The sequence below is a fragment of the Streptomyces sp. NBC_01508 genome (genome assembly GCF_045040315.1).
GTDB lineage: Bacteria > Actinomycetota > Actinomycetes > Streptomycetales > Streptomycetaceae > Streptomyces.
In genome coordinates this window covers 3,839,837-3,896,215 of the sequence record NZ_CP109419.1, presented here as the reverse complement: position 1 = coordinate 3,896,215, position 56,379 = coordinate 3,839,837, and the positions used below count along the sequence as shown (strand labels likewise).

The following is a 56,379-nucleotide window of genomic DNA, read 5'->3' as shown; positions in this document are numbered from 1 at the left end:
TCCCAGCCCCATCCGTCATAGGTGCTGTCAACGGCCACTGAGATACCCAGGTGGGTGGCCAGTGGTGTTCCCGGGGTTGGGGGTCAGTTCAAGGGGACCCTCCCTTCCCGGCGAGGGCCTCGGCGAGGCGGTGTGAGTCGCCGGTGGTGGTCACGAGGTGAGCGTGGTGCATGAGGCGGTCGGTGCTCGTGCCCACGAGGGTCCTCGGCATGATCGTGTCGAAGCCCGAAGGGTGAATGTTGCTGGTCACCGCAGTGGACCGGCGCTCGTAAGCGGAATCGATGATCCGGTAGAACGCCTCGGCGGCGTCTTCCCCGACGGGAAGCGGGCCGATGTCGTCGATCTATGCGGATATCCGCATAGATCGATCTATGCCGAGTCCGCGACTATGCCGATGTTGTGCGGGGCGAAGGTCTCTTTCGCGTGAACGCAGGCTTGTTGGTCTCTGCATAGTTCCCGCGCTGGGCAGTCCTTGATCGTGGGGGCAGGGGGCTCCCGGGGAGGGGGTGGCGATGGCGGGATCGCGCAGGAAAGCTGGAGTTTTGGCATCGCAGGTCGAGGGCTATCGGGCCTGGCTGGCGGAGCACGGCTATACGAAGCTGACGATCCGGAACATACTCAAGGACCTGGGACAGGTCGGAACGTGGCTATCGCGGCGGGGACTTCAGGCCGCTGACCTCAGTGAAGAGCGACTACAGCAGTATTTGTCCGACCAGCGGGAGGCCGGCCGTCGTCGGCTGCCCGGCCCGCGCGGCATGAGGCCGCTGCTGACGTATCTGCGCCAGGCCGCGGTCGTCCCGCCCCCGTTGGTGGCGCCGTCACCGCTGGAAGATGTGCTGGTGCAGTACCGGTGTTGGATGGCGGGCGAGCGCGGCCTGTCCGCGGCCACCATGCTGCGCTATGAGAACACCGCCCGCCGATTCCTGTCCGAGCAGGCGATGCCCGGCGGGGTGTTCACCCCGGGTGGCTTGACCGGCGCGGACCTCAACGCCTTCCTGCTACGGGAGTGTGTACGGGTCTCGGCCGGTTCGGCGAAGGGACGGGTGGCCGAACTCCGGTCACTGATGCGGTTTCTCCACCTGCGCGGCCTGACTCCGCTGAGGCTCGGTACGGCCGTGCCCCGGTGGGTGGCTGGCGCCTGGCAACGGTGCCACCCACGATGGCCGCGACCGATGTTCAGCAGCTGCTGGACCACTGCCCGCGCGAAGGAGCCGTCGGCATCCGCGACTACGCCATCCTGATGCTGCTGGCCCGCCTGGGCCTGCGCTCGATCGAGGTGGCCCGGCTACAACTGGACGATGTCGACTGGCGGTTGGGCGAGATCGCCATCCGCGGCAAGGGACGCCGGGAGGACCGACTCCCGCTACCGGTCGAGGTCGGCGAGGCCCTGGTCGCCTACCTCTCCGGGGCCGTCCCCAGGGGAGCACGCGTCGGATCTTCGTTACCTGCCGAGCTCCGCACGGACCGATCCGGGCGGACCTGGTGGGCGATGTGGTGGAACGGGCCTGCCTGCGCGCCGGATTGCCCAGAGTGGGCCCGCACCGGCTGCGGCACGCCCTGGCTGGGGAGATGCTGCGGCAGGGCTCCGGGCTGATGGCGATCAGCCAAGTACTCCGTCACCAGGACCTGGCCACGACCGCGCTCTACGCGAAGGTCGACTTCACCGCACTGCGCGAGGTCGCTCAGCCCTGGCCCGGACAGGGGGCAGCGTGACCGCACTGCGGCAGGCGCTAGAGGATTACCTGCGGCTTCGCCGGTCCCTCGGGCACAAGATGGCCGAGGCAGCCTGGCTGCTGCCTGACTTCGTCACCTTCCTGGAAGAGCGCGGGCAGACCCGTGTGACGGTCGCCGCCGCGCTGGCCTGGGTGAAGGAGCGGGAGGGTAAAGTGGTGACGACCGTGAGCCTGCGGCGCATCACTGCGGTCCGCGGCTTCGCCCGCTATCTCAGCGGGACTGACCCGGCCACCGAGGTGCCCCCGCTGGGCCTGCTGCCCCACCGGCAACGCTGGCGGCAGCCGTTCCTCTACTCCGATACCGACATCACCGCGGTCATGTCCGCCACCACGCTGCTCAGCCCGCCGTTGCGCGCGGCGACCTACCGCACGCTCATCGGACTGCTGGCCGCCTCCGGACTACGCGTCGGAGAGGCGATCAACCTCGACCACGACGACATCGACTGGACCGAAGGCATGCTCCGGATCCGCGAAACCAAGTTCGGCAAGTCCCGGCTGGTCCCGCTGCAGCCCACCGCCGTGAACGCGTTGCGCGAGTACGACACCCTGCGCAATCAAGTGACGCCACGTCCCACGGACCCCGCGTTCTTCGTCTCCCGCACCCGCCGGCGTCTGATCTACGCGGTGGTCTCCCCGACGTTCCGACAGCTGATCACCACAGCGCGTGTCGGCACCGAAGCGCCCCACCCACCACGACTGCACGATCTCAGACACACTTTTGCCATCCGCACCTTGCTGCACTGGTATCGCGCCGGAGTCAACGTCCAGGCCAAGATCCCGTCGCTGTCCACCTAGCTGGGCCACCGTGAACCGTCCTCCACCTACTGGTACCTCTCCGCCGCTCCGGAATTGCTCGCCCTGGCCGCGGCCCGCCAGGAGGATCTCGGGAAGGCGGCCCGGTCATGACCCTGATCGCACCCACCCTGCAGGCGTTCTTCACCGACCGACTTGCACGTCAGCGCCAGGCCAGCCCGCGCACCATCGCCGCCTACCGTGACGCGCTCCGCCTCCTGCTCGGCTTCGTCCAACAGCGCACCGGGACCCGCCCGGAGAAGTTGGACTGGAACGACCTGAACGTGGATGTGATCTCCGCGTTCCTCAACCACTTGGAAACCGAGCGCGGCAACAGCACACGAACCCGCAACGTCCGCCTGACCGCGATCCGCTCGCTGTTCTCCTATGCGGCGCTCCAGCACCCCGAACACGCCCTCCTCACCAGCGCGTCCTGGACATCCCGCCGAAGCGGTACGACAAGAGGACCGTGACGTTCCTGACCAGCGAAGAGGTCGACGCCCTCCTGGCAGCGCCGGACCCGCAACGCTGGGAAGGACGACGCGACAAGGCCATGCTCGCTCTGACCGTCCAAACCGGCCTGCGCGTCACCGAACTCACCAGCCTGAACTGCAACGACATCACCCTCGGCGACGGAGCCGCCGTCCGATGCGAGGGCAAGGGACGCAAACAACGCACCGTCCCACTCGACCGCCACGTCCAGGACCTGCTGCGTTCCTGGCTCAACGAACGCGCCGGACGGGGCGGTGACCCGCTGTTCTGCACCCGCACCGGACGCCGCCTCAGCCGCGACGCCGTCGCACAGCGGTTGAGCACCCACGCCCAGGCCGCCGCGGAAACCTGCCCCTCCCTGCTGGAGAAGCGCGTTCATCCGCACGTCCTGCGCCACAGTTGCGCGATGTCACTGCTGCAGGCCGGAGTGGACACCACGGTCATCGCGCTCTGGCTCGGCCACGCCGGCGTCCGCTCCACCGATGCCTACGTCCACGCCGACATGACCATCAAGGAGAAGGCCCTGGCCCTGACCACACCGGTCACCGCCCGGCCGGGCCGGTACCGTCCCACCGACAAGCTCCTCGCGTTCCTCGACCGCCTGTGAGGCCGTGACCGGCACGAGCTATGAGCGGCGCGTGTCTGCGGCCTGGGAGTCGAAGGCCAGCTCAATCGGCGCTGGCGCGGGCTCCGATAGCCTGCGGCGGTGACTGATACTCCGTTGAAGTTCCTGATCGATGCCGATCACGGGCAGTTCTACGTCCAAGACCTCGAACCCTATGACGCCTGGATAGCCGAACACGCGACGGACCCCGACCTGCCGCCAGCCGGCTGGACCGAGGAAGCGGTCCACGTTCATCGCATCGGGGTGGAACCACACTCGATCTCCGTCGGCACCGCCCGGGACGACATGGTCGAGTCACAGATCGCCGTCCACGCGTCCGCACCGATGACGGAGCCGACGGCCGAGCACATCGTCGAGGCGGACCTGGATGCCTCAACCGGTCAACTCGCCGTGTCCAGCCCGGGAATCCTTCCGGAGGACGGGCCGAGCATGACCGTTCCCTCTGGGCTGCTACGCGTTCGGGTCTCCTACATTCCCTCCGAGCCACCGGCCGTCGACACCAACGGCGGCCCCGGTGACCACTTCCTCTACCAGATCGATCTATGGCCCACCGACCAGGCGCGCAAGCTCGCCATCCTCAAGCAGGGGCCGAATCCCTGGGCCGGATAGGTCCTCCCCTCCGTCGACTATGCCGAGCACAACGGCCTCAGCCCAGCCTGCATCACTCTCACGGACACCCTTCTCGGCATAGTCGCGGACTCGGCATAGGTCGATCTATGCGGATATCCGCATAGATCGATGAGCTCGGCTACATGGAACTCGACCGCCACGGCGCCGAACTCCTCTTCCAGGTCCTGACCGAACGCGAGGAGAAGAACAGCGTCGCCATCGCTTCCAACGAGTCCTTCGGCGGCTGGACCAAGACCTTCACCGACCCGCGCCTCTGCGCGGCCATCGTCGACCGCCTCACCTTCAACGGCACCATCATCGAAACCGGAACCGACTCCTACCGCCTCGCCGCCACCCGCGCACGAGCTGAACGAGTCGAAGCCACCTGATGTTGTGGCCGGGAAGCTCTGGACCTGGTGGGCCGCAGGGCCGCCAAGCACCGGCCGCATAGCCTCGGTTGGCGCTACTCGGCTTGTCACACCGCCCAGTTAGCCTGTTCCGCATGACTGACAATCGGTTGATCAAGAGCAGCAAGATTCCGTCCGAAGGGACTATTGACGACTTTGCCGTGGCCGATGTGAAGGGGCGGCCACTGGTGGTGTGCGCCGACGGCAACGACGTGTGGACATGGGACTTGCTTGGGGACGAGTGGGCGAAGCGGCCTCTGGCGGAGTTCGATAACGGGTCGTACGGGATTCCCGTGTACCCGGACTTCGAGCATGTGGCCGCAGATGTCGTCGATGGGCGGGTGTTGTTCGCTGCGGGCGGGCAGCACCAGGGTCCGGGCCTGTGGGATTTGATAAGCGGTGATCTGCTCAATGCCCCGTCGGAGTTTCACACTTGTTCTCACGCGGTTGCCATGACTCGGGTGGATGGGCGCACGGTTGTCGTGGCGGGTGCGGGCGCGCCCGAGGTGTGGGTGTGGGATCCGTCGGATCCCGAGTTGGAGCTGTGGGGCCCCTCGGATGATGAGTTCGCGGAGGAGCAGGAGCCTCTGGAGCTTCCCGGTCACGAGGACGACATGTGTGGTCTCGTGGCGGGGCGGCTCGGTGGGCGGACGGTCGTGGTGTCGGGCGGCGACAGCACAGTTGTGGTATCGGATCTTGAGTCTGAAGTTCTGATTCACGAGTGGTCTGCTGACGGGATGGTCCACGCTGTGGCGCTGTCCGAGGTCGGTGGCCGTCCAGTCGTGTTGGCGACGACCGATGCCGGCGAGATACGGACCTGGGACGCGGTTGACGGCGGGCTGGTCGGGAATCTGCCCACCGGTCATGAGGACCGTATTTCTGCCTTGGACGCCGCTGTGGTCGCCGGCCGGACACTCGCGGTGACCGGCAGCGACGATGGGACGGCGCGGATCTGGGATCTTGCCGGTGGCCAGCAGGTCGGAGCACCAATGGCCGGACACCGTGGCGAGATCCGGACCGTGGCGATTACACCGGTGGATGGCCGTCACGTCGTACTGACGGCGGGCCGGGACGGCATCGTACGTGTCTGGGAACCTGCGAACTGACAGCATCGTCTGTGTGCCCGACATTCCCGAGAGTCGATTCGGGGCAAATTCCCGCAAGTACGGCATTCTCGCGAGGTTGTCAAGGAGTGTCAGGCGAACCTTGCGTGCCACGCAGCCAGCGCGGACTTCGCTGTACGTCTGGCACACCGTTACTGACCTTGAAGTCGTCTTGTCGTAGGGGCTGACGGTTGGTGATCGTCGCGGTATGCCGGAGGTATGAGGTATCCGCAGGGTGGGGGTCTGACCGCGGAGAGGCAAGCATTTCGCGAGCGGGTCCGGATGGAAGCGGTCGCCATGTTCGCCGACGGACGTGGCGGTACGGAGATCGCGAAGGAGTTACGGGTCAGCGTCCGGTCGGTTCAGCGGTGGCGGCGGTCCTGGCGGGAGGCCGGCCAGGACGCGGTCCGTTCCCGCGGCCCGGTGTCCCGTCCGAAGCTGAATGACCGACTGTTCGCGGTGCTCGAGGAGGAGTTGGCCAAGGGGCCGGTCGCTCACGGCTGGCCGGACCAGCGGTGGACGCTCGCCCGGATCAGGACGTTGATCGGCCGACGGTTCCATAAGTCCATGACGCTGTCGGGGATCTCCCAGATGCTGCGGCGCCGTGGCTGGAGCCATCAGGTTCCGGCCCGTCGTGCCGTCGAGCGCGACGAGGCAGCCGTCGCCGGCTGGGTGAAGGAGGTGTGGCGGCACCTGGAACCACCGCGGCGGCGCTCGGGGCCTGGATCGTCTTCGAAGACGAGGCCGGATTCTCGATGACGCCGCCGACCTCACGCACGTGGGGCAGACGCGGATCCACCCCGGTCATCCGCGTCCGGGGTCGTTCCCAGCGTCGCTTCTCCGTGGCGGCCCTGTGCTGCTACCAGCCCGGCGAACGCTCCCGCCTGATCTACCGGCCCAAACGGCATACCGACCACAAGAGCGGTGGCCGCAAGAGCTTCGCCTGGACCGAGTACCGCGACCTCCTCATCGCCGCCCACCAGCAGCTCGACGGACCCATCGTCCTCATATGGGACAACCTGAACGTCCACAAAGACCGCCGCATGCGGGCCTTCATCGACGCACAGGACTGGATCACCGCCTACCACCTGCCGCCTTACGCACCCGACCTCAACCCCGTCGAAGGCATCTGGTCAGTACTCCGTCGGACCACCCAGGCCAACACCGCCTTCACCGACCCCGACCACCTCATCCGCCGGCTACGGCACGGCCTCCGCCAGATCCAATACCGCAGCGACATCATCGACGGATGTCTCACCGGGACCGGTCTCACACTGACGACACCACGCCTACAACCTCAGTAGAGCAATAGATAGTCAGTGAAAGAACAAGAACGGGCGAGGCCGGGATGGGGTGCGGCCATCGCCCCAGTGCCGTCCAGGTCCCCCAGAGAACCCAAAGCTCTTCGGGCCAGCTGGCGAGTGGGCAGGCACCGAAGCGCCGTCAAATCTCCTGAGCATCCAAGCACGCGTTGATCACTAAGTGCTGCTCGAACTCATCGATAAACGCTGTCACGGGAGATGAACGAAGCCAAACCGGGTGTGTCCCCGACCTGGCACACGTGCAGCGCAGAGTCCGTGAACAGCGACGCCACCAGCTCGACGGCAGAGTCGGCCCCTGCGAGATAGAGCCGTGTGGCACGCCCCTCGCCTGGCGGCTGACCGAAAACGGCACCGTCGACAACTGCGGTGCCGGGGCGGATCTCGTCAGCGATGTGCCGTACGCGTTGAGGGCTGATGGCGTTGACATCGGCGTACACCCCCGCGAAGCCGTGCGCGGCCACCGCCGCCGCAATGTCCTCCGCCGCCTGTGGTGGGCAGACCGAGAGAACGACCGCGCTTCTGGACAGCGCTTCCGCGAGCGAGTCGTACGCCGTGGCACCGGCTTCCCTCCCGCGGAGCCAGGTGTTCTCACTGCGGCCCTTGGTCACCGACAGCGCCTCATGGCCGCCGGCGACGAGCTCGGCGGTGATCGCCGCGCCCATGGTTCCAGGGTGGAGGACAGTCACGGTGATCACTGGCTGCCTCCGGCGGTGCGCGACGTGGAATGTTCCTCATCCCCATGATCCGCTGTCTCTCGGCGCCGGCGGCTTCGGGCTCAATGCCTGATGGCAGTCCGGGCGCTGATGGCGGACAGAAGTGCCTCCGGTCTCGCACTCCCCGTTCAGGACGGGACCGCGGTACACGGGTCGTGGCCCCGACTGCCCGTGCAGCTCGTCTCACGCTGAAGCCGCGTCATGGGTACCGTGCAGGAGACGAACTCTGTACGGACAGACCGGCGGTCGCGCCGGATCGTCCGGCGGCTGGGAGGTGTCCTGATGCTGGAAGAAGCCGAGGAGATCGGCAAGCGCGCTCGCAGGGCGAGGCTGCGACTGGGCATGCCGCAGGCCGACCTGGCGACGGCCCTCGGGAAGTCCCAGGGCTGGGTGTCGAAGATGGAGCGTGGCCTGATCGAGCTGGACCGGGTCGGTCTGCTCAACCAGGTGGCCGCGGAACTGCACGTCCATCCCAACGACCTGATCGGACGCCCGTACAGCAGTTCCCCCGACGACAGCCAGTGGCAGATCGCCGCCTCGTCGATCCTGCGCGAGCTGCGCCGCTACGACCTCGTTCCCGTCTTCGACGGGGTCCCCCGACCGGCCTCACAGCTATGGCGTGAGGTGACCCGGCTGCACCGCCTGCGGGACACCGCCTCCAACGTCGCGATTCTCCGAGTTCTCCCGGACCTGTTCCGGGAAGCGCGCGCCCTGGCGGAGGACTCGGACGGGCACGAGCGGGAAGAGGCGTATGCCATTTACGCCGTGTGCTGCAAGTTCGCGCACACCGCCGCGCACGCCCTTGGACACCCGGAGTTGGTGGCCATGGCGTGCGAACGGGCCGCGTGGTCTGCCAGGTTGTCGGGAGATCCGGTGCTGCCTGCCGTCGCCGACTGGATGCGCGTCTGGGACATGTGGGCGACGGCTGACTGGGCCGACGCTCTGACCCTCTCGGACAAGGCGATCGCCTCGGTGCAACAGCCGTACGAGCACGGTGATCCGCTGGCCGTACGGGCTTGGGGCACGCTTCAGCTTCGAGCAGCCATCTCCGCCGCTCGGGCCAACCGCCCATCGGAAGCGGAGGACCGGATCGGTCACGCGAAGGACGCGGCGGAACGCATGGACGCGTACGTAGGGGCACCGGTGTACGACCGGCATTCGCTGACGTTCTCCGCCGGAAACGTGCAGATCCACGCGATCAGCGTGGCCCTGGAAATGGGCAAGCAGGGCAAGGCGCTGGAGATAGACCGCCGAACCAGCCCGAGCTTGATCGGTTCACTGCCCAACTCCCGTCAGGGACACCACCACATGGACGTGGCGCGGGCCTGGCTGTGGGACGGGAACCGGGCAAAGGCCCTGGCCGAGCTGGAGGCGGCTGAACGGATCGCGCCGCAGCTCGTACGTAATCACCCCATCGCCCGTTCAACGCTCCGCAGCATCGTCTACGCCGAACGAGCAGCCACAAGGGAGAAGCTGCGGCACATGTCCGACCGCTTTCACCTGGACGGATAGGGGTCGTATTCCTCCGGCTCATATTCGAGGCTCGTCCTGTCCCTAACTTCGGGGCATGACGCGACGACGCTCTTCTCATCTCCCCTCACAGGGAGCCGAGTTAGGTACAGCAGCACCGTTCGTTCCACGACTCGGCGACCTCACCACGGACAGCGCTCGCGATGGCCGCGTAGGGGTCGTGGTCGCTCTCCCCGGTGAGGGCTCCGCTACCACGTACCACCTGCTTCCGCCCGGGGGCGGCGCCCCCTGGTCCGCGCCCGCCGACGGAACAACGCTCAGTCCCGTGCCGGTGAGAACCACCCACGCCACGCTCTCGGCCGGACGGGACGCGGTCTACGACCCGCGGGCCCGGCAGGGATCGGTTCCCATCGAGTTCCACTTGGATGACGGCTCGACCCTCGATGGCGCGCTCATCCTCACCTCTGTCGAGCTGGAGTGGCTGCACCAGCAGACCAGCCGCCTCGTCGACGCACACGGACGGGCCCTCGGCGGCACCCCGTGAATGGGGCTCGGCGACGCCACGCCCGAAAAGCCGCGCCGCGCTCCGTACGCCCCGAAGGCGGAGGCATCGCGCTCACGCTTCTGGCCGTCGCCGGCCTGGTGGGCCCGGCCTGGGCACTGCGTGAGCAGGCCGCCCCGCTCCTCAACGGCCTCGGTCACCAGCCCGCCGCCGTCTCGGCGGACGCGAGCTCGCCCTCCGACCGCTGACTCCGCTCCGCTGTCCGGGTCGTTCACCCCACCTTCCCGGCCAACGGAGCCTGCCATGCACCCGGAACATCCAGGCGTGTTTCTCCAGGGAGAGATCATGGACATCCCGTACATCGTCATCGACCAGCTCACCCCCGACCAACAGCAGGTCTGGAAGACCTACTTCGGCGACGCCGACCGACCCCGCTACATCGAGGAAGGCATCTGGCGCCGAACGCAGGAGAAGGCCACGGCCGAACAGAGCGGCTGGACGGCCGCCGACGACGCCCGGCGGCGGATCATCCGCTACCGCTACCGGTACGGCCTGGTCCCCACCACCGCCGCGCCGGCCATCGGCCTGACCGACCTGTACCTCTACCACTCCGCTACCGCTCCAGCGGATGAGATCGACGCGCACCACGACGCCCTGTGGGACTCGCTCGCCACCGGCGGCTGGAAGGAGGCTCCTGGCGGATTCTTATGGACACGCCGGGATCTGAAGTGCCGCATCACCGAACACGACGTCCACCCCCAGGACGCCGCTGCGGGCCGTACCCTGCCCGTCGGCTACCGGAGCCTGGACGTCCAGATCGCCTCGGTGTCCTACGCACCGCCGCCCTCGGTCCGGCAGCTGCCGTGGAACGTCCTCTCCACCGGGATCAGGTGCAAGGACCGCCCCGGTACGCCGACCCGCGTCACGGACCTGTCCGTCCTCGCGGACCTGCTGCCGTTCCAGGTCGAGATCGGCTGCGGCACGTCGGTCGAGGCGGGTATCCCGCCCCTGCACCGGCTCCACGAGATCTACCGGGTAACCGACCGCCATGGCCACGAGCCTCGGGAACCCCGCTTCACACTCTCCCCGACAGCGGACACGCTCCTCCACGAGGTTCTGACGGAGCCGGAGGAGAAGACTGCGGAGTTCGTGGAGATGTTCCGCGCCTGCTTCCTGGCCGAACCGACTCCAGCGATGTGGGCGCTGAAGGAACTGAAGGACGCCGGTCACCTCGTCGGCCCGGTCATCACCAACAACTTCGACGTGCTCGCGGCGCGCGCCGGGCTCGACGAGTGCTTCATGCGCCGCTACGACCAGGCCGTACCCGACGTCGAGTGGGTGGACGGCGCCAAGGCCCTCCTCGTCGTCGGCCTGCACGCCGACCGACGCAAGGTCCAGGCCCGCGCCCGCGCTCGCGGCATGCAGGTCGTCTACCTGGACCCGGAAGGCTTCTGGCGTGACGGTCAGTTCATGCCGTATCCGCTGGAAGGCCCCCAGAACGGCGACCTGGTGTGCCGAGCGACCGCCGCCGAGGCGCTGCCCGCCCTCGTCAACCTGCTCAAGCAGCACGCTGGTTGATCCACCTGCACGAAGAGGGCCGCGCCGGGTGTTGGCGCTAGCGTGACGCACCCGGCCGGCCCGGACTCCCCTGGGCGGGCGAGAGGCAAGGAAAGGAGCGTCGACCCCATGCGCGTATCCGTCATCGGCTGTGGTCATCTGGGCATCCCCCACTCCGCTGCCATGGCCGAGATCGGCCACGAGGTCATCGGCGTGGACCTGGACCAGGCGAAGATCGACCGCCTCAACGCCGGCGAGTGCCCCATCTACGAGGAGGGCCTGCCCGAACTCCTCAGCGCCCACACCGCCACCGGACGCCTGCGGTTCACCACCAGCCTCGCCGAGGCAGCCGAGTTCGCCGACATCCACTTCCTGGCCGTGGGCACGCCGATCGACGCCGACGGGCGGAGCTACGACACCGGACAGGTCTTCGGCGCCGCCCGCGCCCTCGCCCCGCACCTGACCCGCCCCACGGTCGTCATCGGCAAGTCCACGGTCACCGTCGGCACCTCCCGCGACCTGGGCTCCCTGCTCGCACGGCTCTCCCCTGCAGGTGAGGGCGTGGAGGTCGTCTGGAACCCGGAGTTCCTGCGCGAGGGCCACGCCATCGACGACACCTTGAGCCCCGACCGCATCGTCGTCGGCGTCCCGTCTGCCCGCGCCGAGGATGCGGTACGTGAGGTCTACGCGCCCCTCCTGGCGAACGGCATTCCGCTGTTCGTGACCGACCCCGCCACGGCCGAACTCATCAAGGGTGCCGCCAACGCCTACGTCGGCATGAAGATCTCCTTCATCAACGGCGTTGCCGACATGTGCACCGCCGCCGGAGCCGATGTCCAGCAGCTCACCGAGGCCATCGGCCTGGACCCCCGCATCGGCCGCGGCGGCCTGAACGCCGGCCCCGGCTACGGGGGCGGCTGCCTCCCGAAGGACGTCCGTGCCTTCACCGCCTCCGCCCGCACCCTGGGCGCCGCCGAGGCAGCGACCATGCTGCGCGCGGCGGAGGAAGTCAACGAATCCCGACCTACCGCCGCGCTGAGGCTCATCGAGCAGACGCTCGGCCGACCCTTCGACGGCGTACGCATCACCGTCTGGGGCGCCTCCTTCAAGGCCGGAACCGACGACGTCCGTGAATCCCCTGCTCTGGCAATCGCCGCACTCATGCACCAGCGCGGCGCGACCGTCACCGTCCACGACCCGCACGCCGTGCCCACAGCACTGCGCCGCCACCCCGAACTCGACTACTGCGAAGACCTCGAAGACTCCCTCGCGGCAGCCGAGCTGATCGTCCTGGCCACCGAATGGCCCCACTTCCGCGAGGCCGACCCCAAGGCCCTCGCCCCACTGGTCGCGGACCAGGTCCTCGTCGACCTCCGCAACCTCATCGACGCCGACGCCTGGCGCATGGCCGGATGGACCGTACGCCAGCTCGGACGACCCGCACAGGAATAGCCGAACCCATCGACCGGAGGTCCGACGTGGACACCCTGTGGGACAACATCGAGAAGCTCTCCGCCGTCTGCCGAGCGGCCGGCTCCCATCTCCCCGACGAGGAGCTGAAAGCCCTCCAGGTCGGCAAGGTCGCCGAGGAAGCCGGCGAGGCCATGCACGCCCTCCACGGCCTGAAGGGCCTCACCACCTGCGGCGACGACCACACCTGGGCCGAGGTCCAGAACGACCTGGTCGGAGCCGTCATCGCAGCCCTCCTCGCGATGGACTACATCGACCCCACGGGCGCCCTACTTCATCAAGGCGGCTCGCTCCGCTCGCCGCGCGCTCCCCAGCTACGCCGGTCGCGCTGCTGGAGCGAGCACCATGGTGGGCGAAACCCGCTGTAGCTGGGGCGGTCGGCTTCACGGCTTTAGCCCGCTCCCCGGTTCGGGTCCCGCGTCGAGCAAGACCAGGGGACCACTCGTTCAAATTCCGGGCAGGATCACCGCCTGCCCGAGTTGCCGGCCAGCGTACGGCCCCCTGATCATGCTCGACCCCAAACCAGGCAGGACACCGGCCAAACCCGCTCCGCCGACCTTGCGCGAGACGGTTACAGGCCACCTGGCGAAAAAGCATCTGTATAGCAATGAGGTCATCAGCCCGCGTATGATCTGCCTGCCAGAAAATGTGGTGCACCGCAAGGGGGCGGCGAGGACTATGAGTGGCATGAAACAAGCAAGCATGCATGTGGCGTCTCTGACCTTTGGACGAGCTGAACCCTCGGCACGCACAGCCAACTAGCAGTCTCGAAGAATCGATCGCCGCCATCCTCGATAAGGATACGGACAAGATCCTGCGGCTGGCCAGAAGCATCGCCGAAAGAGGCCTAAACCCGACCGAGCTCATCGTAGTCATGCCCGATGGTGATCTAAATATCGTTCTTGAGGGCAACCGCCAGGATCGCAACACTCAAGCTACTCCACAAACCGAGCCTGGCTCCGAACGTGCAACTCCAGCGGAAATTTGCCGCCATCGCCTCAAAGGCGGAAGTCCCTCGGCGGGTTCAGTGCATTATCGCAGAGAACCGGGCAGCAAGCCGCGCCGTGGATCAAGCTCAGGCACACCGGCGAGAACAAGGGCGTCGGTGTCGTAAAGTGGGATCCCGCAGAGGTAAGCAGGTTTAGCGGCCGCTCTAATCCCACTGAGAAAGCCAGGCTCCTCACGGAAGCCATGAACGTATGGTTCGTAGATGACGTCGACCTCCTCGCCGATGTTGCAACCGTCCGGGAAAACAGGATCACCAACCTGGGCCGAATGATCGGGGACCCGGAAATCCGGGAAGAGGTTGGGTATCTCGTTTGATGGAGATTCAGTCATTTCCGAATTCTCCAAAGAGCGGGTGCACCGAATCCTCTCCCGCCTGTTCCATGATCTGGCCGGCTCCTATTCGGTGGATAAGATCAAGACGAAGGGCCAGCGGACCAAGTATCTGCAGGATGTCGAAGAGGACTTGCCGCGGCTGGCAGATCGACTAGAGGAACCGAAGAGGTTTTCAACCGCCAATCCGGCTGGCAGCGCAGAGCCAGTTGATGCTAACAAGATGCCGGAGCCGAAGACCCCGAATCCCCCTAGGCGTAGGCGGCCAGACTTCGAGAAGCGGCTGTTTCAAGGCGTTTCACTGCACAACGTAAGCATTCGCACCTCGGAGGTCTTCCAAGAGGCGAAGCGGCTCAGCCTCGACGAGATGCCAAACATCGCGGCTATCATGGTGCGGGTCGTGGTGGACATCGTAGTTCTCGACGCTGCGCATCAACTCGGCTGGGGCCGGGGCCAGGGCGACCTTAAGAGCCGGATCGGTGCCGCGCTCCATCAGGTTGATCCGGCAAAAGACAACCCGGCGCTCAGCGATGCTTGGCGCTTCTCGCAGAAGGACGAAGGAGCACTTGTGCTGAAAACCCTCCACCAGTTCGTGCACAACTGGCAGTCCAGCCCGCTCACGGCCGAAGTTCGGAAACTCAGCTTGGCTTACGGTCCCCTGCTGACGCAGATTGATGAGCTCATCGAGAAGAAGAAGCGATGAGGTATATCAGCCCTCTGCGATATCCTGGAGGAAAGGCGCGTCTAGCGCCCTATATCGCGCACCTCCTTTCGCGACAACGCCCGCGTCCCCGATCGTACGCTGAAGCCTTTGCCGGGGGCGCGGGCGCCGCATTGCGTCTGCTTGTTGACAACGAAGTGGACCACATTCACATCAATGACCTCGACCCAGGCGTAGCAGCCCTGTGGCGTTGCATTTTCTTCGATTCCGACAGCCTTACCGAAGCGGTCGCCTCAGCAAAAGTAACCATCGACGAATGGCATCGCCACGCAGATGTCTATAATAATCCTTCCGGTCGATCCGACATCGAACTCGGCTTCTCAACGTTCTTTCTGAATAGGTGCAATCGTTCCGGAATTCTGCGAGCGCGCCCTATCGGCGGGCTCGACCAGACCGGAAATTGGAAAATCGATGCCAGATTTAATCGAGACTCATTGATTGAGGGAATCGACAATCTGGCAAAATTGCATGATCGCGTTAGTATTTCACAAATGGATGCACGCTCCTTTATTCGACATCTTGAGCCGCAGAGCGACGAAACGTTGATGTATGTAGATCCGCCCTACATCGTTCAGGGAGACAAGCTCTATCTCGACTCGCTAACCGGAGAAGACCACCAAGAACTGGCGGAACTACTGCGTCAAACTCCCCTGAGGTGGCTTCTCACGACGCCAATAAGCGCATCACCGAAGAATTGTATAAGGGTTTCCGCTGTGTGGAGTTTGACATTCTACACACGGCACAGATACAGCGGACAGGCGTAGAGTATGCGATCTTTGGAAATAGATTGATTCTACCAGAGGTCACTGGAATTATCGGCGAAGGAAATTTCAGATGGATGACATCTAAGAGGAAACGCGAAACCTCACAGGGTGTCGCCAAAAATCGCGGCGCGCAACTTACTATCTAGTATTCGGACGCGACGTCGGCCGTACCAGACGCGTCGGCAAGTAGCGGTCAACCACGGAGCCTTCCCGGGGAGGCACAAGCCTCACCTCCCCATTAAAAGCTGATCGGAGCAGTACCAAGCGGGGTTGCGGTGATTCCAAGGCTGCGAGCTGCACGAGCTTCGGCTGTGGGGCGTAACCGGCGGACGGCCGGTGGGTGAAGGTTCTAGCCTTTCCTGTCATGGAGTGGATACCGCTGGTCAGTACGGCACTTGGTGCGGCAATCGGGGTTGGCTCCACCTTGTTGGCCGATCGGGCCAGGTGGCGCAGGGACCGTGCCGGCCAGGACCTCGACGTGCGAAGGCAGTTGTATGCCGACTACACCGCTGCGCTCTCACGGATCCGCACAGCGCTCAATGAGTGCGCGCAGGAGGACATCCCGGCCGCGGAACGACAGGGAAGAGTCCGTGAGGTGTTCCTGACGCCTGGCGCGTACGAGATCCGTCACCAGTTGGCCATCGTCGCACCACTGGAGATCGTGGAAGCCTCACGATCAGCGTTCGTGGTCCTGAGGGACACCCGTGACCTGCTCGTGGCAGGTGCCTCGGCCGACGACGCGGCCTACGTGGAACTGGAGGAGAGGTTCGATGCCGCCGTGGCCGAGCTCCGCGCCGTGATGCGTCTTGACCTTGGGGCAGCCGGGGCGATTGCGGCACGATTACACGCAGCCCGGCGGGACGGCATCCGCTGAAGCCCGCACCAGATGCGCACCAGTTGGTACGGCGAACCACGGTCAACGACGGCTGCCGAAGCAGTGCCCCTTGCGCCCCAGTGGGTGCATAGCTACTGGTCAGGTGCCTTGATGACATAGCATTCCCTGCGATTCCCAAGCTCAGAGCGCGAGTTCGATTCTCGTCATCCGCTCCATGATGAAGGCCCTGGTCAATGACTGGGGCCTTTCGCTTGCCCTCCAGCGGCGTCGGTCCAAATCCTTGCCCCGCAGTGGACTGCCGGAGAGCGGCCGCTCTGTCATCACCCGACGCATGCGGTCGCAACCATCAAGGCAGGGCCTGTAACTCACCCACTCCCGCACCAACATGCCTCGCCTGAACTGGGCCCTCTCCCGCGTCAAGGTGGAGCCCGTCACCGAGCAGGCTGCGAAAGCAGCAGCGGAACTCCTCAAAGGTGCCGGACTGCACGGGCACAAGTACGCCATCGACGCCACAGTCGCCGAAGTCGCCCTGCGCCAGCCGAAACCCGTCGCCCTCCTGACCTCCGACAGCGACGACATGACCAGACTCTGCGGAGACCAGGTCCGCATCATCCCTCTCTGACCCGCCGGCCCACCCCCTAACGGGGTCCGCGGCACCGCTACTCTCGTGCCCCATCTGTGCCCAGCAGAGCGGACAACAGCGGTCGGGAGCGGCTTCTACAGACCGCGACCATCCACCCCGGCCGTCGCAAAAGCGCAGTTCAGAGCCCCTCTCACGGCTCAAGGACCGCTGATTCCCAAGCTCAGAGCGCGAGTTCGATTCTCGTCACCCGCTCTTCCATGAGGCCTCAGGTCAGCGACCTGGGGCCTCATCGTTGTCTAGATGATCAATTCCAAGGGGCTTAGTGGTCGTAGGCAGTGAGCGTGCGCATGGTCGGCTGGCCGGTGCGGTCGTTGTGCCAGATCGCGGCGGTGAGCGCGAGGATGCGTTGCAGGACTCGGACGGTCACACCATTGGGGGTGCGGCCTCGGTGTCGTTCGAGGTCGAGCTGGCCCTTGAAGGTCTCGTTGACCGACTCGATGACCTGGCGCAGTGGCTTGAACAGCTGTGATCCGGCTCGCTGTGGCTCGCCCTTGCGGGCCGGCCGCAGGAGGCGGATGTCCAGGTCGGCGAGCCGCTGTTCGAACTCTCGGCCGAAGTAGTTCTTGTCTCCGATCAGTGTCTGTCCCGGGTGTTCGGCGGTGAGACGGGGTTCGACGGCGAGCAGGTCGAGCAGGGTCTCGCGCTCGTCTGCCTTGGCCCCGGTGAGTGCGAACGCGATCGGCAGGCCGTGAAGGGTGCAGACCAGATGCAGCCGCAGTCCCCAGAAGTAGCGCGAGTGGCTGGCGCAGTAGCCGTACTGGGCCCATCCGGCCAGGTCGGAGCGTTTGACGGTCTCTCGGGAGCGCCCGCACTCGACGGGCGTGGAGTCCGCCACCCACACGTCGTCGCTCCACAGTGTGGTGTCGCGGGCCAGTGCCCGGGTGACCCGGCGGATCAGTTCGGCGGCCTTGCGCAGCCGCTTGTTGTAGCCGGGCTGCTGGGGCAGGTACGGAAAGAGGTGGCGCAGGTGGGCGCCGGCGTGGCGCAGCCAGCGGGCCTCGGAGGTGAAACCGAGCATCGCCTGCATCATCGCCAGCGTTACCAGCTCGGCGTCGCTGAGCTGCGGCACGATGCCCACGGCCGGACGCTGCGGGGCGAATTGCGGCGAGTCCTTCAGCAGGTCGTCGGTCTTCACATAGAGTGCGGTCGCGAGGGTGTCCAGGTCGTTCGTCACAGACTGACCTTGGGCGCCCTCGCATCGTCCGCGCAGGCAGTGCGAGAACTTCGCTCAGCTGGGCGCGACAGGCTGTTCGAGGAGCTCGTCCGGTCCGTCGAATCCGCAGCGCCGGTACAGCGGCGCACTGCGCTCAGACGGCCACACGATCAACGTATCCAGGCCGCGAACGCGCGCATAGCCGGTGGCCTCGTCGAGCAGGGCCTTGCCCAGACCGCGATTGCGCTGTTCAGGGGCGACGTAGAAGTTCGTCACGTAGCCCAGGGCGTCGGAACCCGGGTAGGGACTGGGGACCTTCTCCACAAGACACACGAACACGTGACCACAGGGCCGACCGCCCACTTCCGCAACCCAGGCACGCCACGGCCCGACCATCCGGGAACGCAGCCACTGCTCGCACTCGGCGGTGAACTCCTCCTCGTTCCGCGGGACTTCATCTCCGCCGTCCTCCACCTTGAACCGCCAGCGCATGGCTGCCAGCGCGGTCGCGTCATCGGACTCGGCCCGACGGATAACAACGTCACTCATGGCCAAACTCTCGCAGACCGATCCGACGAAGCGAAACTGCCTACGACCGTCCAACGACCCCTTGGAATTGATCATCTAGACCTGATCAGGAACCGCGCACCACCTTTGCGCCACCTGGTCCCTCGCGCAGCGTCCAACGGCACCGGCTACTGAGGTTGTAGGCGTGGTGTCGTCAGTGTGAGACCGGTTCCGGTGAAGGCGGTGTTGGCCTGGGTGGTCCGACGGAGTACTGACCAGATGCCTTCGACGGGGTTGAGGTCGGGTGCGTAAGGCGGCAGGTGGTAGGCGGTGATCCAGTCCTGTGCGTCGATGAAGGCCCGCATGCGGCGGTCTTTGTGGACGTTCAGGTTGTCCCATATGAGGACGATGGGTCCGTCGAGCTGCTGGTGGGCGGCGATGAGGAGGTCGCGGTACTCGGTCCAGGCGAAGCTCTTGCGGCCACCGCTCTTGTGGTCGGTATGCCGTTTGGGCCGGTAGATCAGGCGGGAGCGTTCGCCGGGCTGGTAGCAGCACAGGGCTGCCACGGAGAAGCGACGCTGGGAACGACCCCGGACGCGGATGACCGGGGTGGATCCGCGTCTGCCCCACGTGCGTGAGGTCGGCGGCGTCATCGAGAATCCGGCCTCGTCTTCGAAGACGATCCAGGCCCCGAGCGCCGCCGCGGTGGTTCCAGGTGCCGCCACACCTCCTTCACCCAGCCGGCGACGGCTGCCTCGTCGCGCTCGACGGCACGACGGGCCGGAACCTGATGGCTCCAGCCACGGCGCCGCAGCATCTGGGAGATCCCCGACAGCGTCATGGACTTATGGAACCGTCGGCCGATCAACGTCCTGATCCGGGCGAGCGTCCACCGCTGGTCCGGCCAGCCGTGAGCGACCGGCCCCTTGGCCAACTCCTCCTCGAGCACCGCGAACAGTCGGTCATTCAGCTTCGGACGGGACACCGGGCCGCGGGAACGGACCGCGTCCTGGCCGGCCTCCCGCCAGGACCGCCGCCACCGCTGAACCGACCGGACGCTGACCCGTAACTCCTTCGCGATCTCCGTACCGCCACGTCCGTCGGCGAACATGGCGACCGCTTCCATCCGGACCCGCTCGCGAAATGCTTGCCTCTCCGCGGTCAGACCCCCACCCTGCGGATACCTCATACCTCCGGCATACCGCGACGATCACCAACCGTCAGCCCCTACGACAAGACGACTTCAAGGTCAGTAACCATGGATTCGTCGACGCCACTGGTGCGTAGGCGTCGCCAAGTCCATCAACCGGGTAACGAGGTATCCCACCCCGACCGACGCCGGCAGTGCAGCCATTACGATCGCGCGCATGCCTCCGCACCCTCACCTTCCCGCTGTCACCGACGCCGCCAACGCCTTATCCGCCGGGCTGCAAAACCCTTCGCTGCTGGTGGGCCTTCACCGCGACATCGACGGCTTGACCGGGAAGGACGGCAAGTCGCTCGGGCGCTCGACGAAGCAGTACGCCCTGCGGTGGGGAATCTTCACGATGTCCTACGCGGCCGTCGAAGCCTTCTTCAACGACGTCCTTGCCCTCGATCCGTCCCAGACGCGGCATCTCCCGCTCAACCCGGACAAGCTCCGCCACGTAGGGCAGCAGCACGCGGTCCGGCTCTTCACCAACGACTGGGGAGTTCGTACGAGAATTCTGGGCAATGCCCCCGGCAACCGATCGCGTTGGACGGCTTACGTGGGCACCCAAGAGGTGCAGCTGTACCTCGCCGACATGAAGAACCTCCGCGACATCCTGAGCCACGGAGGGGACCCATACGCGGTGTCGAACCGCTCTGGAGCCTTGTGGCCCCTGAAGAGCGGCAGGCACTCGATGCGCCTCATGGGCGCTGAAGGCTTCATCCAAGCGTGCTGTGACCTCGCCTCGCAAACCGTGCTCGCCTTCGGTGGGGACTCTGCCGACCTTCCCAAGTGGCCAGAGCCTGAGCGGTCGGGACTTTCTGCGGAACGGCGTCCGTCGCTGCCGCTGTTGGACTGATCACATCCGCCCGGCTACCTGCTCCATCGCTCATCGTTGTCCAGTTCACTGACGGACGCCGCTGTCCGCTGCTGTACACGGCTCAGAGCGCGAGTTCGATTCTCGTCACCCGCTCTTTAATGAAGGCCCAGGTCAGTGACCTGGGCCTTGTTTCTGTTCCGGCTGCTACGGCTCTGCGTCGAGGACTCGGGCGGCTTCGCGAGGGTCCATCAGGTTGGACCAGGCTTGTTCGGCGGGGAGCAGGTCCCGCTCCGGCAGGGCGTATTCGGGGTACCAGCCGTCGGCCTCACAGCCGGGGACGTTGCGCAGGATCAAAGTGGCGAGGTTCGGCGGGACCGAACCCGTGATCCGCACCGCGAGGTAGGTTTCGTGACCGTCGTCGGCGCGGACCTGAAGGCCGATGGTGAAGGTGTCGAAATCCACCGTGTGCTCCTCGCCGTCCCGGAGGGTAGAACGGCTCAGGGTCAGAACCGTGGTCCGGAGCCGCCTGACGAAACGGACTCCCGCTTCGGCGCGATAGCGGACGTGGTCGTCGCGAGTGGGGAGCAAGTGGGCAGTGTACGTGGCGGACTTGAGTGCGTCGGCGTTGCCAGCGTTGTAGCGGGTTCGGGCGGTCTTGCCGTCAGCTTCGAGAGCGGCGTAGAAGTCGTCGGTGGAGCCGTCCTCGCGGCGGCCGGCCGCCACCAGCCACGGAAGATCGGCGTCCACCCAGACCGCCCCGCGCCAGCGCTGGACCTTCACCTTGAACAACACCTGGTCATCGACAGCGCGAATGCGCTCATGCTTGGCATCGTCCGCCGCGAACTGCTCGGCGGTCTTCGCCAGGATCGGGTGCTCGATCCCGTCGAGGGGGTCGGTCACCGCCGGCAGGGGGAGTCCGAGGTCATCGCATAGGCATCGCAGGGTGGGTCTGGCGGGACGCATCGCAGCGGGACCAGTCATTCGTCGATCCCGCCGACCGCGTCGATCTCCTCCGATGTCAGCCCGGTCAGGAGCATGACGTCCGACTTCAGGGAGCCGTCCAGGACGCTGAGCGCCTCCACCATGCCCTCACGCAAATCCTCACGCCTCTGGTCCAGATAGACCCGTACCGCCTCCGCGACCAGGTCCTTCTTCGTCAGGCCCAGGAAATGCGCGCCCTGGCTGATCAACTTGTCCGTCGCCGGGTCCACCTTGAGCGGCGACTGCCGGGGCGGCTTCGAAGCCGTGGTCATAAATCCCACCTCCACATCTACGGTACCTTAGTACCTCACATTGTCTCGCTGTTGACCGCACTGAGACGCGGTCCGCCGACCGCCCGTATCAGGGATGAAATCGCACGACGGCAAGCGCCTGATCCAGCACGGTGACGCTTCCCCGCTCACGGCACGGCGGCATCGATCACCCTCGTGCCCCATCCGTGCCCTTCGGAGCGGATAGCAGCGGTCAAGTACGGTGGCCAGAGACCACACCAGCCTCGACCGATCCAGCCAAACATGCAGGTCAGAGCGACTACTGCCGTTCAAGAGCCGTTGATTCCCAAGCTCAGAGCGCGAGTTCGATTCTCGTCACCCGCTCCACGACGAAGGCCCAAGTCAGCGACTTGGGCCTTGTTTGTTGTCTATACCATAGGTTACCTGAATCACAGGTCACGGATGGGGCTGAACTGTGCACACGCGAACCGTTCCCGGAATTCCGCCGGATGTGTGCAGCGCTCAGGACGAATTGCGTTGCACCCTCGGGTAGCCAATCCCTCCGATTTCCTCAGCCACGTCCGACAGGCTGGTCGCCGGGTTCAGGCCCGACACGAGCGCGGGGGTCAGCGGTCGCAGCGCGTACACGTGGCGGACCGCTGCGAGGTTCACGGGGGCCTCGTAGTAGTCCTCGGCGAAGCGCTGGTACGCCTCGGGGGAAGGGTCCGTAAGGAGGTGGAACAGCCGGTTCGCGCCGTCGGGGTCGTCGTAGCCCGCTGGGAAGTCAATCGTTCCGCGTCTCCACCGGGTGTCAGCCGTCTCGCGCCATATGCAGGCCGTCACGGCAGGCACGTGGTCCCCATTGCTGAAGGCGGGCTCCTCCACACACGAGAGGAAGGCCGAGGGAACACCGTCGATCACGCCCGGCCAGACTTCGCCGTCGTTTGCGCCCAGGCTCATCGGCGAATCGTGATCGAACCCGCGCACGTAGGCACCTGCCGACGAGAAGACGATGGAGTACTCGTCCCCCGATCCGTTGCGCATCGAAGCCATCTCCTCACCCTCGGCCCAGGCGGAGTTGAAGGAGTAGTACCGGTACTCCCAGTCAGGGCTGAGGATCGTGTCGAGCACCGCCAAGGAACGGGACAGGTTCCGCAGGTCACCAATGGCAGGCAGTCGGCGCGCGACGTCGTATGCGGTCATGCGCTCATCCAGCCCGCTGCCTCTGACAGTCGGTGTCTCAACTAGGGCGTTCACCAGAGCCGCCCTCGCACCGCGATGAATTCGCGCTGACCGGGCAACCTGACGCCGCCACCACAGCCGCCGCTCACCGCCTCCTGCGGCGACAGCGAGCATGGAACCGCCGAACGGTCCGCAGCCAACGAGCAAGCCGTCGACACGGCGGACGGGGTGTTCACCGTGTCCCATCAGGGACGAGAACACGAACATCCTCGCCGAGGACCCGCACTGGATCGGCTCCATTGAGTAGCGCCCACAGCGCTGTCGGCTGCCCAGCAGAACGCTGCAAGGTTCTCGCAAGGGTCCATCGAGCCTTCCGTCCCCCCTGCCGGGCATCCCGTCGGTAGAAGCAGTTCGTGGCACTCGGAAGAGAATTCAACAGGGGGACCCCATGGCGGCGTTGAGCAGGACCGGATCGAGTACGACCGAAGCGAGCAGGTGCGCAACGGGCACCATCGAGGCGAACGCGGCTGAGTCACGGGAGTGGCTGACCCTGGTGGGGCGCAAGAAGATACTCGCAGTGGTCCACACTGTGACGTACGGGAAACGACTGCTCGATGTGCTTTCCTTGCTGGAAGCCGACTTTCGGCTCCAAGTCGTCTTCACGGCACCACCGCACGCCTTCGGCGGCGACGTGCCCGCCTTCCTCGCAAGGCTGGGAAGCGTGGTACTGCCATGGGACCAGGTGACACGCATGACGTTCGATCTCGCCCTCGCGGCCGGGCCGCGCGGCGTGCAGTACATAGACGCGCCGCTGATCACTCTGCCGCACGGCGCCAACTACTTGAAGCGGGTGATCGGGGGAGCGAACGCGGGCGTGGCAGGGTTGCGCAGGCAGGACCTCCTGCCCGGCGGGCGGCTGCCGGCTGCGGTGGTTGTGCCGCACCACGCCGAGCTGCGCGAGCTGGCGCGCTACTGCCCGGAGGCGGTCCCGCTGGCACACGTGACCGGCGATCCCGTACACGACCGGATCACCGCCAGCCTGCCGCTGCGCGCCGCGTACCGCCGCGCGCTCGGGCTCGGCGAAGGACAGAAACTAGTCGTCGCGGTCTCGACTTGGGGAGCGCACTCGTCCTTCGGCCGGTTCGACGCGCTGCTGCCGCGGCTGATCGGCGAACTGCCAGCGGCACGCTACCGTACGGCCCTGCTCGTACACCCCAATGTGTGGGCCGGGCACGGGGCTTATCAAGTCAGGTTGTGGCTGGCGCGGTGCGGTCAGCTGGGAATCAGGGTCGTGCCGCCTGAGGCGGACTGGCGCAGCATCCTGATCGCGGCGGACTGGATGATCGGTGATCACGGCTCGGTCACTCTCTACGGGACGCTCACCGGTGCGCCGATGCTGCTGGCCACTTCGCCGGAGCGGGAGATCAATCCGTCGTCGCCAGCAGCGGCCCTCGCCGCCCAGGCTCCGACACTGTCCCCCACCTACCCGCTGGTTGAACAACTCGATTACGCGGCAAAGGAGTACCGGTCGGAGGAGTACGCCGCGATCAGGTCGCGCATCACGTCGGAGCCCGGCCGGTTCAACAGGAACATGCGCAGGCTGATGTATGGGCTCCTGGGGATCGGCCAGCCCGCCCACGAGCCGGTGACCGTCCCATTGCCGGAGCCGCCACCGCTGCCGCTGGCCCCGTGGGCGCCGGGACGCGGGGAGGCGTCGGCGTGAAGAGGTTCGTCGTGGTCGAGGCGAGCCCATTGTTGGATGTGCTGCACGCGCGTTGCAGCGACACGTCGTTCGACGTGCGGCTGAGCCTCGCGGACCGTGTCCACGGCACATCGGTCATAGACGAGCACCTCGTCGTGGATGTGGATGCCTGCCAGAACGCCTACCTGCTGGCCTGCGCGGATGTACTCCAGGGAAGCCAGGCGCACTCAGTTGCCGACGCACTGCACCGGTTGATGGAGCTCGTTTCGGTCCACCCGTCCTGCGGTATCGCCGCGGTATCCCTGGCCGGTGACGGTGCCGGAGGCGCGAACGGCTGGGCCGTGGCCAGCGGCTCGGACCGGTCTGTGGTCCTCGTACCGTACGACCCGCAAGGGCCACATCAGGTCTCCGCAGAGCGGTCGTTGCTGCCGTCGTGCCTGCACGCCTGGCTGGTGGCGGGGCGCTCGTTGCGGGAATGGCCGTACGCCCACGACGCGCCGTCCATCTGAGCGGCACAAGCTGAACCACACACCGGGACCGGGCCGTCCACAACGGCTCGGTCCCACCTTGCCGGATCACCCGCTCCCGCTGAGGCGACGCGCGTCGCCGGGGCTCGTGGTCTCGAACAGAGCGAGAGCCCGCGCGAGGAAATCCTCTGCGGCTGCCGTGTCACCATGCTCCGCAGCACTCTCACCCAGCATCTCCAGGGTGCGCGCCCGCCAAAAGGCCGCCCCGGACCCGGTGAACACCGCCAGCGCCTCGTTCATCCGCGCCACGCCCTCCTCGTACGCGCCCGTCCGGACACCGGCGCGCCCCAGGAATGCGAGGGCCCGTGCGGCGTCATGCGGGTCGTCCACCGCCACCATCGCGGCATAAGCCCGGGTAAAGCAGTCAACCGCCTCTTCCGGGGCGTCCGCCGCGAGTGCGATCTCGCCGAGCGTGGTACGGGCGAGAGCCGCGCCTCGCGGGTAACCGCAGCCCTCCCACACGGAGATCGCCCGGTTCAGGTACGTCACGGCATCGGCGGGCCGCCCGGCCTCGCGATGGCACGCGCCGAGGCCCAGCAGCGCCTGGCCCTCGTCCCGTACGTCACCGACTTCGCGCGCGGCCTGGAGGGAGTCCCGATACCAGGCGGCGGCCTCCTCGGTACGGCCGGCGCCCCCCAGGCCAATGGCTCCCGAGTTGAGCATCTGGCGCTCGGCCGTCCTGTTCCCGGCCTGTCGGGCAGCGTCCAGGCCGATCTCGTGCGCCTCAATCCAATCGGCATAGTGGCGTAATCGCAAGAAAAGGGGCCACAGGGCATCCACGAGCATCCAACTCGTGTCGTACCAGCCGCTGTTCGCCGCGAGCTGAACGGCGCCCAGCAGTTGCGTCCGGTGGGAGTCGAGCCAGCCGAGCGCGGCGATGTCGTCGGAGAACGGCAACGGAAGATCCGGCCGGTGAACGTAGGTTCTGGGGAGCGTGAACTGCACCGGCGTCAGCCGCTCCTGAGCCGCCGTCGCCGTGTGCAGGCACCAGTCACAGAATCGCCGCAGCGCCATCTCGCGGGCGGCCCTCGTATCGTCCTCTTGGGCACGGTCATGCGCGTGGATCCGTACGAGATCATGGAAGCGGCAGCTCTCCGGGCCGACGTCCTCCACGAGATTCGCCTCGACCAGCTCGTCCAGTCCGCGCTCCGCCCATTCCGGGGACTCACCACAGGAGGCCGCGGCGATCATCGCGTCGAAGGTACGCACAGGGAGCAGGCCGAGGGTCCTGTAGAGACGCGCGGTCCCGTCGCTCAGCACCGCGTACGACGCGTCCAGAGCCTTGTACACCGAGGCCTCCCCTTCCACTTCGAGCGCGGCCAGTCGGCCACCGCCCGCGTTCCGGGCAAGCGCGTCGGCAAGCGCCCCCACCGACTGTCTCGGCCGTGTCGCGAGCCGGGCAGACGCGAGGCAAACCGCGAGTGGAAGGCCCGCGCAGAGGGCCACCAGGCGGCGGACCGCCGGGAGTTCGTCGGCAACGCGGTCCACGCCGATCCCACGGGTGAGCAGTTCGACACCGGCGGCCGGACCGAGCGCGTCGAGCTGATGGAAGCCCGCTCCCTCCATACGCAGGCCGGTTAGCCTGCGGCGGCTGGTGACGACCACGAGACCGCTCGGCCCGCCGAGCAGCAGGGGCCGGACCTGCGCGGCCGTGAACGAGTTGTCCAGCATGACCGCGATCCGCCGGTCGGCGGTGCAGGACCGCCACAGGGAGGCCAGTTGGACCGCGTCCGTGGACTCGGGCCCGTCGGCCTCCAGCGCCCGGAGGAACTGTCCAAGGATTTCCGCCGGCCCGACCGGCCCACCCGCCGAGTGCCCGCGCAGGTCCGCGTACAACTGCCCGTCGGGGAATTCGGCGCTCAGCGTACGCAGCCATTTGGACACCAGGGTCGTCTTGCCGATTCCGGCCGGACCGCTGACGACGATCAGCGGCAGTCCCGTGTCGCGAAGACCGTTCAGCGACGCGAGATCCTCTTCCCGGTTGGTGAAGTGGGCTGGGACGGGCAGCAGTTGGCGCGGTGGCGCCAGCCGCGTGGGCGCGGCCGGCGCGGGGTGGAGATGAATGCCGCCGTGCACCTCACGGGCCTGGACGGTAGGGCCGTACACTCTCGCCGCGCCACTGATTTCATTGCGCTGAGGCCCTTGCGAGGCCGTACTCGAATCACTCATCCATCCGCCCCCGCAGATCGATCGCCAATTACACGGAGTCTCTACTGTCCTACCCCGGCGCGGCTTGGAATGACCATCAAGAATAAGAACGAATCACGCCAAGTACGGCAACGGTGTTGGCGATATTCGCCACGTGATGTCATGCTCGTGAGCCATCCGACGGACCAGCGGGGGCGCTGGTGGAATTCCAGATTCTCGGACCGGTTGGGCTTCGGCTGAACGGGCAGTGGCTGACGCTCGGATCGGACAAGGAACGAATGTTACTGGCCGCGCTCGCACTTGATGTGGGCCGTCCTGTCGCGATCAGCGAGCTGATGGAACGACTCTGGGACGGCGACCCTCCCGCACGCGCTCGCGAAAACGCGCACACCTATGTCTCGCGCATCCGCCGACGACTGCGGGCCGCCGGTACGGGGCCGGGAGCACCCACCATCGTCGGTAGGGCGCACACCTATACCCTACGGACCGCGCGTGACTCCGTGGACCGGCAGCGCTTCCAACACTTCGTCGACACGGCGTTCACCAGTGACGGTGACGCGCGGGCGGTGGAACTGCTGTCCCGCGCGGAGGAGTTGTGGCAGGGCGAGGCCTTGGCCGGTCTGCCCGGCTTCTGGGCGGCGACCGTACGGCGGACGCTCACGGAGACGCGCCTGAGCGCCAGCTCGTCACGCATCGCAGCCGGACTGCGGCTGGGACGCTTCGCCGAGCAGGTCGGTGAGCTGTCCGCGTTGGTCGAGCACCACCCCGGGGACGAGACACTGCTTGGGCAGTTGATGCTCGCGTACTACGGCAGCGGACGGTACGCTGACGCGCTTCGGATCCACCAGCGGGCCCGGCAGTCGCTGATGGCGGAGTACGGGGCGCTCCCCGGCGTCGAGTTGAACACGCTTCACCAGGGTGTGCTGGCCCGCATACCGGCACGTGAACTGGCACACGGGGGTGGTTCGGAGCGAACGGCAGGTCCACTCCAGCCGGTTGCCGGCGCTCCTCCGTCGCCCGAGCCTGAGACGCCCTTACCTGCCGGGCTCCCTCCCGATGTCCCACCGCCCCGGAATCTGCCCCAGCAACCGTCGCTCGTGGGACGCCGGGCGGAGTTACAGGCCCTGAGCTCGATGATCGCCGACAAGGGTGCGCATGGCGGATCGGTCGTGACCGTGGAAGCGGTCAGCGGCATGGCGGGTGTCGGCAAGACGGCCCTGGTAGTCGCCACTGCCCACCTGCTGACCGAGCGGTACCCAGATGGTCAGCTCTACATTGATCTGCGCGGGCATTCCCCCGCCCAGGAACCGCTCACCGCGAGGGCGGCGCTGGCGACTCTGCTGAGGCTGCTCGGCGCGCCGGCCTTCTCCATTCCGGCGGAACTGGAGGGACGTACGGCCCTGTGGCGGACCATGCTCGCCGAGCGCCGAGTGATCATCATTCTGGACGACGCGGCCGGACCCGAACAACTCGGCCCGCTGCTGCCCAGCGGGTCACCGTCCCTGACGATCATCGCCAGCCGTCGACATCTGACCGGTGTCCCTCAGGCGTTGTCGGTCCCGCTCGACGTCCTGTCGAAGGAAGACGCCATCACACTCTTCCGCAGTTTCGCGGGAGAGGAACGCACCCGCGACATCGCGGAGACCGCGCGCATCGTGAGCCTGTGCGGGTGCCTTCCCCTCGCGATCGAACTGGTCGCCCATCGATTCCGGGCCCGTACGTCCTGGACGCTGGGCGTTCTCGCCGAGCGTCTCGCGCGAAGCCCCGGTCGGCTGGCAGAAATTCGCACCGCGGATCAGGAACAGGAGATGACGCGGGCGTTCGCTCTCTCCTATCGGACTCTCACCGCGCAGCAACGGACGACGTTTCGCCGTCTCGGGCTGTATCCCGGACCCGATTTCACCGCCGACGCGGCAGCCGCCCTGCTGGGGCTTCCGCAGGACACGACGGAGCGATTACTCGAAGGTCTGCTGGCCTGCCACCTGCTCAGGGAGCCGGTACCGGACCGCTATCGCTACCATGATCTGTTGCGTGAATATGCCTTCGGCCTATCCAATTCAGAGGACAGCGAGCAGGAACGTCGGCAAGCTGTCGCCCGCCTCACGGATTTCTACGTCACGACGGCCGACCTCGCGGACCGAGTTGCATATCCCCGGCGTGTACGGCTGGACGCACCGTCGCCGCTTCTGTCGACGCCTCCGCCACCCTTGCCGGAGCCCACCGCCGCGCGGGCCTGGCTGGCCGCGGAACGCGGCAACCTCCTGGCCGTCGAAGACCACGTCCGGCGTAACGGCGCCCCTGAGCAGGCGGCCCAACTCTCTTGCACCCTGGCGGGGTTCCTGCAGGCGGAGTGCTACTGGCAGGACGCCAAGAAGCTCCTGCGGCATGCCGTCGTTCACTGGGACCGAACGAACGACAACGAGCCGGCGCTCTGCCGTGCCCTGATCGACCTTTGCGCGGCGGACGCGAGCATAGGGGACTACGCGGAGGCCACGGAGGCGGGGGAACGGGCGCTGGAGATCGCACGTGCGCTGGGCGACGGACCTGCCGAGGCCGAGGCTCTACGTGTCCTCGGCACGCTGAACTGGCATCTCGGCGAGAATCGCAATGCCCTCGTCCTGCTCCAGAAATCCCTGGCCATCAAGTCGCTCTCGGGTGATATCTGGGACAAGGCGCGAAGCCGAAACAATATAGCGGTGACTTTGCTGTTACTCGGGGAACACGGCCGGGCGCTCGCGCATTTCCGTAATGCTCTCAAGGACTTTCGACTAACGGGTGACGAGACCGCGTCAGCCAAGACACTCAACAATATAGGGGAATTACAGATGCAGGCCGGCGAATTGGTGCCGGCCCGTCGTTCGTTCGAGGAATCACTATCTTTTCTGGAAGCCGACGGGAGCCGATACGACCGTGCGACCGCACGCAGAAATCTGGCCCAAGCCATCACGGAGTCGGGTGAGTCCGCAGCGGCTCTTTCCCTGTTCGCTGAAACACTTTCAGAGTTCCGGTCGCTCGGTGATCGGAAGAGCCAGGCCGAGACTCTGATCGGGATCGGCGAGGCATACTGGCGGTTGGGGAGCGTCGAGGAATCAGTCCGACATCTCCTCGAAGCTCTGAAGATCGCGCAAGACATAGGAACGGCCCACCACGAGGTCCAGGCCCTGCGCCGCCTTGGGCGCGCGGACTTGGCCGACGGTCACTTGGCCGCCGCGACGGCCCGGCTGCGAGCAGCGGTGGCTGTCGCCGGCCGCACCCATGATGTCGACGAGGAAATCGCCGCGCGGACGTTGCTGGCGGAGGTGCGACTCGCGGCGGGAGATGTCGATGAAGCGCGCATGACATTACGTCAAGCGTTCGAATTAGTTCGACACCGAGACAATGTCGATGCGCGTAGAATTAGCCGCCGCCTAAATGATATCGAACACATAGGCGACGGCGGATCGGATGCCCGTTCCGTGGTGTACGACGACTAGGGCGAAGTATCGAACTCGGATCCGTCAGTGTGCTGTGTGTTCGATATTTTGATAACCTTCCGAATCTCCATGATCAACACGGAAGGAACCTCGCGCGTGCGCAAAATCCTGACGGTCACCACTCTCGTTTGCTTGACCGTCTTGGGGGCAGGGGCGACGACAGGCGTCGCAGCGGCACTCCCAGGGAACTCTCAGAAGAGCGGCTGCATCATGATATAGGACAGCACACCCGTTCCAGACGTGATGTCGTGGCCACCGTCACCGGAGCGTACGGATGGATCAGCAGCCGACCCGCTCCGTGATATGCGGGCCCCTACACCCGTCTCGTACTCGGTGCAGGGGCCTGCGCTCCAGCAGTCCTCGTTTGCCGCGCTGTGGTGGACGTCGGGCTCCCCGGCCCTCGTTGTGGTTGCTTGATGCCGCTGCTATCGCCCCGACGAACCTGCCTGGCCCAGTCACCGTGTGGTTCGCCTTACGGACGTGCTGACGTTCCAGCAACGGAGCAGTCTTCGGTCCCCCAATGGCAGTCCAACCCCAACCCAGCCCTTCAACGCGGTACACCAAAGTCAAAAACGGTCAATCCAGGAGGGCCCCAGCGGCTCGTCCACCCAAGTAGTCCCTGATCAGACCCCTGCGGTCTGCCTGGGCGCCGTGGATTCCCAAGCTCAGAGCGCGAGTTCGATTCTCCTCACCCGCTCCACGACGAACCCCCAGGCCGGCGGCCCGGGGGTTGTTTGTTGTCTAGACCGTTTTCCGGCCTTGTGACTTTCGCGTGCCGTAGGAGACCGCGTTCTGAGCCAAACTGAGGCGCCGGACCAGCGGGACGCTGGTCCGGCGCTCAGAGATGGTTCATGCCTCTCATGAGACCAGCCCATCAACGTCGCGCAGACGCGGAACAAGGGGTGGCCAGAAACCCCTCGCCACCTCCCTCCGCCGAACTCAGAGGCTGACGTCAGCGTCCGCCGAGAAGACTGAGGACTCCCTCAGCGCCATGGCCAGGCCCCTCAGTTCGTCAAGCACGGCCACACTCTGGAAAATGGTCTGAAGGGATGTGTTGATCTGCTGGGAGGGGCGGCGCAGCTGACGGCTGGAAGATCCGAACATGCTGATCATTGCCATGACTTCCTGGAAGGCGCCCGCCGCGTCCTGTACTTCCTCGGGGGACGTGAGGACCTGCTCCAGCACATCCTCCGCGCCCTCAGGCCATTCACAGCGCGGCGTGCTCGCCGCCCATTCCAGGAACGCCCGGAACGCGTCGACACTGACCCCCATGCGCGCTGCGAAGCGCTCGGCCGCTGCGGACAGGTCGTCGGCCGGCCCTTCGATGGCTTTGGCCAGGCGGTTAATCACAGCCATCCGCGTGTTCATCGAAGCCCCTGGATGGTTGACACGGGCCATATCCTCGCCGATCAGTCCCATCATCTCCCCGAGGTCCGCCAGGGCGGACTCCACGTCGGCCATGTCGCCGGAGATGGCCTCCAGCTCCGCTTCCGCCTCGACGACCAGATCAAACAGGCCGGGGGCATCCTCGTCGCCCCCGGCGGTCGAGTCCGCGCCCGGCTCGGGGGTCGATCCCCCGGGGAGCGACAGGACACTACCCCGGCCCAGCACCTCCGCCAGCACGCTCGTCAGTTGCCGCTGGGCGGTCACGGTGTCGGCGGGGTGTGACGGGAACGGGATCCGAGGCGTGGCTCCGAGGCCCGGGAGTTGTTCGGTTCCCTCCGTGACATGGACGGTGCACCGACCGAGGGCGTGTCGCGCTCCCAGCGCGAAGGACAGCTCCGCCTCGGATCCGCCGAGGTCGGCGACGACGATGTCCACTTCGGTGAGCATGCGCAGCAGTTGGTCCATGGGCAGGCCAGCCTCCATGAGCTTGTCCGCTCGTAGGAAGGTGACACCGAGCTGCGCACACGCGGGACGCACGACGTCCTCATAGAGGACGGTGGACCGGTGCCGCTCCCCCGGAGGGGAATGACCAGGAGGGTCGGCGGCGGTGGTGGTTCCGCAGATGGCGAGACAAGTGGGCATGGCAGCTTCCTTAACGGTGGGTCCGGGGAGGCCCTGTCGGTGGCCGGGCAGCCGACAGGATGTGGTGGGTGGAGGGTGGAGGTCAGTCGAAAAGAGTGAGAGCCACTCCGTCGGCGACCTCGTCGGCGAAGACCGGGCGTTCCTCGATGCCCAGTGCGCTCAGGAGGTCCACGGTGAGCACCCGGTGGCGTCGGCCGACGCGCACCGTGGGGCAGGGGAAGGCGTCCTGGGCCACCAGGCGGTAGGCCGTACCCAGGCACATTCCGTAGGCTCTGGCCGCCGTTCGGAGATTGACGCTGACCGGGAGGTTGAAGATCTCGCGGAAGGTCAGGGGTGTTTCGACACGGTCGGTCATCTGCTCCTCCGTACACGGCGCAGAGAGACCGTGGCGACCTGGCGACCCTGGCCCGAGAATCCGACGCTCGTGGCGGCGTCGGCCACTCCCCAGGTCTGGGCCAGGACGCCAAGGCGTACGCCCTCGACACGGTGAGCGGGAACGGTGATCCGCACCGTGGCCGAGAGCCCGGGGTGGCGCGGAACTGGGTCATAGTCCGCCTGCCAGTGGTCCGCCGCCTCCCCTTCGACGGGAGCGCCGCCGGCCCGCTCCACGTCGTCCACGGCCATTTCGAGGCGAGCGTGGCGCCATACGTCGTACACGCGTGAACAGGCTGAACGCAGCACAGTCCCGCCGGGGTCGGGGTCATCCGTCGCAAGACCGGCCAGCGCTTCGAGGTAGCAGGTGATCAGTTCGGCCTCGACGTCGCCGCGTTCGGCACGGAAACGCCAGGCGATCTTGTAGGCAGTGCGGCGGAGCCCCGGGAGTCCCAGCCACACGACGGCCTCCGGCCAGTCGGACCCGAGGACATCGGAGTGGACACGCTCCGCGATCTGGTGCCACAGGCTCGCACGTGCCTCGGAGCAGGCAGAGCGGTCATAGAGCAGTTGGCGGGCCCGTACGAGGGCCAGTGGTACACCGGTTTGGTCCGACCCGTCGTAGAGACGTAACAGGGGCCTGGGCTCGCTGTCGGCACAGTGACGCTCGACGGCGGCGAAGATGCCGGGGTGAGGGGGAAGTGACATCGGTCCTCCTGATCATTCGGAGTTGGAGACAGGTGATTCGCCGCGCCACGCGACCAGCGCCTGGGCTGCCAGCTCCTTGCCAGGCATCGCGTGCGGACCCCTCTCGACGGCCAGAAGCCAGCGAAGAAAGCCAGGTTGGCGGGCGGACACCAAGCCATCGAGGAGTTCGCTCAGTGCCCGGGCCTGGTGCTCCTCGCAGGCCGCCTCGGCACACCAGTCGAGGAGGGCATCGCGCATGGCCGGGAAAGCGGCCGACTCGTTCAGGGCATGTGCTGCCAGCTGAACCGTGCTGGATGCCAACTCGGCGTCGGCGAGGATCTGGTCGCTCCACCACGAGAGGTCGGTGTCCACCATCATGGGAAAGCAGAGGGCCGTCAGCCGGCTGAGAACGTCATCCGGTCGTGTCCAGTCGCACATCCGGCGCAGGACGGTTGTCCTGGCGCCGGAGTCCCCGGCTTCGAAACGCCGCACCAGCGTCTCAGCGACGACGGACGGGGCGTCCGTGTCGTCGTCCAGGGTTGTCATGAGCCGATGCAGCAACCACAGAGCTTGCTCTTCCGTGACGTGGCCGCGGTCCGGGTGGCAGGCGCGGACCACCGTCTCGCGCAGCGGCGCCGCAGTCGTGACACTCCACTGTTCGAGCAGCTCAGCCGCCACCCTTCCCGCTGCCGGGTCCTGAACAGCCGCCCCCAGACACCACCCCGCCACCTGGGGAGCCGGGCGTGACGGAGCCAGTGCCAGGTCACGCAGGTGTTCCATGGACCGTCCGCCGGTCGCCACCGCCATGGCGGCGACCGCCCGCCCAGCCCGTTCGATCTGCTCCACCTCATAGCCGGGAGCGGCGAGCCAGGAGTGCAGCAGGGGCACGAGATCCGTGTGGTCACGGCACAGGACCTCCCACACGGCCTCGCTCACAGCGGGCCAGAAGAAGGACACCGTGTCAGTGGTTACGTCCGCAGCCCAACGCCCATGGCGCGCCCCGAGAAGCCGCAAGGTCTCAGGCCAGGGCCGCTGGCGGGTACCCGCCGGCGAGCGACCGTGGGAATTCGAGGCGCCGGTATCCTGCTCCCATCCCGACCTCCCGAGTCGGAGCAGATCCCCGGCACGCTCCGTCACCACGCTACGGTGCAGCCCTCCATAGACGGTGACGGCGAGCAGGTCGGCGCGGAGGACGGGATCCGTCTGGGACCGGGCGACGACTTCGGCACCCTCGGCTCGGGCCACGTAGTGCAACACCTCGGTGCCGGTCGCACCGCCCGCGACACCCAGCCGGAGCGCGGCCTCCGCCGCCCGCGCCGCGTAGCGGGGCGGAAGTCCTTCGGGCAGCAACTCGTCGAGTTGGCCAGGCTCCAGAGCCCGCAGCCACTCGGCGCACGCTTCCTCGTCGGAGGAGCCGTCGGCGAGATGGGCGCTGAAGACCTTCCATGCGTCCGGTGAGTAGTGGCGCACCACCGGCATGCCCAGGTGGTCCGCCAAAGCGGTGGCCAGCCCTGGGGCATCCGTGAGAACGATGATCAGACGTGCCCCGGCCTCGGCCAGAGGCGTCTCCAGGCGGGACAGATCCCATGCCCGGAGCGCGAACGGGTCCGGGGGCTCCATCACCAGGTATCCGCGCACCCCCTGAGCTCGCGGCCCCCAACGGGAGAAGTTGACGGCCCGGTCCACCTGGACGAGCACGGGCTCCTCGCTGCCATGGGCCAGCAGGTTGAGGGCGTGCGTCTCACGTCCTGTCCCCGGCTCTCCGAGGAGCACGGTGACGCCGGAGTCAAGCGCGGTAAGCGCGTCCTCGAAGCCGGGCGGCGGCACAAAGCGCCTTCTCGCCGTCTCAAGGTGCTTTGCCCGTACGGGGCCCTGCCGCATCGGCCCCGTTGCCTTGCCGCCTTCGGCCGGGTGAGACACGGTGTGCCGCTGGTCGCCCGTCACCAGGCCGGTGTTCACGGTGCTGTGTGGAGCAACGACCACCATCTCCCGGCCGGCCAAGGCTGCTACGAGAGCGTCGAGGTCGCCGCTTTGAGGAATCTCAGATGTCTCCATCGGCCCCACCGTCGACGTGGCCGGAATGCTCGATGGTGGTGACGTGCTGTCCGCCGTGGACGGTGCCGGTGTTGATGATCCCGCGTTCGGCGTTCAGAACCGTCGCCGGGGATGCCTCCGTTTCAGGACCGGTCTCCGGCAGCTGGCTGCGGCCGGTCACCGGCTCCGCGATCTCTCGCTGTCGGGGGAACGCGACGACGTCGTCCGTAGTGCGATTCTCTTCTGCTCGCATGTCGCCCTTCAATGCTCTGGACACCCGGAAAGTGGATCGGGCACCCGTTTCCTGGACGAATCGAGAATCTCGTGTATCGATCCACGCATCCGCTCCCGAGGCCCAGAAATCAGGTGACCGCAGTCACAGAGAAGGACTCGCGGAACCTCATGAAAATAAAGAGCGAGTGTGCTGCCCGAAGGCAGCCAACTCGCCCATTCATTCGAATGTCGAGCACGAATCCTGACGTTAAATCGCCTCGCCGGGAACGGGACGCCCGAGCGCGGAGATCCGGTCCCGCAGGATGTAGGAAATCTCTTTGCGCTCCTGATCGGTCAGCGTGCCCAGCAGTACGGCCAGTTCCTCCTGCCAGTCACTGCGCGGAGGGCTCAGCAGATTCTGGTGATCGACCGACCAGTCCAGCACCTGGCGTACCTGGTCGGGATGTCTGAGGAGCCAGAGCGCTGCCAGGGACACCGGCCCGGCGTTGAGCGCCTGGAGGCAGAACTCGTACTCCCCACGACGGCTGGTCGTCCAGGAGTAGCGAACTCCCTCGCCCTCCTCCTGACCGAGCAGCAGTTCCTCACCGCTCTCACGGAGCCGTACGTCGAACACCCGGTAGCTCAGACCCGTTTCGTCCAGGCGCTGCGGCACGCCGAGATACTGCATGATCTCCGGGGCCCCCAGCCCACTGCCGCCCGCCGCCTGCGCCTCGGCCAGGTGGTGCAGGGCGCCGGTGAGACGGGTCCGCACGACATGCCAACCGTGCGCGGTCCTCGTGTGCACGACGCGTACGGGGTCGTGGACCCACCACGAGACCCAAAGATCCACAGATTCCGTTCCGTACACGGTGGGAAGGGCGACCGCTCGCGTGTCCACGTGCTCGGTCGTGTCCACCCGGAAAACGTCGGTGTACCGTCTGCCCAGGCCCGGCGGAGCCGCCTCGTCCGGTGCAGGTCCGTAGGCTCCGGCGTCGTCGGGATCCCCACCACGGCCGAGGAGGCGGTAGTCCCCGGCCTCGTCCCTGAGCACCAGGGACCAGTCGCTGGTCGCGGACCAGCGTCGGCGGAGGATCTCCCGCCAGGGCGAGCCGGCGACCCGGAAGTAGAGACGCTCGGTCGACTCGTCGCTCATGCTGCCTCCCCTCGTTCACCGGCGCGCCACCTGCTGAGCGAAGCCCGCGCCGTGTTCAGTCCAGCCCACCCGTCCGCGCCCGTCTCATCCATTTCGACGAACAACCGGAATTCGCCGAATCGCATGACATGAGCCAACGCGCCATAAAGGTTCTCCACCGCACGGAACTGTGTTTCGTCCCAACGCGCCCAGTCGGCCCAGCGCAGTAATGCTGCACAGGTCGCATCGAAGGAACTCTCGGAGTTCAACGCGCGACGGACGAATTCCACTATCGACCCCGCTTCCGGGGTCTCAGCCGCGAGTCTCCGCATGAACCACCCCGGGGACTGAAGCAGTTGCCCGAACACCGAAAGCACTTGTTCCGTGTCGCATCGCTCCGCGTCCAACCATTCGACAAGCCGACCGAACACCTTGGCCTCATTACCGGCCTGGAAAAGACTCAGCATCGCCACCCGCACGGCTAGCAAAACCTTGCCGTCGTCGTCCTGGCCCCCTTCGCCAGAGCGGCTCCGCACGCCGAGGAGGAGATCGTGAAGAAGCCGCAGAGCCAGGTCCGGGCGTGAGAGCCCGAACTCCGCACCGCAGGTGTAGGCCACCGTCGTCCGCAGGTGGACGTCGGCCGCCACACTCCAGCGCTGAAGGCGATAGCGCACCTCCGCGACGAGTACCGGGTCCTCGGCCGCGATGCCCAGCGCGTTCGCCGCGATGAGACGACTGGTCGTGCGGTCCGCCTCGGCGAGAGCCTTGATGTGCCGCAGTGCGCGCCGCCCGCCTCCCCATATCGCCGCCCTGCCCATGAACTGGCCCACCGGCTTGGTGAGTTCGGTGGTGCGCTCCACTTCCCGCAGCCACTCGACCAGTAGGTCCGACAACTGTCCGTACTCACGCCACACATGTCTGAGCACTGCCTCGGCCTGCCGGTGCCTGACGAACACGACCCCTTGCACGCTGTGCGCGTAGGCGCCTTCCGTGCTGATCTCACGTTCCCGGCGGACGGCCCGAACGGTGTGCAGCAGTTCTGTCAGGGACCGCCGGAAGACGAAGTCCGGGTTGGGCCGACCGGCCTTCTCAGCTCCTGAAGAGTCCGTCGGCGGCAGCTCTGCCGTCAGACGGCCTTCGGACAGCTTCAGCAGGCGGGTGGCCTCCTCCCTGACGAGTCGGTGGTCCAGGCCCTCGTAGACAGCGGCTGCCAGCAAGAAGGCCAGGGCCTCCGGGTCACCACGCAGCTCCCGCATGAGTTCGGGAACCTCTTCTTCGGCCCGGTAGCTCAGGCGGCCCCCCAGGTCACCGAGCGCGTCCGGGTCGCCGTCAGCCGTCACGATGGCTGTCACCAGCTCCACCACCTCGGCCGGCACCAACTCCGCCACCAGCAGGTCGCTCAGCTCATGACGCCGGTTCAGCGCCGCCAGCAAGCGCTCCCGCTCCCGCTGATCCGGAACCACCGCCTCGAAGTAGCTGCCGAAGACCATGGCGGGCGGGGGCGGTACGCACCGGACGGGACGGACGTGCAGGTCTTGTTCAAGGCGGCGCAGCAGCGCCGCGTCATCAGGCAGCATGATCACCATGTGCGCCGTGGCCTTGTCGAGCAGTGAGCGCACATGGCCCAGGACACCGGAACCAAGGGGCCGGGACGGGAACAGGCCGTCCATCAGGTATCCGCGTGCCGACGGATCGGTGGGCTGCCAGCGGTCCAGTTCGGTGACGCTGTCCAGTGCCCGCAGCAGGGCCCCTTCCCCACAGCTCTCGCGCAGGAGGTTGAGCGCCGCGGTTCGTCGACCCGAACCCGGCCGCCCGGCCAGGAAGAGCGGCCCGTCATTCAACTCCCTGAGAGCTCCGTTGAACCAGTCGGGTCGTGCGAACCCGAAGGCGGCGGCCCGTACCTCCGCCTCAGGGACAGGCCCTTCGCGGACCCTGCCCTCCCGTGGCCCCCGCCCTTCGTTCGCGGACCCGTTGTGTACGCGCTGGCCACCGTGGACAGCACCGGAGTTGAAGTTTCCTCGCGGGGCGTACACGAACGAGAGCGAAGCCCGCTCGGCAGCGCCGATGGCGTGGAGCAGCTCGGGGACATCGTGCTCAGCCTCGACACGCGACGGCCCGTCGTCGGGTGCCGGTGCCGGTGTCGGTGCCGAACCGGGCTGCTCCGGCGACGGCGACTCCCCGTCCGGGGTCACTGGCGCCCCTCGTACTTGTTGCCGCGGACCTGGTCGCCCTGGAATCCGCGGACACGGCCGGCCTTGTTCCCCTCGACGTGATCGCCGGCGACATGGTGGTTGGCCACGCTCTGTCCACCGTGAACGGTGCCGGTGTTGAGGTTGCCGCTGGGGGCGCTGTTCCTCACTTGAGGAGCCGGTGTGTCGTCACGCGGCTGAGGCCGGGCCGCTTCCGGGGCGGACTCCTCGCTGGTGTTGGCGTCCGAGGTCTCCTCGTACAGCGGCCCGGACGGCTGCGGTACGTAGATCCAGGCCCGCTGGGAGAACGGCTTGCCGTCGACCGTCGCGGCCACCTCCACAAAATGGTCGGGATGGCGCCCGGTATACCCACCGGCGACGGCGTCCTCGTAGCAGCGGTCGGAGAGGATCGACGCAACGTGGGTGATGTTTTCCTTGTGAGAGGCGAGCACGGCCTTGACTGGACGTGAGTCGAGCAGGCGGTGCGTGTCGTTGCGGGCCGTGCCGTTGCCGCTGAACTCGTCCCCCGTGTCGGGCAGCGGGCCGACGTGCACACTGGCTCGGAGCCTGATGGGCACCGCCCCGTAGGACAGGACGTTGTAGTCGGTCAGTACGTCCTGAAGCGTGAGCAGAAGCGGGTGGATCACGAAGGGCATCCGCTCGGGGTCGAACCCGAAGACGTAGCCGTCGCCGGTTGAGGCGGGGAACCTGCGGTCCTCCCAGAGGTCCCCCAGGTCCGCCCTGGACAGCGCGGTCTTGAGAAGCTCGGGTACGGCCCGACTGACGGCTTCGTGCTCGATCGCCGGGCGTCCCGTGAAGTCCTTGGCGTCTACCGCCAGGATGCCCCGGTAGGCGGGCAGCGGACGACTGTGGGTGTACGGGCTGGCGATTCGGCGGGGCAGTTCGCTGCTGAACTCGCGCATGTCACTCCTCTGTGAAGCCCACCCGACCTCTCGGAGGTCGGGCCGGGGCGCTCGTGCGTGCGGTGGCTCGCGTTTCGAGCTTCACAGGGAGCGCGGGAACGTTCGGTGCCGCAGGACCCGACGAAGAGTGACGTGAAGCACACCGCGCTCCTGGCTCGACGCGGCCGGCGATCATCTCGCGCAGCCCTTCCAAGTCGGTCACTTCAATCCGGCGTTTCCCGGCCTCCACCCGGTCCTGCCCGAGCCGTTCAAGCGCCTTGCTGACAGCCTTGCGGCCGACACCGATGTGCTGTGCCAGGTCTTCCCTGGTGAGGTCGAAGGACCGCTCCCCGCCGGACACCTCGACCAGACGAAGTAGGGCCACGGCAAGCCGCTCGTGCACGGCCCCGTCATGGATCTCGGTCTGCTCCAGCAGACGACGGGAGGCCATCACAGCGAGTGGATAGGCGAGTCGGTGACTGTCCACGAACCGCCGGAACTCCTCTCCCCCGACGAGGGCGGCTTTGCATTTGCTTATCGCCCACACGCTGGCCATTCGCACCCCCACACCCTGGAGCGCCATCTCGCCCAGGATCTCGCCGGTTCCTCGGAAGGCGAGCAGTCGCTGCCGCCCGTCACGGTCGGTTCGGACGACTTTCACCAGCCCGCTGATCAGTGCGAGTACGTGATTTCCCTTCTCACCCTGACGCAGCAGCGCTCGTCCGGCCAGGTAGGTCTGGTTTCGATATCGGGTCAGCTCTGCCCACTCCTCCTGCGACACCAGAGCACGAAGAGGCGACAGCATGAGAGGGTTATCTTCGCTCATGCGATCACAGTAGAGAAGGAGTTGGCCGAGTAGGTGCCGAGTTCCGTATTCCGCGCCCACAGCAGGCAAAAGAGACCGGAACTCTTCCATTCGGCGAGACTTCCGACGGAAGCCGTCCGAGCACACGCCGCAGCTAAGCCCCCGTCCTCGCGACAACAGCTCGACGCGGTGTCCTTGCTCGCGCAGGCGGTGCAAAGAACGGGGCCGACCTCCGAGCCGCGGCTCTGGCCTGCCCGCGTAGCTTCGATCAGTCAAGCCGTCCGCCAGCCGCCATCGAGACCGGCCCGACGCCAACAGCGACCTCTCGCAATCCGAAGTACACCCCATAAAGACCGTCACGCGACATCGCCAACCATCACTAACCTCGCCGTTTCAGTTGGCGTGCGACCAGTTGCTGGCCGTGAACGCGAAAGTGCCTTCCGAGCTGGGACGATGAACCTTGTCGAGGGGTTCTGTCGGTCCAGGTGGAAGGCACTTTCTGCGTGCAGGGTATCGGTTCGCGTCCCAGGCTTCATGTCTCTGCTGACGGGGCGGGGGTGATCGGTCATGCCGGGGCACGGCTGCTGGCTGATCTCGCCGATGTCACCGGACTGACCAGCGCGTACTCCACCGCGCTCGGACCGCTCCGGCCACGCGGTACTGGTCATGACCCGGGCCGGATCGCGACCGACCTCGCGGTGATGGTGGCTGCCGGCGGCGAGACCATCACGGATCTGGCCGTCCTGCGCGACCAGCGCGAGGTGTTCGGCCCCATCGCCTCGACACCGACTGCCTGGCGGGTGCTGGCCGCCGTCGATGAACGCGTACTGGGCCGCCTGCGCTCAGCCCGGGCTCAGGCTCGGGAAGTGGCCTGGCTCCAGGCATCCGAGACCCGCTGCGGCATACCGGCGGCGAAAGCCGGCGGGCGGGAAGTGCCCGGACTGGTCCTGGACATCGACGCCACGCTGATCACCTGCCACTCGGAGAAGGTCCAGGCCGCACCCACCTACAAAGGCGGCTTCGGCTTCCACCCCCTGCTGTGTTTCCTGGCCAACACCGGCGAGGCCATGTCCGGGCGCCTCCGGCCCGGAAACTCCGGAGCCAACACGGCCGCGGATCACATCGCGGTTCTGGACGACGCTCTCGCGCAGATCCCCGACGCCCACCGGCACGGCACCGACATCCTGATCCGCACCGACAGCGCCGGATCCGCGAAAGCGTTCCTCAGCCACATCCGAGACCTGCGAACACGCGGAATCCGCACCTTCTTCTCAGTCGGATACGCGGTCACCGAACCAGTCCGCCGCGCGATCCGGGCCCTGCCCGAGCAGGTCTGGCACCCCGCCCTGGACCAGGACGGCACCCTCCGCGAGTCCGCCGAGGTCGCCGAACTGACCGGCATGACCGACCTTGCCGGCTACCCGGACGGCACCCGCATCATCGTCCGCCGCGAACATCCCCACCCCGGAGCCCAGCTCTCACTCTTCGACCAGGACGAAGGCATGCGGCACCAGGTCTTTCTCACCGACACCCCGTTCACCTCCGGCTCCGCCCAGTTCCTGGAGGTCCGCCACCGCCAGCACGCCACCGTCGAAGACCACATCCGGTGCGGCAAGACCACCGGCTTCGGCCGCTTCCCCTCCCGCCGCTTCGGCGTCAACGCCGCCTGGCTCGAACTCAGCCTCGCGGCGATCGACCTCCTTGCCTGGACCCGCACCCTCCTCCTGGACGGCGAACTCGCCACGGCCGAACCCAAGAAACTCCGATACCGGCTCCTGCACGTCGCCGCCAGAATCACCCGGGGCAGCCGCCGCCTCCGCCTCCGGATATCGGCGACCTGGCCCTGGCGACACGAGCTCACGGCCGCATTCCACCGACTGGCCGCACTACCCCGCCCCGCCGGCTGACCCACCACCCCCGCCCACCTCAACCCAAGGACCTCGGAGAACCCGACCCCGCGTCGGGCCCTCACCATGCCCACCGGCCGACCCAGCCTCAAACAACCTCGCTCAGCCGCCCAGCAACCCCAACTGAAACGGCGAGGCTAAAGGCCATTTGCCAGCGACCTGTTGCCCCAACCCCACACGTCCCGGTGAATAGTTCGCGTCGGCACACCACCGGCAACCCTGGTCTCATCGCCCCTAGTACTCCAGCCGTAGATCGTGATCTTGTGAGTGGGGGCGCCGCTGATATGGCGCGGCCACCATTGACCATCTCGACGAGACCGGCCGCGCCATCGGCGGCGTCCATCCCTCTGTGCCTACTTGAGTCCACCGAGACGAAGGGCATCCTCGATCTCGCTGAGCTTCGCGGACGGCAGGACGCCCGCCTGCCCGATCAGGTCTTCCCTGGCCAGGGTGACCAGCCAAGTGCAAGGGATGAAGTCGGGACGTGGAAGTGCGACTCTCAGGACGCCTTCGAGAGGCAGTCCTTCGGGGGCACCTACTGCCACCTCAACGGCCACGCCGCTGAGATCGGTGCCCGCGGGAGCGACGACCTGCATCGCCAAGAAACCGGACGTCTCTTCTCCCGACAGCAGTACGACTGCCCGCTGCTCGTTGAAATCTGCCCACCAGACTTCGCCACGTCGCATATGTCCTCCTGATACGGGACGGCGCGCCTGCGTCGCCCCTTCGACCGCCGCCTACTCCAGGCACAGATCGTAATGTTGGCTGGTCAGGGCCGACGATAAGACGGCTGCGGCCACCGTTGATCATCGTGAGTTGTGTGGACTGACGAAGAGACGGTGGCCGCAGGTCACAGCATAGAACCCGCCCGTTGGCGGGACGCGTTCGAGGGTCTGATGGGCCGGATCGCGGGGCGCTTCGCGCGGGTCGAACCCCGGCGCAGGGCGGCGCGGTTGGTGCTCGGTCTATTGGCCGACCTGCCACGCAAGAACTGCTGGACAATCGCGGAGTGGGCCAGCGAGACCACTCCGGACGGTATGCGGCACCTGTTGGGCCGGGCCAAGTGGGATGCCGATGCGGTACGCGATGACGTACGGGAGTACGTGGTGGAGCATCTGCACGACGACCGGGCGGTACTGGTGGTCGACGAGACCGGGGACGTGAAGAAGGGCACCAGCACGGTCGGGGTGCAGCGCCAGTACACCGGCACGGCGGGGGCCTGTGTCTGAATAACTGTCAGAGTTGATCTGCGCAGGTGTCGCCGTGTGACGGTAGGCGGGCTCGGAGTTGGGACAGGGTGCGGGCCGGGGTTCCGGGTAGCGGTGTGACCGCGATGCGGTGCAGGTCCAGAAGGCGGTGACCGTCTTGGAATTGGTTGGACAGGTTGGTGCGGGTGACGTTCAGGAGCTCGGCCAGAAGGGTGCTGGTGACGGCTCGGCGGCGCCGTAACAGGGCAGTCAGTAGGCGGTGGTAGTGGTCGAGGCTGCTGATCTGTGGGTGGAGGTAGCTGCGTGGGCGGTGGAAGCGTCGTTGGAATGCTGCCTCGGCCAAGGCGTCCCAGTACGGTTCCGAGACTGTGACCAGGAGGTCGAACGCGGATCGTGACATCCCGGTCAGGGCCGGGTCGCTGAGCATTGCCGTCAGGGCGGGATCGATCCGCTGTCGGCTCGGTGCCGGCTCGGGAAGCCGGGGTGCGACCGGTGCCAGAGTGTAGTTCCAGCCGCCGTGGAAGGCGTGGGGTGTGATCGGCAGCGCATGGAACTCGGCGGGTGGCACTTCGGTGCCCAGGTCATATCGGCCCGTGTCGAGTTCGGCGCCGATTCTGAGCCCGGCGCGGGTGGTCGTGGCGGCGATCGTCTCGATGACGGTCTTGTAGCTGGTCAGGGGCCTGCCACGCCAGTTCGCGGTGATGTGGCAGAACATCCGGTGTTCGATCTTGTTCCACTTCGATGTGCCGGGTGGGAAGTGGCAGACCGTGATCTCGAGCCCGCTTTCCAAGGCGAAGGCGGCGAGGTGCTTCTTCCATGTCCAGCGGCGGGGGTCGTTGGAACCACCGCAGTCGGCGGTGATCAGCAGCCGGGCGGCGTCCGGGTGGTCGTCCCGTCCACGTTGCCGCCACCAGCGGCGGATGGATTCCACCGCGAACTCGCCCGTGTCGTGGTCGGTCCCGACGTTGACCCAGCCAGTGTTGCGAGCGATGTCGTAGATTCCGTAGGGGATGACCACGGGCTGGTCACTGGTGATGAACGTGTGGCAGTCGACACGGATGGGGTTCTTGCCTGGCCGCCAGGTCCGTCCGGGTCGATCACGGCTACCGAGCCATTCCTTGGCCTTGGTGTCCACGCTGATCACTGGCTGGTCGCCCTCGAGGAACGCCGCGGCGGTGGCGTTGATGTGCGTGAACTGGGCATCACGGTCCGGATGACTGGCGCCTTCCGTGGTCTTGGCGGTGCCCTGCAGGCTGTATCCCAGAGAGTGCAGCAGGCGTCCGACGGTCGCCGCGCCGACCGGGTGGTCCTGCATGGTCAGCGCAGAGGCCAGCGAACGGAGTGAGAGCGTGGTCCAGCGCAACGGCGAGACCGGATCACCCCGGGTGTGCGGCTCGATCAGAGCTTCGAGCGCGGGCAGTAGACCGGGGTCGGTGACCGTCAGCGGTTTGCGGCCGGCTCCTGGAGCCCGGATCCGCCCGGATGGCAAAGGGTGCCCGGACAACTCGGCGATCCCGCGTGCGACGGTGGCCGCACTGGCACCAGAAGCGGCCGCCACCAACGCGATCCCGCCGTGGCCAAGCGCGGCAGCTTCGCTGGCCAGGTAGATCCGCCGGCGTCGCTCATCGAGATGAGGAAGGAACTGGTCGAACTTCGCCCTCAGAGCCACAACCGAAGCCTGAGCAGCCGCACACGCAGTCACGCCTCAGTGTCCCGCCAACACCCGTTCACCGAGCAGTAATTGAAATACAGGCCCCCGGCAGGATTGAGAACTCCCAAGTCGCTGTCTATCTGGTCTACGCAGGTCAGCGCGGCCACGCCGCCGTGGACCGGGAACTCTACGTTCCGCGCTCCTGGACCTTGGACCCCGACCGCTGCCGGGCTGCGGGCCTGGACGAGGACACCGTCTTCGCGACCAAGCCGGAGCTGGCCACTCGTATGGTCGCCCGGTTCCTGGACGCCGGCCATCAGGCTGCCTGGGTGGCGGGGGACGAGGTCTACGGCGGCAACCCGAAGCTGCGAACCGCACTGGAGGAACGCGGCACCGGCTACGTCCTCGCGGTGGCCTGCTCGCACGAAGTCACCACCGGTGCGGGGAAGTTCCGTGCGGACATCTTGTCCAAGAAGGTGCCCAAGCGGGCCTGGCAGAAGCTATCGGCAGGGGCCGGGGCCAAGGGGCACCGCTTCTACAACTGGGCAGTCATCGACCTCGCCGACCCCCGCCCCGGGAGTCGTCAGCTGCTGATCCGCCGTAACCGCAGCACCGGTGAACTCGCCTACTAACGCTGCTACTCGCCCGCGTCCGTGCCGTTGGCCGTGCTGGTCAGAGTCGCTGGATCAAGATGGCGGGTGAAGGAGTTCCTCCAATCCGGAAAGGGCCTGGCCGCACTCGACGAGCACCAGGTTCGCCGCTATACCTCCTGGTCTCGCTGGGTCACCCTCGCCATGCTCGCTCACGCCTTCCTCGCCGTCGTCCGCGCCGACGAACACGCACGCCATCCCGCCCCGGACGAGCTGATCCCGCTCACCTGCAACGAGATCCAGCGACTGTTCACGACGCTGATCGTCCGGCCCGTGCACGATGCAGCCCACCGGCTCCGCTGTTCCGCCTGGCGCCGCCGCCACCAGGCCCGAGCCCAGGCCAGCCATTACCGCCGACAAGCCGCGAATCAGACATGAAGATCACGATCTACGGCTGGAGTACTAGCCAGCGGTTTGAGCAGTAGTTGGCGATCTTTGCTGTGGATGTTCACCAGAAAAAGTCAGCCTCGTTCCAGTCCCGCGGGCGCCGCCGGCACGTCCTGCCGGAGTCGAGAACCAGCTTTTGCGGCAGGAACTCCACGGAGCGCCGATGTTGAGTACGAACACGATGTCGGACAGCACCTTTTCGGGCGTCCAGACACCTGCGCCCCGGATGATGCGTGCGGCGCGGAACGACCCGCAGTACGGCTGGATTTGAGCCACCAGCTCATCCGGCACGATCTACGAAGGTAAATCGGCCCTTCTCATGCAGAGACTAACAACCCATCAGACGTCCACATTGCAAGGGAAAGGCGGCGCTTTGGTTGGATTTCAAAGCAGATCCACTTTTCCTCTGATAGTAATTTGATCCGCCATTTATGACGGCCCGTCAATAGCTATGTATGCTGTGAGGGCCGCCCCTGCATGTGTGGAACTTGTGGGTCTGAAGGCCGAAACTCGAAATCTGCGCAGGTCATTTGCCCGTAAATTACCTCGGTGGCGAATCCGATAACTCCCGAAGGGGAATTCAGGCATGTCGAAATTGATTATCAGTAATCAGCGCACCGAAGAGATGGTAGGGGACTTGGGAAGCCTTTCCCCGAGTTATCGCGCGTATGTCGGAAACCAGGCCCAGCGCATGGCGTGGTGTCTTCAGGAGGGGGACGTACTCGTGCTCCCCGTGGCACCGGACGATCATTTTCTCGACTATGTTGCCGAGCAGCTCCGCATCGACCGCTTGAGCATTGACGTCATCGTGCCTCAGGCGGGCAGCTACGGCGACGGGATCCTTTCCCGGGACCGCCTTCTCGACCCGGGGTTCCTTGCCCGGCTGCGGAGGTCCGTGGCGGCCCGCGACGTGCGTGAGGTGTTCCCGTTCCATTTCGACAGCACCGTCACGGTCCTGAGCGGGAAGCTCGGTCTGGACACCGTCACGCCTGGGTTCGACTTCCTGGACCAGGGCGGTGGCAGGCTGCTGAACAGCAAGGCGACCTTCCGCGCACTGGCCGGGGGAACGGGTGTCGCTGTGCCGCACGGAAGGGTCTGCTCAAGCCAGGAGGAGGCCGCAGAGTTCCTGTGGGAGGAACTGCTCGACCAGGGGCACCCGGCAATTGTGAAGAAGGACTTCCATGTCGCGGGATTCGGCAACGAGGTGGTCAGCCCAGTTGCCGGTGTCGAGCCGGTCGGAGCGCTGCGGACCGTGGTGACGGCCGACCCCGAGGCACTCGCCAAGTACCTTGCCGAACGGTGGAACTGGCTCACTGACGGCGAACGCAGTCCGGTCGTCGTGGAGCGCTACCACGTCGACTCGCTGCCTCTGTGCGCCGAGTTCCATGTCAAAGAGGAGGGGGCCGAACTCGCAGGCCACGGTGCGATGCGTATGGCTCCGGTGCTGAACGGCCATGTCTGGCCCGCGCCGGCCGCGGAACTCGGAGGCTTTGAGGAGTTCCTCAGATCGGCACGGCAACTCTGCATCCCCATTCACGCGATGGGGTACCGCGGTGTCGTCAGCATCGACGCGATCGTAACGCCCGACCAGAACATTCTGGTCAATGAGTTCAACTGCCGGGTCAGCGGCTCTACCCACGCTTACCACATCGGGGAGCACGTCGTGGGCGGGGACTACCTCACCGACCGCATTCTGGTCGAACAGCGCCGGTGCACATTCCCGGCGTTCACCACCGCCGTGCGGATCCTGGCAGAAAGCGGGCTGGCTTACGACCACGCGACCCGCACGGGTGTCCTGTTGGCAGTCGAGGACGGCAGCGACGCCGGTGGATTCGGCGAGTACTGCGTCGTGGCTGAGAACGCCGAGCAGGCCGAACGGCTGGAAGCAGCACTCACCCGCGTGTTCACCGCCCACGGCAAGTAGCGCCCACGCCGGCGCGGGTCCCGCACACCGGCTCCCTGACCCCACCACCCACCAAGGACCCATGACTGTCATCGGTTTGCCTACCCACGACCGCCTCACGGACGCTGAGGTGTTCGCCGCGCACCAGGGCGGACAACTGTCCGTCGTCGGCACCCTCCCGATCCAGGACGCGCACTCCCTCTCCGTGGCCTACACACCCGGTGTCGCACGGGTCAGCCGGGCCATTGCCCGGGACCCCGCGCTCGGCCCGCACTACACATGGGCAAGCAGGCTGGTCGCGATCGTCACCAACGGCACGGCGGTGCTGGGCCTTGGAAACGTCGGGCCCGCCGCCGCACTGCCGGTCATGGAGGGCAAGGCCGCCCTCTTCCAGAGGTTCGCGGGACTCAACGCGCTACCGGTCGTCCTGGACGCGCCGCACATCGACGACATCGTCGAAGTGCTGCTCCGCCTGAGGCCGTCCTTCGGCGCCGTGTGCCTGGAGGACATCGCGGCGCCGGACTGCTTCGAACTGGAGGAACGGCTCAAGGAGGTGCTCGACTGCCCCGTGATGCACGACGACCAGCACGGTACGGCGGTGACTGTCCTGGCCGGGCTGCTCGGCGCCCGTACGGTACTCGACCGTCCCCTTGAAGGAAGCCGGGTCACGGTCCTGGGCGCCGGCGCGGCGGGCATCGCCACCGCCCACCTGCTACTGGAAGCCGGTATCAACGACGTCACCGTGCTCGACTCGCTGGGCATCCTGTTCACCGGCCGAAGCGGTCTGACACAGGCCAAGGCCGCATTGGCAGCGCGGACCAATCCGCGAGGGCTGCGGGGCGGTCCCGCCGAGGCGTTGCGCGATGCCGACGTGCTCATCGGCCTGTCCTCGTCGACCGTCCCGGAATCCCTGATCGCCAGCATGGGAACGCGGGCGACCGTATTCGCCCTGTCCAATCCCGACCCCGAGATCCAGCCCGAAGTGGCCGCCCGGCACGTCGCCGTCGTGGGAACCGGCGGCAGCGACCATCCGAACCAGATCATCAACACTCTCGCCTCGCCCGGTATCTTCCGTGGCGCCCTCGGCGCGGGCGCCCGGTTCATCACCACCGGAATGAAACTCGCGGCGGCACGGGCGATCGCCGATGTGGCCAAGGACAAGCTCACTGTCGACTACGTCGTCCCGCACTCGCTGGACCCCCGAGTGACACCAGCGGTGACCGAGGCGGTTGCCCGGGCTGTGAGCGACACCTGAGGCCGCGGAGAAAAGGCATGCGACACCAACAGCACCGCGACCGCTGCCACTCGTCTTCCCTGCCCGTCAACACCAAGGCCCGCCAACTCAATCGCTCATCCGCCAGACGCGGCGCTCGCCGACTTCTGCCGCACATGAGGGGCTCCCGACAGGTCACTCAAAGTGTGTCTCATTAAATGAGACGACGGAGTGTCAGGTGCTGCCTGAGGGGGTGCGACGGCAACGTTCGGCCTGGTCGGAGGGGTTGCTAAGGCACGCGAATGGCACGCGGCCGGAAAGTGGACTAGACAACAAAGGAGGCCCAAGTCGCTGACTTGGGCCTTCGTCGTGGAGCGGGTGACGAGAATCGAACTCGCGCTCTGAGCTTGGGAATCAGCGGTGCTTGAACCTTTGGAAGGGCTCTGAACCGCACTTTCCTGCGAGGAAGCTGGGATCGCCATGCTCTCTGGAAGCTGTACCTGACCGCTGTTGTCCGCTCTGCTGGGCACGGATGGGGCACGAGGGTAGCGGTGTAGCGGACCCTGCCAGTGGGTGTGCTCGGGGTGGGCCGACTGGTCAGAGGGGGATGATGCGGACTTGGTTGCCGAAGAGTTTGGTCGTGTCGTCGCTGTCGCACGTCAACAAGGCGACGGGCTTCGGCTGGCGCAGGGCGACTTCGGCGACCGTGGCGTCGATGGCGTACTTGTGCCCGTGCAGCCCGGCGCCTTTTAGGAGCTCAGCAGCCGCTTTCGCCGCCCGCTCGGTGACCGGCTCCACCTTGACGCGGGAAAGGGCCCAATTAGTCGCGGCATGTTGGTACGAGAGTGGGTGAATTCCACGATGGTGTTGGCCCCGATCACCAGATCGGCTCCCATGTTGTGGAAGACCTGAAGCATCGCGAGAAGCTTGCGGTCTTGCGCGATCCAGGCGAAAATCCCTTCGGAATTCAGGACGACGGTTTCGATGCGCTCGCTCACGCGGCGTCCGCGCCCTTGGAGGTGCCGGCGGAGCCGAAGATCCTCCCGCGCGCCTCGGCGAGCTCCTCATCGCTAAACGGTCCGTGCTCCTCCTCGTGACGGCGGAGGTCGTCGCCCAGGAGCTGGTGCCGGATCTGGCGGGCCACGGCTTCCGCCACATAGCCGGAAACGTTGTCCGTGAGCTTGCGGAGCTCCGCCACCTGGTCGCTGGGGAGCGTGACGGTGATGCGAGTCGTTGAGGGCATAATCTCAGCATGCTGGAGTATGCGTTCTCTGGTTCGTGTTCCCTTGATCCGGTAGGCCGGGACCCCATGCTCCGGGCGGGGAAGGATCCCCGAATTTGGCTGCCCGTGGAGGCCACGGTGTGTTGTCGCTGAGGGATAGGAGAAAAAGCCCCACCAGCTTACCGAGGCATCCATCACAGAGCGGGCGAGCAGACCCGAACCCACGTTCTGAGCGTGGGCATCACTTGGCGTTTGAGTGACCTGGTGGCCTCTGGCTTAAGGAGGGTACGTGTGCAGGACTCCCGACGGTTACGCAGAGAGACGCAGTAGCACTTCTCTCCGGCTGGCAGGGTCTGCCACGATGTGATCGACCACAGCCTGCCAAACCTCCGGTCGTTCGAGCTGCCGAATCACAACGCCGGCTGGCATGACACTGGCTTGGTTCGGGATTTATCTAAGGGCTTGCAGATCATTAACACGTTGTCTTGATCATGCTGTTGGTGTCGCCGCTCAGAGCTTGAACCCGAGTCTGGAGGGCTGTGAGGGCGGAGGGCGGGGTGGCCGCTGGCGGGATGATGATGCTGTGTGCTTTGAGTAGTGTCCGGATCTTCAGCAGGGTGCGGTGCATGGCAGTGCGACTGCTGTCGAACAGGACGGCGAGGGGTTCCGCGGCCAGGGCGATCCGCAGGTGAAGGACGGCTGCCAGGACCTGGTCGGGGAAAGCGAGCCGGGGCGGGCGTCCGCGCTTGACGTCGCCGTCGAGGGCCAAAATGTCGGTGAGATCGCTCAGTTGCTGCCGGGACATGCCGGTCAGGGCGGGGTCGGACAGGAGAGCGTGGTCCCACTGCGGGGCTGGTTTTCGCGGAGCCCAGGGGGCTGGGACGGCAGGGCACGGTTGGGGGTGCACGGCATAGTTCCAGTCCCCGTGGAAGGCGTGTCGGGCCAGTGGCAGGGCCGCCATCTCCGCGTCGCCGATGTGGACTCCGGTTGGGTAGATGTTGGTGTCCAGCTCGGCCATGACGCGCAGTCCGGTGCGGGTGGTGGTCGCGGCGATGGACTGGACGATGACTTCGTGGCTGGTCAGCGGGCGTCCGCGCCAGTTCATGGTGATGTGGGAGAAGAGCCGGTGCTCGATCTTGTTCCACTTCGATGTGCCCGGCGGCAGGTGGCAGACGGTGATCGTCAGTCCTGTTTCGGCCGCGAGCCGGGCGAGTTCGAGCTTCCAGGCCCGGGTGCGGTAGCCGTTCGAGCCGCCTGCGTCGGCGGTGATGAGCAGTCGCGTCGCCTGCGGGTAGGCGGCCCGGCCCTGGCCGGACCACCAGCGGCGGATCGATTCCACGGCGAACGCGGCGGTGTCGTGATCGGTGCCCACGTTGACCCAGCCGGTGTTCGCCGCGAGATCGTAGATCCCGTACGGGACGGCCTTGCCCAGCTGGTGGTCGGCGAAGTCATGGACGTTCACCGGCATCGGGTCAGCCGCGGGCCGCCATTGGCGTCCGTTGTTCCTGAAGTCGCCGACGAGCTCCTTCTTCTTGGTGTCCACGCTGATCACCGGCTGGCCGGCGTCCCGGTGATCGCGGGCCTGCTCGTTGAGGTAGCGGAACTGGGCATCCCGGTCCGGGGGTTGGCCTCCCTCGATGGTCTTGGCGTTGGCCTGCAGACTGAAGCCTTCCTCCCGCAGCAGGTCCGCGATGGTGTCCGCACTGACCTTGTGCCCGGTCCGCGTCAGCTCCCGCGCCAGCGTGCGGGTCGACTTCACCGTCCACCGCAGCGGCGACATCGGATCGCCTCGTTCGTCCGGCTCGACCAGCGCCAGGAGAGCCGGCCGCAGCCCCGGATCAAGATCTGCGACTCTCTTGCGGCCTCCGCCCGGCCGCCGCACCCGGCCCAGAGGCTCCTCGCCGGCCTCCAGCTCGAACACGCCCTTGCGGACCGTGGTCTCACTCACCAAGGCCGCCCGCGCGATGGCCCGAACACCACCATGTCCCAGAACACGGGCCTCTGCGGCCATCAGCAGCCGCCGTTGCCGCTCATTCAGATGCGGGAACAACACCGCGAACTTCATGGCGAGTTGGGTACGGATCTCGTCCGGGATACGCATACCACATCAACGAGGCATGGGACGGAAAGCAACACCTTGATGATCTGCAAGCTCTTAGAGCCGATTGCGGATCGGTACTGGTGCGCGGTTTCGCGCTTGCGGCCTTCGCCAGCCGCAGAGTCGACTGAACCAGCGTGCCAGTGCCACGTACTCCCGGGCGCGAGCTACTGAAAGCCCATAGCGAGTAGCGGCACGTTTGAAGGCGCCAGAGTGGTAAGCAGCCTCAGTGGGAAACTGGGCCAGCAGTGTGTCGCCCAGGGCGATCCGCCCGGCGGAGTCGAGATCGAAGCGGGACGGGCCGCGGAGTGTGTCGACTGGGCCACCGCCCGTCGGCCTGCGATCGGTGTCTTCGACGGCGACCGGCCCACCCGCGAGCGGTGGGTCCTGGCCCGCCGTGGCATCGCCCGCCCGGACACGGCATGTCACCCTCGCCATGCTTGCCCACGCGTTCCGGGCCACTGCGGCGGCCCGGACCCCGATCAGGGAAACCCGACGGGACCACCAGCACCATCCGCTTCACCGTCGCGGAAGTCCGCAGACTCCGGAACACCCTCCTTCCCCGCCGCGGACCCGTCACCCACGCCCTCAACTGGTCCCACTGGCGCAGACAACACCAAGTCACCGGCCGCCGCAGCCACTACCGAAGAAGAACCAGCTCAGGCAACGATTTCTCATTGAAGTACTAGCCGGACATCGCGATGTCCGTCACTTCTGCGGTGAACTTGGAGCTGCTCTTGGCGGTGGACATGGCAACGGGTTGGTAGGAAAGGGAGGTCTGGTTGGTCAGCTCCATCGTCTGGATGACGGCCCCGTCCTCGCCCCCGCGCACCTCGTACGTGATCGAGTAGGTCTCGTCGGGGTCGAGCGGCAGCAGACCGAGGTAGGACAGGGTCGGCTCCACCGTGACGTTGCACCCGGCTGAGCCGAAACACTGCTTGGACTTGGTCTTCAGGTCGAGCAAGAAATCTGTACGGTCGGGAGCTGTGTTGTAGGTCTCTTCCGAGGTGGGCTCTTCGGTGGGTTCGTCTGCCACCTCCTCGATGGCCGTTGCCGTGGCCTCAGGAGCCGCCGGCGTCGGGCGGCCGCCGTTGTCCATAGCCAGGAAGAGTCCTGTACCAACCAGAGAGGACGCCAGGATCCCGACTGTCAACCCCTTCAGAAACGCGTGGCGATCCAAAGGCTTTGGAACCTTTGGGGAGGTATCAGGCATCGCAGGGGCGTCGGCGCTGATCTGTTCGTCCATGTGTGTTCTTCTCTTGTTTCCGTACATGCGGTCGGATACCACGAATGAGCCTGGTCCGACTGTATTTCAAACACCTGTGTTTGCGCTGAAAGTTGGCCCTTCTCGCTACCTGTAACGGCCGACTGTGACGCGGACGAGAGGCCAGAGGCGATCGTCACCCAGCTCGCAGTTGTCGTGAGAGTGTCCACTCGCTGCGTCCGAGGCTCGGCAGCTCGACAAACTGGGCATGTTCGCCTCGAAGTGCACGAACGCGACCAGTGATGGCGTTCCACGGCAGATCTTCATCAGCGAGGCCGAGGCGCCGTCTCTCAAGGTCGCCGGGGACTCAACAGAGCTAGTTCGAGCCGCTTACAGGAAGGGCCGGGCCGGCCTTCCGGTGCGGATCTGGTGCGCGACGTCTGACGTGGTCCAGACAACAAGAAGGCCCCGGTTGCTGACCGGGGCCTTCATCAAAGAGCGGGTGACGAGAATCGAACTCGCGCTCTGAGCTTGGGAAGCTCATGTTCTACCATTAAACTACACCCGCGCGGAGCGCCCATGATCAGCGGCGCTTCCGTGGACACTCTACCCCATTGCCGACTCCGGGCGCTCGACGCCGCTGTCGGTCGCGGGAGTTGGGGCGTAGCGTCCGTGGGTGGAGTGGTGTCGGAGTGCCGCCTCGGTGGGCGTCCTGGTGATCCCCTAATGTGTGGGTTCGTCCGCGTTTTTGGGGAAGGGACCTGATGGATTTGATGGAGCGCACCGTCGTCCGCTGTGCCGAAGGGCATGTGTTCAGTACTACGTCGTTCCCGATGCAGCAGCTTGACGCCGGGCGGCTCGGGCCCGGGCGGCTCATTCGGTGTCCGCGTTGTGCTCGGTTGCGGAATGCCGTGCCGGTGGAGGTCGGGCGGCGCTGACGCGGGGGGTCGGTAGGGGCGCGCGGGGTTGCCCGAGTTGGGGTGGGCCCGCGCGTTCTGCGTATCCTCGGGGCGTGCTTCTCTCTGACAAGGACATCCGGGCCGAGATCGATTCCGGGCGCGTGCGTATCGACCCTTACGACGAATCGATGGTGCAGCCGTCGAGTATCGACGTGCGGCTCGACCGGTTCTTCCGCGTGTTCGAGAACCACCGCTATCCGCACATCGACCCCGCCGTCGAGCAGGCCGATCTGACGCGGAAGGTCGAGCCGGCCGGGGACGAGGCGTTCATCCTGCACCCCGGTGAGTTCGTGCTCGCCTCGTCGTACGAGGTCATCTCGCTGCCCGACGACATCGCCTCCCGGTTGGAGGGAAAGTCGAGTCTGGGGCGTCTGGGGCTCGTCACGCACTCGACCGCCGGGTTCATCGACCCCGGCTTCTCCGGGCACGTGACCCTGGAGCTGTCGAACCTCGCGACGCTGCCCATCAAGCTCTGGCCCGGCATGAAGATCGGGCAGTTGTGTCTGTTCCGGTTGAGTTCGCCGGCGGAGTTCCCGTACGGCTCCGAGCGTTACGGGTCGCGTTACCAGGGGCAGCGCGGGCCCACCGCGTCCCGCTCGTTCCTCAA

The 56,379-nt window shown here is 66.5% G+C and carries 52 protein-coding genes, 1 tRNA gene and 7 pseudogenes (1 of these 60 running past the window's edge); 32 read left to right on the top strand and 28 right to left on the bottom strand.

Features of this window, described 5'->3' with window-relative positions:
• Positions 1–88: 88 nt before the first annotated feature.
• A pseudogene (locus OG700_RS17870) lies at positions 89–343 on the bottom strand (ATP-binding protein); the annotation flags it as partial.
• 169 nt (positions 344–512) lie between these two features.
• Between OG700_RS17870 and OG700_RS17865 the strand changes: the two are divergent.
• The 11 genes and pseudogenes from OG700_RS17865 (at position 513) to OG700_RS17815 (ending at position 7,065) form a co-directional block, all read left to right on the top strand.
• Positions 513–1,241, top strand: coding sequence for a hypothetical protein (locus OG700_RS17865; protein ID WP_405622272.1), 729 nt, complete (start codon positions 513–515; stop codon positions 1,239–1,241).
• Positions 1,160–1,594 carry a tyrosine-type recombinase/integrase gene (locus OG700_RS17860; RefSeq protein ID WP_405621783.1) on the top strand — a complete coding sequence of 145 codons (435 nt, stop codon included), beginning with the start codon at positions 1,160–1,162 and terminating at the stop codon, positions 1,592–1,594. The genes OG700_RS17865 and OG700_RS17860 overlap by 82 nt, the downstream gene beginning before the upstream one ends.
• A complete protein-coding gene (locus tag OG700_RS17855; RefSeq protein ID WP_405614682.1) occupies positions 1,483–1,713 on the top strand; it encodes a tyrosine-type recombinase/integrase in 231 nt (76 codons plus the stop codon). The genes OG700_RS17860 and OG700_RS17855 overlap by 112 nt, the downstream gene beginning before the upstream one ends.
• Positions 1,710–2,528, top strand: a complete 819-nt coding sequence (locus OG700_RS17850) for a tyrosine-type recombinase/integrase (RefSeq protein WP_405614680.1) — start codon at positions 1,710–1,712, stop codon at positions 2,526–2,528. Before OG700_RS17855 ends, OG700_RS17850 begins: the two co-directional genes overlap by 4 nt.
• A gap of 107 nt (positions 2,529–2,635) precedes the next feature.
• A complete protein-coding gene (locus OG700_RS17845; RefSeq protein WP_405614678.1) occupies positions 2,636–2,998 on the top strand; it encodes a site-specific integrase in 363 nt (120 codons plus the stop codon).
• Positions 2,995–3,624, top strand: a complete 630-nt coding sequence (locus OG700_RS17840; protein ID WP_405614676.1) for a tyrosine-type recombinase/integrase — start codon at positions 2,995–2,997, stop codon at positions 3,622–3,624. The genes OG700_RS17845 and OG700_RS17840 overlap by 4 nt, the downstream gene beginning before the upstream one ends.
• Positions 3,625–3,723: 99 nt before the next feature.
• Positions 3,724–4,251, top strand: a complete 528-nt coding sequence (locus OG700_RS17835; RefSeq protein ID WP_405614674.1) for a hypothetical protein — start codon at positions 3,724–3,726, stop codon at positions 4,249–4,251.
• A 125-nt stretch (positions 4,252–4,376) separates the two neighbouring features.
• A pseudogene (locus OG700_RS17830) lies at positions 4,377–4,640 on the top strand (ATP-binding protein); the annotation flags it as partial.
• A 113-nt stretch (positions 4,641–4,753) separates the two neighbouring features.
• Positions 4,754–5,764, top strand: a complete 1,011-nt coding sequence (locus OG700_RS17825) for a WD40 repeat domain-containing protein (RefSeq protein WP_405614672.1) — start codon at positions 4,754–4,756, stop codon at positions 5,762–5,764.
• 216 nt (positions 5,765–5,980) lie between these two features.
• Positions 5,981–6,520, top strand: a complete 540-nt coding sequence (locus tag OG700_RS17820) for a winged helix-turn-helix domain-containing protein (protein ID WP_405614650.1) — start codon at positions 5,981–5,983, stop codon at positions 6,518–6,520.
• A complete protein-coding gene (locus tag OG700_RS17815) occupies positions 6,517–7,065 on the top strand; it encodes a transposase (RefSeq protein ID WP_405621781.1) in 549 nt (182 codons plus the stop codon). Before OG700_RS17820 ends, OG700_RS17815 begins: the two co-directional genes overlap by 4 nt.
• Before the next feature lie 191 nt (positions 7,066–7,256).
• Here the strand turns inward: OG700_RS17815 and OG700_RS17810 are convergent, their stop codons facing one another.
• Positions 7,257–7,769: an NAD(P)-binding domain-containing protein gene (locus OG700_RS17810; protein WP_405621779.1), complete on the bottom strand. Its 513-nt coding sequence runs from the start codon at positions 7,767–7,769 to the stop codon at positions 7,257–7,259.
• Between the two features lie 309 nt (positions 7,770–8,078).
• Here OG700_RS17810 and OG700_RS17805 point away from each other — a divergent pair, with 309 nt between their 5' ends.
• From OG700_RS17805 to OG700_RS17780, 6 genes are all read left to right on the top strand, one after another.
• A complete protein-coding gene (locus tag OG700_RS17805; protein ID WP_405614670.1) occupies positions 8,079–9,308 on the top strand; it encodes a helix-turn-helix domain-containing protein in 1,230 nt (409 codons plus the stop codon).
• Positions 9,309–9,591: 283 nt separating this feature from the next.
• The gene (locus OG700_RS17800; protein ID WP_405614668.1) at positions 9,592–9,810 is read left to right on the top strand and encodes a hypothetical protein; all 219 of its coding nucleotides are present in this window, start codon (positions 9,592–9,594) and stop codon (positions 9,808–9,810) included.
• Entirely contained in the window at positions 9,807–10,016 is a 210-nt protein-coding gene (locus tag OG700_RS17795) for a hypothetical protein (RefSeq protein ID WP_405614666.1), read from the top strand. The genes OG700_RS17800 and OG700_RS17795 overlap by 4 nt, the downstream gene beginning before the upstream one ends.
• Before the next feature lie 97 nt (positions 10,017–10,113).
• Complete coding sequence (locus tag OG700_RS17790) at positions 10,114–11,346, top strand: hypothetical protein (protein ID WP_405614664.1); 1,233 nt, start codon at positions 10,114–10,116, stop codon at positions 11,344–11,346.
• 108 nt (positions 11,347–11,454) lie between these two features.
• The gene (locus OG700_RS17785) at positions 11,455–12,777 is read left to right on the top strand and encodes a UDP-glucose dehydrogenase family protein (protein WP_405614662.1); all 1,323 of its coding nucleotides are present in this window, start codon (positions 11,455–11,457) and stop codon (positions 12,775–12,777) included.
• 26 nt (positions 12,778–12,803) lie between these two features.
• Positions 12,804–13,163, top strand: a complete 360-nt coding sequence (locus tag OG700_RS17780) for a MazG-like family protein (RefSeq protein ID WP_405614660.1) — start codon at positions 12,804–12,806, stop codon at positions 13,161–13,163.
• A gap of 664 nt (positions 13,164–13,827) precedes the next feature.
• Here the strand turns inward: OG700_RS17780 and OG700_RS17775 are convergent.
• A complete protein-coding gene (locus tag OG700_RS17775) occupies positions 13,828–14,133 on the bottom strand; it encodes a hypothetical protein (RefSeq protein WP_405614658.1) in 306 nt (101 codons plus the stop codon).
• 22 nt (positions 14,134–14,155) lie between these two features.
• Here OG700_RS17775 and OG700_RS17770 point away from each other — a divergent pair, with 22 nt between their 5' ends.
• The 4 genes and pseudogenes from OG700_RS17770 to OG700_RS17755 form a co-directional block, all read left to right on the top strand.
• On the top strand, positions 14,156–14,836 hold the full coding sequence (locus OG700_RS17770; RefSeq protein WP_405614656.1) for a hypothetical protein: 681 nt from the start codon (positions 14,156–14,158) through the stop codon (positions 14,834–14,836).
• Entirely contained in the window at positions 14,833–15,618 is a 786-nt protein-coding gene (locus OG700_RS17765) for a DNA adenine methylase (RefSeq protein WP_405614654.1), read from the top strand. The genes OG700_RS17770 and OG700_RS17765 overlap by 4 nt, the downstream gene beginning before the upstream one ends.
• Before the next feature lie 364 nt (positions 15,619–15,982).
• Positions 15,983–16,492 (top strand): hypothetical protein, encoded by a 510-nt coding sequence (locus OG700_RS17760; RefSeq protein ID WP_405614652.1) that lies wholly within the window; start codon positions 15,983–15,985, stop codon positions 16,490–16,492.
• 325 nt (positions 16,493–16,817) lie between these two features.
• A pseudogene (locus OG700_RS17755) lies at positions 16,818–17,075 on the top strand (DNA-binding protein); the annotation flags it as partial.
• Positions 17,076–17,355: 280 nt separating this feature from the next.
• Here the strand turns inward: OG700_RS17755 and OG700_RS17750 are convergent.
• From OG700_RS17750 to OG700_RS17735, 4 genes are all read right to left on the bottom strand, one after another.
• Positions 17,356–18,270: an IS982 family transposase gene (locus tag OG700_RS17750; protein WP_405607440.1), complete on the bottom strand. Its 915-nt coding sequence runs from the start codon at positions 18,268–18,270 to the stop codon at positions 17,356–17,358.
• Between the two features lie 54 nt (positions 18,271–18,324).
• Complete coding sequence (locus OG700_RS17745; RefSeq protein WP_405607443.1) at positions 18,325–18,798, bottom strand: GNAT family N-acetyltransferase; 474 nt, start codon at positions 18,796–18,798, stop codon at positions 18,325–18,327.
• A 146-nt stretch (positions 18,799–18,944) separates the two neighbouring features.
• The gene (locus OG700_RS17740) at positions 18,945–19,409 is read right to left on the bottom strand and encodes a transposase (RefSeq protein ID WP_405608184.1); all 465 of its coding nucleotides are present in this window, start codon (positions 19,407–19,409) and stop codon (positions 18,945–18,947) included.
• Positions 19,406–19,945, bottom strand: a complete 540-nt coding sequence (locus OG700_RS17735; protein WP_405614650.1) for a winged helix-turn-helix domain-containing protein — start codon at positions 19,943–19,945, stop codon at positions 19,406–19,408. The genes OG700_RS17740 and OG700_RS17735 overlap by 4 nt, the downstream gene beginning before the upstream one ends.
• Positions 19,946–20,123: 178 nt before the next feature.
• Here OG700_RS17735 and OG700_RS17730 point away from each other — a divergent pair, with 178 nt between their 5' ends.
• A complete protein-coding gene (locus OG700_RS17730; protein ID WP_405614648.1) occupies positions 20,124–20,804 on the top strand; it encodes a hypothetical protein in 681 nt (226 codons plus the stop codon).
• A 165-nt stretch (positions 20,805–20,969) separates the two neighbouring features.
• Here the strand turns inward: OG700_RS17730 and OG700_RS17725 are convergent, their stop codons facing one another.
• From OG700_RS17725 to OG700_RS17715, 3 genes are all read right to left on the bottom strand, one after another.
• The gene (locus OG700_RS17725) at positions 20,970–21,665 is read right to left on the bottom strand and encodes a hypothetical protein (RefSeq protein ID WP_225994950.1); all 696 of its coding nucleotides are present in this window, start codon (positions 21,663–21,665) and stop codon (positions 20,970–20,972) included.
• A gap of 77 nt (positions 21,666–21,742) precedes the next feature.
• Complete coding sequence (locus OG700_RS17720; protein WP_030595208.1) at positions 21,743–22,018, bottom strand: hypothetical protein; 276 nt, start codon at positions 22,016–22,018, stop codon at positions 21,743–21,745.
• A 480-nt stretch (positions 22,019–22,498) separates the two neighbouring features.
• The gene (locus tag OG700_RS17715) at positions 22,499–23,179 is read right to left on the bottom strand and encodes a hypothetical protein (protein ID WP_405614646.1); all 681 of its coding nucleotides are present in this window, start codon (positions 23,177–23,179) and stop codon (positions 22,499–22,501) included.
• 532 nt (positions 23,180–23,711) lie between these two features.
• Here OG700_RS17715 and OG700_RS17710 point away from each other — a divergent pair.
• Together OG700_RS17710 and OG700_RS17705 are read left to right on the top strand one after the other, a co-directional pair.
• The gene (locus tag OG700_RS17710; protein ID WP_405621777.1) at positions 23,712–24,881 is read left to right on the top strand and encodes a hypothetical protein; all 1,170 of its coding nucleotides are present in this window, start codon (positions 23,712–23,714) and stop codon (positions 24,879–24,881) included.
• Complete coding sequence (locus OG700_RS17705) at positions 24,878–25,369, top strand: hypothetical protein (RefSeq protein WP_405614644.1); 492 nt, start codon at positions 24,878–24,880, stop codon at positions 25,367–25,369. Before OG700_RS17710 ends, OG700_RS17705 begins: the two co-directional genes overlap by 4 nt.
• A 66-nt stretch (positions 25,370–25,435) precedes the next feature.
• Here the strand turns inward: OG700_RS17705 and OG700_RS17700 are convergent, their stop codons facing one another.
• Positions 25,436–27,493, bottom strand: a complete 2,058-nt coding sequence (locus OG700_RS17700; RefSeq protein WP_405614642.1) for a tetratricopeptide repeat protein — start codon at positions 27,491–27,493, stop codon at positions 25,436–25,438.
• A gap of 242 nt (positions 27,494–27,735) precedes the next feature.
• Here OG700_RS17700 and OG700_RS17695 point away from each other — a divergent pair, with 242 nt between their 5' ends.
• Positions 27,736–31,008, top strand: coding sequence for an AfsR/SARP family transcriptional regulator (locus tag OG700_RS17695; RefSeq protein WP_405614640.1), 3,273 nt, complete (start codon positions 27,736–27,738; stop codon positions 31,006–31,008).
• A gap of 939 nt (positions 31,009–31,947) precedes the next feature.
• On the opposite strand, the gene OG700_RS17690 is transcribed toward OG700_RS17695, so the two are convergent.
• From OG700_RS17690 to OG700_RS17650, 9 genes are all read right to left on the bottom strand, one after another.
• Positions 31,948–32,859 carry a hypothetical protein gene (locus OG700_RS17690; RefSeq protein ID WP_405614638.1) on the bottom strand — a complete coding sequence of 304 codons (912 nt, stop codon included), beginning with the start codon at positions 32,857–32,859 and terminating at the stop codon, positions 31,948–31,950.
• A gap of 259 nt (positions 32,860–33,118) precedes the next feature.
• Positions 33,119–33,391, bottom strand: a complete 273-nt coding sequence (locus OG700_RS17685; RefSeq protein ID WP_398987145.1) for a DNA-binding protein — start codon at positions 33,389–33,391, stop codon at positions 33,119–33,121.
• Positions 33,388–34,116: a hypothetical protein gene (locus OG700_RS17680; protein ID WP_405614636.1), complete on the bottom strand. Its 729-nt coding sequence runs from the start codon at positions 34,114–34,116 to the stop codon at positions 33,388–33,390. The genes OG700_RS17685 and OG700_RS17680 overlap by 4 nt, the downstream gene beginning before the upstream one ends.
• Positions 34,117–34,128: 12 nt before the next feature.
• The gene (locus OG700_RS17675; protein ID WP_405614633.1) at positions 34,129–36,150 is read right to left on the bottom strand and encodes a hypothetical protein; all 2,022 of its coding nucleotides are present in this window, start codon (positions 36,148–36,150) and stop codon (positions 34,129–34,131) included.
• The gene (locus OG700_RS17670; RefSeq protein WP_405614631.1) at positions 36,137–36,394 is read right to left on the bottom strand and encodes an S-type pyocin domain-containing protein; all 258 of its coding nucleotides are present in this window, start codon (positions 36,392–36,394) and stop codon (positions 36,137–36,139) included. The genes OG700_RS17675 and OG700_RS17670 overlap by 14 nt, the downstream gene beginning before the upstream one ends.
• 216 nt (positions 36,395–36,610) lie before the next feature.
• Positions 36,611–37,495, bottom strand: coding sequence for a hypothetical protein (locus OG700_RS17665; RefSeq protein WP_405614629.1), 885 nt, complete (start codon positions 37,493–37,495; stop codon positions 36,611–36,613).
• On the bottom strand, positions 37,492–39,315 hold the full coding sequence (locus OG700_RS17660) for a hypothetical protein (protein WP_405614627.1): 1,824 nt from the start codon (positions 39,313–39,315) through the stop codon (positions 37,492–37,494). Before OG700_RS17660 ends, OG700_RS17665 begins: the two co-directional genes overlap by 4 nt.
• Positions 39,316–39,662: 347 nt before the next feature.
• Entirely contained in the window at positions 39,663–40,586 is a 924-nt protein-coding gene (locus OG700_RS17655; RefSeq protein ID WP_405614625.1) for a hypothetical protein, read from the bottom strand.
• A gap of 1 nt (position 40,587) precedes the next feature.
• Positions 40,588–41,481 (bottom strand): Crp/Fnr family transcriptional regulator, encoded by an 894-nt coding sequence (locus OG700_RS17650; RefSeq protein ID WP_405614623.1) that lies wholly within the window; start codon positions 41,479–41,481, stop codon positions 40,588–40,590.
• A gap of 374 nt (positions 41,482–41,855) precedes the next feature.
• On the opposite strand from OG700_RS17650, the gene OG700_RS17645 reads away from it, so the two are divergent.
• Entirely contained in the window at positions 41,856–43,277 is a 1,422-nt protein-coding gene (locus OG700_RS17645; protein ID WP_405608350.1) for an IS1380 family transposase, read from the top strand.
• 353 nt (positions 43,278–43,630) lie between these two features.
• Here the strand turns inward: OG700_RS17645 and OG700_RS17640 are convergent, their stop codons facing one another.
• Positions 43,631–43,963 carry a type II toxin-antitoxin system PemK/MazF family toxin gene (locus tag OG700_RS17640; protein WP_405614621.1) on the bottom strand — a complete coding sequence of 111 codons (333 nt, stop codon included), beginning with the start codon at positions 43,961–43,963 and terminating at the stop codon, positions 43,631–43,633.
• Between the two features lie 210 nt (positions 43,964–44,173).
• On the opposite strand from OG700_RS17640, the pseudogene OG700_RS17635 reads away from it, so the two are divergent.
• Positions 44,174–44,494, top strand: a pseudogene (locus OG700_RS17635) (transposase); the annotation flags it as partial.
• A 247-nt stretch (positions 44,495–44,741) separates the two neighbouring features.
• On the opposite strand, the pseudogene OG700_RS17630 reads toward OG700_RS17635, so the two are convergent.
• Positions 44,742–46,187: pseudogene (locus tag OG700_RS17630) on the bottom strand (ISAzo13 family transposase); the annotation flags it as partial.
• Positions 46,188–46,243: 56 nt separating this feature from the next.
• On the opposite strand from OG700_RS17630, the pseudogene OG700_RS17625 reads away from it, so the two are divergent.
• Positions 46,244–47,164, top strand: a pseudogene (locus OG700_RS17625) (IS701 family transposase); the annotation flags it as partial.
• Positions 47,165–47,188: 24 nt separating this feature from the next.
• On the opposite strand, the gene OG700_RS17620 reads toward OG700_RS17625, so the two are convergent.
• Positions 47,189–47,464, bottom strand: a complete 276-nt coding sequence (locus tag OG700_RS17620) for a hypothetical protein (RefSeq protein WP_405614619.1) — start codon at positions 47,462–47,464, stop codon at positions 47,189–47,191.
• Positions 47,465–47,759: 295 nt separating this feature from the next.
• On the opposite strand from OG700_RS17620, the gene OG700_RS17615 reads away from it, so the two are divergent.
• Together OG700_RS17615 and OG700_RS17610 are read left to right on the top strand one after the other, a co-directional pair.
• A complete protein-coding gene (locus tag OG700_RS17615; RefSeq protein ID WP_405614617.1) occupies positions 47,760–49,097 on the top strand; it encodes a peptide ligase PGM1-related protein in 1,338 nt (445 codons plus the stop codon).
• Positions 49,098–49,158: 61 nt separating this feature from the next.
• Positions 49,159–50,331 (top strand): NADP-dependent malic enzyme, encoded by a 1,173-nt coding sequence (locus OG700_RS17610; RefSeq protein ID WP_405614615.1) that lies wholly within the window; start codon positions 49,159–49,161, stop codon positions 50,329–50,331.
• Between the two features lie 555 nt (positions 50,332–50,886).
• On the opposite strand, the pseudogene OG700_RS17605 reads toward OG700_RS17610, so the two are convergent.
• The 4 genes and pseudogenes from OG700_RS17605 to OG700_RS17590 all read right to left on the bottom strand — a co-directional run bounded on the left by OG700_RS17605 (position 50,887) and on the right by OG700_RS17590 (position 54,855).
• Positions 50,887–51,287, bottom strand: a pseudogene (locus tag OG700_RS17605) (DNA-binding protein).
• On the bottom strand, positions 51,284–51,532 hold the full coding sequence (locus OG700_RS17600; protein ID WP_405614613.1) for a hypothetical protein: 249 nt from the start codon (positions 51,530–51,532) through the stop codon (positions 51,284–51,286). The pseudogene OG700_RS17605 and the gene OG700_RS17600 overlap by 4 nt, the downstream one beginning before the upstream one ends.
• Positions 51,533–51,983: 451 nt before the next feature.
• Positions 51,984–53,612, bottom strand: a complete 1,629-nt coding sequence (locus OG700_RS17595) for an ISAzo13 family transposase (RefSeq protein WP_405614611.1) — start codon at positions 53,610–53,612, stop codon at positions 51,984–51,986.
• 682 nt (positions 53,613–54,294) lie between these two features.
• Positions 54,295–54,855 (bottom strand): hypothetical protein, encoded by a 561-nt coding sequence (locus OG700_RS17590; protein WP_405614609.1) that lies wholly within the window; start codon positions 54,853–54,855, stop codon positions 54,295–54,297.
• Between the two features lie 226 nt (positions 54,856–55,081).
• Between OG700_RS17590 and OG700_RS17585 the strand changes: the two genes are divergently transcribed.
• A complete protein-coding gene (locus OG700_RS17585; protein WP_405614608.1) occupies positions 55,082–55,342 on the top strand; it encodes a hypothetical protein in 261 nt (86 codons plus the stop codon).
• Here OG700_RS17585 and OG700_RS17580 read toward each other — a convergent pair.
• Positions 55,311–55,381, bottom strand: a tRNA-Gly gene (locus OG700_RS17580). The genes OG700_RS17585 and OG700_RS17580 overlap by 32 nt on opposite strands.
• Before the next feature lie 444 nt (positions 55,382–55,825).
• Between OG700_RS17580 and dcd the strand changes: the two genes are divergently transcribed.
• Positions 55,826–56,379, top strand: the 5' portion of a protein-coding gene (gene dcd, locus OG700_RS17575; RefSeq protein ID WP_405614606.1) for a dCTP deaminase. 22 nt of this gene lie beyond the right edge of the window; the window shows 554 of its 576 coding nt (coding positions 1–554); it begins with the start codon at positions 55,826–55,828; its stop codon lies beyond the right edge, outside the window.

What these genes read in the sequence shown, in the direction of transcription:
- OG700_RS17865 (WP_405622272.1), top strand. Translation starts at nt 513, where the DNA reads ATGGCGGGATCGCGCAGGAAAGCTGGAGTTTTGGCATCGCAGGTCGAG.
- OG700_RS17860 (WP_405621783.1), top strand. Translation starts at nt 1,160, where the DNA reads ATGGCCGCGACCGATGTTCAGCAGCTGCTGGACCACTGCCCGCGCGAA.
- OG700_RS17845 (WP_405614678.1), top strand. Translation starts at nt 2,636, where the DNA reads ATGACCCTGATCGCACCCACCCTGCAGGCGTTCTTCACCGACCGACTT.
- OG700_RS17825 (WP_405614672.1), top strand. Translation starts at nt 4,754, where the DNA reads ATGACTGACAATCGGTTGATCAAGAGCAGCAAGATTCCGTCCGAAGGG.
- OG700_RS17820 (WP_405614650.1), top strand. Translation starts at nt 5,981, where the DNA reads ATGAGGTATCCGCAGGGTGGGGGTCTGACCGCGGAGAGGCAAGCATTT.
- OG700_RS17815 (WP_405621781.1), top strand. Translation starts at nt 6,517, where the DNA reads ATGACGCCGCCGACCTCACGCACGTGGGGCAGACGCGGATCCACCCCG.
- OG700_RS17805 (WP_405614670.1), top strand. Translation starts at nt 8,079, where the DNA reads ATGCTGGAAGAAGCCGAGGAGATCGGCAAGCGCGCTCGCAGGGCGAGG.
- OG700_RS17790 (WP_405614664.1), top strand. Translation starts at nt 10,114, where the DNA reads ATGGACATCCCGTACATCGTCATCGACCAGCTCACCCCCGACCAACAG.
- OG700_RS17785 (WP_405614662.1), top strand. Translation starts at nt 11,455, where the DNA reads ATGCGCGTATCCGTCATCGGCTGTGGTCATCTGGGCATCCCCCACTCC.
- OG700_RS17775 (WP_405614658.1), bottom strand. Translation starts at nt 14,133, where the DNA reads ATGACTGAATCTCCATCAAACGAGATACCCAACCTCTTCCCGGATTTC.
- OG700_RS17765 (WP_405614654.1), top strand. Translation starts at nt 14,833, where the DNA reads ATGAGGTATATCAGCCCTCTGCGATATCCTGGAGGAAAGGCGCGTCTA.
- OG700_RS17760 (WP_405614652.1), top strand. Translation starts at nt 15,983, where the DNA reads ATGGAGTGGATACCGCTGGTCAGTACGGCACTTGGTGCGGCAATCGGG.
- OG700_RS17745 (WP_405607443.1), bottom strand. Translation starts at nt 18,798, where the DNA reads ATGAGTGACGTTGTTATCCGTCGGGCCGAGTCCGATGACGCGACCGCG.
- OG700_RS17740 (WP_405608184.1), bottom strand. Translation starts at nt 19,409, where the DNA reads ATGACGCCGCCGACCTCACGCACGTGGGGCAGACGCGGATCCACCCCG.
- OG700_RS17735 (WP_405614650.1), bottom strand. Translation starts at nt 19,945, where the DNA reads ATGAGGTATCCGCAGGGTGGGGGTCTGACCGCGGAGAGGCAAGCATTT.
- OG700_RS17730 (WP_405614648.1), top strand. Translation starts at nt 20,124, where the DNA reads ATGCCTCCGCACCCTCACCTTCCCGCTGTCACCGACGCCGCCAACGCC.
- OG700_RS17720 (WP_030595208.1), bottom strand. Translation starts at nt 22,018, where the DNA reads ATGACCACGGCTTCGAAGCCGCCCCGGCAGTCGCCGCTCAAGGTGGAC.
- OG700_RS17715 (WP_405614646.1), bottom strand. Translation starts at nt 23,179, where the DNA reads ATGACCGCATACGACGTCGCGCGCCGACTGCCTGCCATTGGTGACCTG.
- OG700_RS17690 (WP_405614638.1), bottom strand. Translation starts at nt 32,859, where the DNA reads ATGGACCAACTGCTGCGCATGCTCACCGAAGTGGACATCGTCGTCGCC.
- OG700_RS17685 (WP_398987145.1), bottom strand. Translation starts at nt 33,391, where the DNA reads ATGACCGACCGTGTCGAAACACCCCTGACCTTCCGCGAGATCTTCAAC.
- OG700_RS17680 (WP_405614636.1), bottom strand. Translation starts at nt 34,116, where the DNA reads ATGTCACTTCCCCCTCACCCCGGCATCTTCGCCGCCGTCGAGCGTCAC.
- OG700_RS17675 (WP_405614633.1), bottom strand. Translation starts at nt 36,150, where the DNA reads ATGGAGACATCTGAGATTCCTCAAAGCGGCGACCTCGACGCTCTCGTA.
- OG700_RS17665 (WP_405614629.1), bottom strand. Translation starts at nt 37,495, where the DNA reads ATGAGCGACGAGTCGACCGAGCGTCTCTACTTCCGGGTCGCCGGCTCG.
- OG700_RS17655 (WP_405614625.1), bottom strand. Translation starts at nt 40,586, where the DNA reads ATGCGCGAGTTCAGCAGCGAACTGCCCCGCCGAATCGCCAGCCCGTAC.
- OG700_RS17650 (WP_405614623.1), bottom strand. Translation starts at nt 41,481, where the DNA reads ATGGAAGAGTTCCGGTCTCTTTTGCCTGCTGTGGGCGCGGAATACGGA.
- OG700_RS17640 (WP_405614621.1), bottom strand. Translation starts at nt 43,963, where the DNA reads ATGCGACGTGGCGAAGTCTGGTGGGCAGATTTCAACGAGCAGCGGGCA.
- OG700_RS17615 (WP_405614617.1), top strand. Translation starts at nt 47,760, where the DNA reads ATGTCGAAATTGATTATCAGTAATCAGCGCACCGAAGAGATGGTAGGG.
- OG700_RS17610 (WP_405614615.1), top strand. Translation starts at nt 49,159, where the DNA reads ATGACTGTCATCGGTTTGCCTACCCACGACCGCCTCACGGACGCTGAG.
- OG700_RS17600 (WP_405614613.1), bottom strand. Translation starts at nt 51,532, where the DNA reads ATGCCCTCAACGACTCGCATCACCGTCACGCTCCCCAGCGACCAGGTG.
- OG700_RS17595 (WP_405614611.1), bottom strand. Translation starts at nt 53,612, where the DNA reads ATGCGTATCCCGGACGAGATCCGTACCCAACTCGCCATGAAGTTCGCG.
- OG700_RS17590 (WP_405614609.1), bottom strand. Translation starts at nt 54,855, where the DNA reads ATGGACGAACAGATCAGCGCCGACGCCCCTGCGATGCCTGATACCTCC.
- OG700_RS17585 (WP_405614608.1), top strand. Translation starts at nt 55,082, where the DNA reads ATGTTCGCCTCGAAGTGCACGAACGCGACCAGTGATGGCGTTCCACGG.